The sequence below is a fragment of the uncultured Maribacter sp. genome, from assembly GCF_963977385.1.
GTDB lineage: Bacteria > Bacteroidota > Bacteroidia > Flavobacteriales > Flavobacteriaceae > Maribacter.
Genome location: NZ_CAXBOU010000008.1, coordinates 115,343 through 173,013, shown reverse-complemented (window position 1 = coordinate 173,013; position 57,671 = coordinate 115,343). Strand labels below are relative to the sequence as shown.

Annotated in this window: 52 protein-coding genes and 1 pseudogene (2 of these 53 running past the window's edge); 31 read left to right on the top strand and 22 right to left on the bottom strand. The window is 35.0% G+C overall.

The window, feature by feature from the left end:
* The 5 genes in view from AAC084_RS10540 to AAC084_RS10520 are tightly spaced (at most 46 nt apart) and all read left to right on the top strand, a layout consistent with a single transcriptional unit that may run on beyond the window.
* Window positions 1-945, top strand: the 3' portion of a protein-coding gene (locus AAC084_RS10540; protein ID WP_339840141.1) for a cbb3-type cytochrome c oxidase N-terminal domain-containing protein. It extends 12 nt beyond the left edge of the window; the window shows 945 of its 957 coding nt (coding positions 13-957); its start codon lies beyond the left edge, outside the window; it ends in the stop codon at window positions 943-945.
* Window positions 946-991: 46 nt separating this feature from the next.
* The gene (gene ccoG / locus AAC084_RS10535) at window positions 992-2,410 is read left to right on the top strand and encodes a cytochrome c oxidase accessory protein CcoG (RefSeq protein ID WP_339840140.1); all 1,419 of its coding nucleotides are present in this window, start codon (window positions 992-994) and stop codon (window positions 2,408-2,410) included.
* 18 nt (window positions 2,411-2,428) lie between these two features.
* Window positions 2,429-2,875 carry a FixH family protein gene (locus AAC084_RS10530; RefSeq protein WP_339840139.1) on the top strand — a complete coding sequence of 149 codons (447 nt, stop codon included), beginning with the start codon at window positions 2,429-2,431 and terminating at the stop codon, window positions 2,873-2,875.
* Between the two features lie 6 nt (window positions 2,876-2,881).
* Window positions 2,882-3,586, top strand: coding sequence for a sulfite exporter TauE/SafE family protein (locus AAC084_RS10525; protein WP_339840138.1), 705 nt, complete (start codon window positions 2,882-2,884; stop codon window positions 3,584-3,586).
* Between the two features lie 27 nt (window positions 3,587-3,613).
* The gene (locus tag AAC084_RS10520; RefSeq protein WP_339840137.1) at window positions 3,614-4,105 is read left to right on the top strand and encodes a GTP-binding protein; all 492 of its coding nucleotides are present in this window, start codon (window positions 3,614-3,616) and stop codon (window positions 4,103-4,105) included.
* Window positions 4,106-4,170: 65 nt separating this feature from the next.
* On the opposite strand, the gene AAC084_RS10515 is transcribed toward AAC084_RS10520, so the two are convergent.
* Both AAC084_RS10515 and hemN read right to left on the bottom strand, forming a co-directional pair.
* The gene (locus AAC084_RS10515; RefSeq protein WP_339840136.1) at window positions 4,171-4,992 is read right to left on the bottom strand and encodes a universal stress protein; all 822 of its coding nucleotides are present in this window, start codon (window positions 4,990-4,992) and stop codon (window positions 4,171-4,173) included.
* A 52-nt stretch (window positions 4,993-5,044) separates the two neighbouring features.
* Entirely contained in the window at window positions 5,045-6,406 is a 1,362-nt protein-coding gene (gene hemN, locus AAC084_RS10510) for an oxygen-independent coproporphyrinogen III oxidase (protein WP_339840135.1), read from the bottom strand.
* Between the two features lie 584 nt (window positions 6,407-6,990).
* Here hemN and AAC084_RS10505 point away from each other — a divergent pair.
* The 8 genes from AAC084_RS10505 to AAC084_RS10470 all read left to right on the top strand — a co-directional run bounded on the left by AAC084_RS10505 (window position 6,991) and on the right by AAC084_RS10470 (window position 13,832).
* Window positions 6,991-7,623, top strand: a complete 633-nt coding sequence (locus tag AAC084_RS10505; protein ID WP_339840134.1) for a Crp/Fnr family transcriptional regulator — start codon at window positions 6,991-6,993, stop codon at window positions 7,621-7,623.
* A 68-nt stretch (window positions 7,624-7,691) separates the two neighbouring features.
* Complete coding sequence (locus AAC084_RS10500; RefSeq protein ID WP_339840133.1) at window positions 7,692-8,492, top strand: sulfite exporter TauE/SafE family protein; 801 nt, start codon at window positions 7,692-7,694, stop codon at window positions 8,490-8,492.
* 82 nt (window positions 8,493-8,574) lie between these two features.
* The gene (locus tag AAC084_RS10495) at window positions 8,575-9,990 is read left to right on the top strand and encodes an MBL fold metallo-hydrolase (RefSeq protein WP_339840132.1); all 1,416 of its coding nucleotides are present in this window, start codon (window positions 8,575-8,577) and stop codon (window positions 9,988-9,990) included.
* A gap of 130 nt (window positions 9,991-10,120) precedes the next feature.
* On the top strand, window positions 10,121-11,530 hold the full coding sequence (locus AAC084_RS10490) for an MBL fold metallo-hydrolase (RefSeq protein ID WP_339840131.1): 1,410 nt from the start codon (window positions 10,121-10,123) through the stop codon (window positions 11,528-11,530).
* Between the two features lie 189 nt (window positions 11,531-11,719).
* Window positions 11,720-12,382, top strand: coding sequence for a peroxiredoxin (locus AAC084_RS10485; protein WP_339840130.1), 663 nt, complete (start codon window positions 11,720-11,722; stop codon window positions 12,380-12,382).
* A gap of 88 nt (window positions 12,383-12,470) precedes the next feature.
* Window positions 12,471-12,815, top strand: a complete 345-nt coding sequence (locus AAC084_RS10480) for a rhodanese-like domain-containing protein (RefSeq protein WP_339840129.1) — start codon at window positions 12,471-12,473, stop codon at window positions 12,813-12,815.
* A gap of 102 nt (window positions 12,816-12,917) precedes the next feature.
* The gene (locus AAC084_RS10475; RefSeq protein WP_339840128.1) at window positions 12,918-13,556 is read left to right on the top strand and encodes a DUF3365 domain-containing protein; all 639 of its coding nucleotides are present in this window, start codon (window positions 12,918-12,920) and stop codon (window positions 13,554-13,556) included.
* A 6-nt stretch (window positions 13,557-13,562) separates the two neighbouring features.
* Entirely contained in the window at window positions 13,563-13,832 is a 270-nt protein-coding gene (locus AAC084_RS10470; RefSeq protein ID WP_339840127.1) for a heavy-metal-associated domain-containing protein, read from the top strand.
* 37 nt (window positions 13,833-13,869) lie between these two features.
* Here AAC084_RS10470 and AAC084_RS10465 read toward each other — a convergent pair whose 3' ends face one another.
* Window positions 13,870-14,745 (bottom strand): sterol desaturase family protein, encoded by an 876-nt coding sequence (locus AAC084_RS10465; RefSeq protein ID WP_339840126.1) that lies wholly within the window; start codon window positions 14,743-14,745, stop codon window positions 13,870-13,872.
* A gap of 238 nt (window positions 14,746-14,983) precedes the next feature.
* Between AAC084_RS10465 and AAC084_RS10460 the strand changes: the two genes are divergently transcribed.
* Both AAC084_RS10460 and AAC084_RS10455 read left to right on the top strand, forming a co-directional pair.
* Window positions 14,984-15,190, top strand: a complete 207-nt coding sequence (locus AAC084_RS10460) for a DUF2892 domain-containing protein (RefSeq protein WP_339840125.1) — start codon at window positions 14,984-14,986, stop codon at window positions 15,188-15,190.
* 152 nt (window positions 15,191-15,342) lie between these two features.
* Window positions 15,343-16,653, top strand: a pseudogene (locus AAC084_RS10455) (FAD/NAD(P)-binding oxidoreductase).
* 50 nt (window positions 16,654-16,703) lie between these two features.
* On the opposite strand, the gene AAC084_RS10450 reads toward AAC084_RS10455, so the two are convergent.
* Both AAC084_RS10450 and AAC084_RS10445 read right to left on the bottom strand, forming a co-directional pair.
* Complete coding sequence (locus AAC084_RS10450; protein ID WP_339840124.1) at window positions 16,704-18,041, bottom strand: OprD family outer membrane porin; 1,338 nt, start codon at window positions 18,039-18,041, stop codon at window positions 16,704-16,706.
* A gap of 5 nt (window positions 18,042-18,046) precedes the next feature.
* A complete protein-coding gene (locus tag AAC084_RS10445) occupies window positions 18,047-19,084 on the bottom strand; it encodes a c-type cytochrome (protein WP_339840123.1) in 1,038 nt (345 codons plus the stop codon).
* 203 nt (window positions 19,085-19,287) lie between these two features.
* Between AAC084_RS10445 and AAC084_RS10440 the strand changes: the two genes are divergently transcribed.
* Window positions 19,288-19,815: a DsrE family protein gene (locus AAC084_RS10440; protein ID WP_339840122.1), complete on the top strand. Its 528-nt coding sequence runs from the start codon at window positions 19,288-19,290 to the stop codon at window positions 19,813-19,815.
* 61 nt (window positions 19,816-19,876) lie between these two features.
* Here AAC084_RS10440 and AAC084_RS10435 read toward each other — a convergent pair whose 3' ends face one another.
* Together AAC084_RS10435 and AAC084_RS10430 are read right to left on the bottom strand one after the other, a co-directional pair.
* Window positions 19,877-22,174, bottom strand: a complete 2,298-nt coding sequence (locus AAC084_RS10435) for a TonB-dependent receptor (protein WP_339840121.1) — start codon at window positions 22,172-22,174, stop codon at window positions 19,877-19,879.
* An 84-nt stretch (window positions 22,175-22,258) separates the two neighbouring features.
* The gene (locus AAC084_RS10430; RefSeq protein WP_339840120.1) at window positions 22,259-22,636 is read right to left on the bottom strand and encodes a hypothetical protein; all 378 of its coding nucleotides are present in this window, start codon (window positions 22,634-22,636) and stop codon (window positions 22,259-22,261) included.
* Window positions 22,637-22,900: 264 nt separating this feature from the next.
* Between AAC084_RS10430 and AAC084_RS10425 the strand changes: the two genes are divergently transcribed.
* The 14 genes from AAC084_RS10425 (at window position 22,901) to AAC084_RS10360 (ending at window position 36,439) form a co-directional block, all read left to right on the top strand.
* Window positions 22,901-23,380 (top strand): DNA starvation/stationary phase protection protein, encoded by a 480-nt coding sequence (locus tag AAC084_RS10425; RefSeq protein WP_339840119.1) that lies wholly within the window; start codon window positions 22,901-22,903, stop codon window positions 23,378-23,380.
* A 247-nt stretch (window positions 23,381-23,627) separates the two neighbouring features.
* The gene (locus tag AAC084_RS10420) at window positions 23,628-24,959 is read left to right on the top strand and encodes a cytochrome ubiquinol oxidase subunit I (RefSeq protein ID WP_339840118.1); all 1,332 of its coding nucleotides are present in this window, start codon (window positions 23,628-23,630) and stop codon (window positions 24,957-24,959) included.
* Between the two features lie 2 nt (window positions 24,960-24,961).
* Window positions 24,962-26,035, top strand: a complete 1,074-nt coding sequence (cydB, locus tag AAC084_RS10415; protein ID WP_339840117.1) for a cytochrome d ubiquinol oxidase subunit II — start codon at window positions 24,962-24,964, stop codon at window positions 26,033-26,035.
* Between the two features lie 15 nt (window positions 26,036-26,050).
* Window positions 26,051-26,350, top strand: a complete 300-nt coding sequence (locus tag AAC084_RS10410) for a hypothetical protein (protein WP_339840116.1) — start codon at window positions 26,051-26,053, stop codon at window positions 26,348-26,350.
* A 416-nt stretch (window positions 26,351-26,766) separates the two neighbouring features.
* A complete protein-coding gene (locus tag AAC084_RS10405; protein ID WP_339840115.1) occupies window positions 26,767-28,221 on the top strand; it encodes an FAD/NAD(P)-binding oxidoreductase in 1,455 nt (484 codons plus the stop codon).
* Between the two features lie 55 nt (window positions 28,222-28,276).
* Entirely contained in the window at window positions 28,277-28,417 is a 141-nt protein-coding gene (locus tag AAC084_RS10400; protein ID WP_339627721.1) for a hypothetical protein, read from the top strand.
* Window positions 28,417-28,626 (top strand): DUF6132 family protein, encoded by a 210-nt coding sequence (locus AAC084_RS10395; protein WP_339840114.1) that lies wholly within the window; start codon window positions 28,417-28,419, stop codon window positions 28,624-28,626. Before AAC084_RS10400 ends, AAC084_RS10395 begins: the two co-directional genes overlap by 1 nt.
* Before the next feature lie 246 nt (window positions 28,627-28,872).
* The gene (locus tag AAC084_RS10390) at window positions 28,873-30,177 is read left to right on the top strand and encodes a TolC family protein (protein WP_339840113.1); all 1,305 of its coding nucleotides are present in this window, start codon (window positions 28,873-28,875) and stop codon (window positions 30,175-30,177) included.
* A 32-nt stretch (window positions 30,178-30,209) separates the two neighbouring features.
* The gene (locus AAC084_RS10385; protein WP_339840112.1) at window positions 30,210-31,292 is read left to right on the top strand and encodes an efflux RND transporter periplasmic adaptor subunit; all 1,083 of its coding nucleotides are present in this window, start codon (window positions 30,210-30,212) and stop codon (window positions 31,290-31,292) included.
* A 123-nt stretch (window positions 31,293-31,415) separates the two neighbouring features.
* The gene (locus AAC084_RS10380) at window positions 31,416-34,649 is read left to right on the top strand and encodes an efflux RND transporter permease subunit (RefSeq protein WP_339840111.1); all 3,234 of its coding nucleotides are present in this window, start codon (window positions 31,416-31,418) and stop codon (window positions 34,647-34,649) included.
* An 11-nt stretch (window positions 34,650-34,660) separates the two neighbouring features.
* Window positions 34,661-34,966, top strand: coding sequence for a hypothetical protein (locus tag AAC084_RS10375; RefSeq protein WP_339840110.1), 306 nt, complete (start codon window positions 34,661-34,663; stop codon window positions 34,964-34,966).
* Between the two features lie 18 nt (window positions 34,967-34,984).
* Window positions 34,985-35,173 (top strand): DUF2892 domain-containing protein, encoded by a 189-nt coding sequence (locus AAC084_RS10370; protein WP_339840109.1) that lies wholly within the window; start codon window positions 34,985-34,987, stop codon window positions 35,171-35,173.
* A gap of 290 nt (window positions 35,174-35,463) precedes the next feature.
* Window positions 35,464-36,024 carry a YeeE/YedE thiosulfate transporter family protein gene (locus tag AAC084_RS10365; RefSeq protein ID WP_339840108.1) on the top strand — a complete coding sequence of 187 codons (561 nt, stop codon included), beginning with the start codon at window positions 35,464-35,466 and terminating at the stop codon, window positions 36,022-36,024.
* 1 nt (window position 36,025) lies between these two features.
* Window positions 36,026-36,439 carry a DUF6691 family protein gene (locus AAC084_RS10360; protein WP_339840107.1) on the top strand — a complete coding sequence of 138 codons (414 nt, stop codon included), beginning with the start codon at window positions 36,026-36,028 and terminating at the stop codon, window positions 36,437-36,439.
* Window positions 36,440-36,454: 15 nt separating this feature from the next.
* Here the strand turns inward: AAC084_RS10360 and AAC084_RS10355 are convergent, their stop codons facing one another.
* The 14 genes from AAC084_RS10355 to AAC084_RS10290 all read right to left on the bottom strand — a co-directional run bounded on the left by AAC084_RS10355 (window position 36,455) and on the right by AAC084_RS10290 (window position 56,519).
* Window positions 36,455-38,209 carry a hypothetical protein gene (locus AAC084_RS10355; RefSeq protein ID WP_339840106.1) on the bottom strand — a complete coding sequence of 585 codons (1,755 nt, stop codon included), beginning with the start codon at window positions 38,207-38,209 and terminating at the stop codon, window positions 36,455-36,457.
* Window positions 38,202-40,421, bottom strand: coding sequence for a tryptophan-rich sensory protein (locus tag AAC084_RS10350; RefSeq protein WP_339840105.1), 2,220 nt, complete (start codon window positions 40,419-40,421; stop codon window positions 38,202-38,204). Before AAC084_RS10350 ends, AAC084_RS10355 begins: the two co-directional genes overlap by 8 nt.
* Window positions 40,421-41,716 (bottom strand): BatA domain-containing protein, encoded by a 1,296-nt coding sequence (locus AAC084_RS10345; protein ID WP_339840104.1) that lies wholly within the window; start codon window positions 41,714-41,716, stop codon window positions 40,421-40,423. Before AAC084_RS10345 ends, AAC084_RS10350 begins: the two co-directional genes overlap by 1 nt.
* A gap of 1 nt (window position 41,717) precedes the next feature.
* The gene (locus AAC084_RS10340) at window positions 41,718-42,617 is read right to left on the bottom strand and encodes a DUF58 domain-containing protein (protein ID WP_339840103.1); all 900 of its coding nucleotides are present in this window, start codon (window positions 42,615-42,617) and stop codon (window positions 41,718-41,720) included.
* 95 nt (window positions 42,618-42,712) lie between these two features.
* A complete protein-coding gene (locus AAC084_RS10335; protein WP_339840102.1) occupies window positions 42,713-43,717 on the bottom strand; it encodes a MoxR family ATPase in 1,005 nt (334 codons plus the stop codon).
* 10 nt (window positions 43,718-43,727) lie between these two features.
* Entirely contained in the window at window positions 43,728-44,348 is a 621-nt protein-coding gene (locus AAC084_RS10330; protein ID WP_339840101.1) for a DUF4159 domain-containing protein, read from the bottom strand.
* Between the two features lie 94 nt (window positions 44,349-44,442).
* Complete coding sequence (locus AAC084_RS10325) at window positions 44,443-45,759, bottom strand: TldD/PmbA family protein (RefSeq protein WP_339840100.1); 1,317 nt, start codon at window positions 45,757-45,759, stop codon at window positions 44,443-44,445.
* 26 nt (window positions 45,760-45,785) lie between these two features.
* The gene (locus AAC084_RS10320; protein ID WP_339840099.1) at window positions 45,786-47,426 is read right to left on the bottom strand and encodes a TldD/PmbA family protein; all 1,641 of its coding nucleotides are present in this window, start codon (window positions 47,424-47,426) and stop codon (window positions 45,786-45,788) included.
* Between the two features lie 349 nt (window positions 47,427-47,775).
* Complete coding sequence (locus AAC084_RS10315; protein ID WP_073245361.1) at window positions 47,776-48,525, bottom strand: LytTR family DNA-binding domain-containing protein; 750 nt, start codon at window positions 48,523-48,525, stop codon at window positions 47,776-47,778.
* Window positions 48,526-48,531: 6 nt separating this feature from the next.
* Complete coding sequence (locus tag AAC084_RS10310; protein WP_339840098.1) at window positions 48,532-51,507, bottom strand: two-component regulator propeller domain-containing protein; 2,976 nt, start codon at window positions 51,505-51,507, stop codon at window positions 48,532-48,534.
* A 108-nt stretch (window positions 51,508-51,615) separates the two neighbouring features.
* Complete coding sequence (locus AAC084_RS10305) at window positions 51,616-52,647, bottom strand: hypothetical protein (protein ID WP_339840097.1); 1,032 nt, start codon at window positions 52,645-52,647, stop codon at window positions 51,616-51,618.
* Between the two features lie 9 nt (window positions 52,648-52,656).
* Window positions 52,657-53,550 carry an SH3 domain-containing protein gene (locus AAC084_RS10300; protein ID WP_339840096.1) on the bottom strand — a complete coding sequence of 298 codons (894 nt, stop codon included), beginning with the start codon at window positions 53,548-53,550 and terminating at the stop codon, window positions 52,657-52,659.
* Window positions 53,551-53,571: 21 nt separating this feature from the next.
* Entirely contained in the window at window positions 53,572-54,135 is a 564-nt protein-coding gene (locus AAC084_RS10295; protein ID WP_339840095.1) for a hypothetical protein, read from the bottom strand.
* 236 nt (window positions 54,136-54,371) lie between these two features.
* Window positions 54,372-56,519, bottom strand: coding sequence for a VIT domain-containing protein (locus AAC084_RS10290; RefSeq protein WP_339840094.1), 2,148 nt, complete (start codon window positions 56,517-56,519; stop codon window positions 54,372-54,374).
* 294 nt (window positions 56,520-56,813) lie between these two features.
* Between AAC084_RS10290 and AAC084_RS10285 the strand changes: the two genes are divergently transcribed.
* On the top strand, window positions 56,814-57,275 hold the full coding sequence (locus AAC084_RS10285; RefSeq protein WP_339840093.1) for a pyridoxamine 5'-phosphate oxidase family protein: 462 nt from the start codon (window positions 56,814-56,816) through the stop codon (window positions 57,273-57,275).
* Between the two features lie 87 nt (window positions 57,276-57,362).
* On the opposite strand, the gene AAC084_RS10280 is transcribed toward AAC084_RS10285, so the two are convergent.
* Window positions 57,363-57,671, bottom strand: the end of a protein-coding gene (locus AAC084_RS10280) for a sigma-70 family RNA polymerase sigma factor (RefSeq protein ID WP_339840092.1). The gene runs 450 nt beyond the window's last position; the window shows 309 of its 759 coding nt (coding positions 451-759); its start codon lies off the right edge, out of view; the stop codon is at window positions 57,363-57,365.

The following is a 57,671-nucleotide window of genomic DNA, read 5'->3' as shown; positions in this document are numbered from 1 at the left end:
ACAGCTTGGTGGCTTAGAATATTAGTAGCTTTCTTTCTGGTCATTATAATCATGGAAATTACCGTAGATGGTGGTGGCAAACCTGCTTTTCTCGCATACCCATTAATAATGTTTGCCTTTATGGCACTTGTTCTGCTAATATTAATAGCTATAGCATTTATAGTTCAAGCAATTGAAAATGTGTTATTCCATACACTTGATGATGAAGCAAAAGCTCGTTATTTAGATACAAAAGAAGAAAAATGGGAATGGACTTGGGGTAAAAATATTTACAACAAAATGCTGGGTTCGAAACCTATGGAAGAAGAGGTTGAGATAATTCTTGACCACAACTATGATGGTATACGTGAGCTAGACAACAACTTACCACCATGGTGGGTATATCTGTTTTATGCCTCTGTAGTTTTTGCAGTAGTCTACTTAGTGCGTTTTCACATCTTTAACGATTACACTCAAGATCAAGAATATGAGCAAGAAGTTGCTGCTGCACAATTAGAAATTGAGGAATATAAAAAGACCGCTAAAGGCCTTGTTGATGCTAACACTGTTGAGCTTTTAACTGACGCTTCTGATTTAAATGCTGGTAAAACAATTTTCGAATCTAATTGTGTTGCTTGCCATATGGCCGATGGCGGTGGTGGTATCGGACCTAATTTAACCGACCAAAATTGGATTTTAGGTGGTGGCATCAAGAATGTTTTCCATACTATTTCTGAAGGTGGTCGTGATGGTAAAGGTATGATTGCGTGGAAACAAAGTTTAAAACCTTTAGAAATTGCACAGGTTGCGAGTTATGTATTAACTTTTGAAGGTACTACTGCTGCGAACCCTAAAGCTGCTGAAGGTGATATTTGGGTAGACCCCAATGCACCTATACCTGCAACTCCTGTACAAGAAACTAGTACCGAACAGGTAATAGATTCTACGTCGGTTACAATGAACTGAATTAAGCGAACTCTTAACGCTTCGCAAGCCAACAAAGAAAAATAAAATGGCACAAGATCAAGATAATTTTAGGGATACTATTGGCACCATTAAAGAAGATGGACAACGTGCATGGGTTTTCCCTAAAAAACCCAGTGGCAAACTTTACAAGTATCGTAAATATGTCAGCTATATTCTTTTAACTTTCTTGATTGCCTCCCCTTTTATTAAGATTAACGGCAACCAGTTTTTAATGTTCAATGTCTTAGAAAGACGTTTCAACATTTTTGGATTCCCGTTTTATCCACAAGATTTTCATCTCTTTGTTATTTCGATGATTATTGGTGTGGTTTTTATTGCCCTTTTCACTGTGGCATTTGGCCGTATTTTCTGCGGATGGATGTGTCCACAAACCATTTTCATGGAAATGGTATTCCGTAGAATTGAATATTGGATAGATGGTGATCGTGGGGCCCAAATACGACTAGACAGACAGGAATGGAATTCTGAAAAGATTCGTAAACGTGTACTAAAGTGGATTATCTTTTTTATTATATCGTTTATTATTGCAAATGTCTTCCTCGCCTATTTAATTGGTAGTGACCGCTTAATACAATATGTTACAGATGGCCCGTCTCAACATATGAGTACGATGGTGTCTTTATTAATATTCACAGCCGTCTTTTATTTTGTTTTTGCTTGGTTTAGAGAGCAAGTCTGTATTATTGCCTGTCCTTATGGCCGAATGCAAGGGGTGCTTCTAGATAACAAATCTATCGTTGTTGCTTATGACCACAAAAGAGGTGAAGCTGAAAACGGAAGAAAAAAATGGCGTAAGAACGAGGATAGAGAGGCTTTGGGTAATGGAGATTGTATCGACTGTTTTCAATGTGTGAATGTTTGCCCTACAGGTATCGATATTAGAAACGGAACTCAATTAGAATGTGTCAACTGTACTGCCTGTATAGATGAGTGTGATTCTATTATGGAAAAAGTAGATCTACCAAAAGGGTTGATTCGCTATGCCAGTGAGGATGAAATTACAGAGAAGAAAAAATTTAAGTTTACGCCGCGTTTAAAAGGATATACTGCTGTATTGGTTATTTTAACTGGTGTTCTTGTTGGTATGATGTTCTTGAGAAATGACCTTGAAGCGAATATTTTGAGGTTACCAGGTCAACTTTACGAACACAAAGATGGCAATATCATTAGTAATGTATTTACATACAAACTATTGAATAAAACCACCAAATCGGTAGATAATGTTCATTTCGAATTGATATCACCTAAAGGTGAAATTAAACTAGTACGGAACGAGAATTTTGATGTACAGCCAGAAGCTTTGGCAGAAGGAACTTTATTTATAGAAATAAATGCTTCAGCTTTAAGTGGAGATAAGAACAACTTAAAAATTGGTGTTTATAGTAATGACAAACTGATAGAGACCACCACGGCCCGCTTTTTGGCACCACGTAGTTATAAATAGTATTTAAGTAAATAAATCATGAAAATAAACTGGGGTACAAGTATAATAATTGCTTTTATTGCTTTCATTAGTTTCATTCTTTTTTTCGTGATACGAATGACTACGAGCCATAATGCTAATCATGATTTAGTTACTGAAGAGTATTACAAGGCTGAACTCGGTTATCAAAAAGAAATAGATGCTGAGCAAAATGCCATTAATTCTAGCGAACAAATACAATTAGAAAAAGCACCCGACGGATTACTTGTTGTTTTTCCTGAAGGATATGATAATACTAATATTACAGGCATAGTGTCCCTTTACAGACCGTCCAATAAGCACTTGGATTTTGACTTACCCATAGTTTTATCCAATTCACATTTGCTCGTACCTGACAAACGCTTGTTGGACGGTCGTTGGGACATTAAAATTGCCTGGAAACACCATGGAAAAGAATTTCTATATAAAGAAAGTATAACTTTTTAAAGAAGCATGATTTTATCTGCCATCATATTAGGTCTCATGGGTAGCATGCACTGCGTAGGCATGTGCGGCCCAATTGCCTTTATGCTGCCGGTAGACCAATCTAATAATTACAAGAAATTCGGACAAATATTTATTTATCATTTTGGCCGACTGATGGCTTATGGTCTTATCGGACTTGTTTTTGGCTTTTTAGGAAAAGGACTGTCCATTTTTGGAGCACAGCAGAAACTATCCATAGCTGTCGGTGTTTTAATGATACTTGTAGTTTTGATTCCGTATAAAACCTTCAATAAATACAATTTTTCTAAACCTATATATAAAGTCATATCAAAAGTTAAGAATCAACTCGGTAAAGAATTGAAGAAAAAATCACCCGACACCTTTTTAACTATCGGTTTCCTAAACGGTTTTTTACCATGTGGCTTGGTCTATATGGCACTTTTCGGAGCCATTGCCATGGGTAATGCTTTACAAGGCAGCCTTTATATGATGTTATTCGGATTAGGAACTGTGCCTTTAATGACTATTGCAATATATTTTAGCGGCTTATTAAAAGGTGGTATACGTCAAAAAGTACAAAAGGCCATTCCAGTTTTTGTGGTTGTCATCGGCCTACTTTTTATACTTAGAGGTCTTGGTTTGGGTATTCCGTATGTATCACCAGCGCCTGTTACACAATTAGCCTCAAGTGCTATAGAATGTCACAACTAACGGCCACGGCCATTTAACTATTTTTATATGAAACCGTTACCGAACGAAATTATACTTCGCCCAAGGTTTCAATTAGATGTAGTACAATCCAAAGAAAATTTACTTTTAAATTTTGAGACTGCCGGGTATGATCCCTTTCTTGTAAATCGTTTAGATGAGCATGTCTTTATTAAATTCAACGCTAAGAACAACCATTTTTGGTCACCTCAATTACATTTACAAATTGATGAGGTAGATTTTTCTAAATGCCGTGTTTATGGTGTGTTTGGACCAAACCCTACCCTATGGACCTTTTTTATGTTTGTGCACTTTGTTATAGCAACTTTGTTCATTATTCTAGGCATTTGGGCCTATTCTAGTGCGAGCTTAGATAAATCTTACGGCTTACAATTAGGGTTAATGGGTATAATTGTAGTCATATGGTTCGTTCTTTACTTTTTTGGACGTAGCGGTAAACAAAAAGGCAAGCCCCAAATGCACGAACAATATAGTTTTATGATGAAAGTTCTTAATTCATAAATAAGCAGAAAAACCCAAGGTATTACCTTGAGTTTTTCTTTGCTTATAGTTATAATGGATAGTTACTATATTTTAAACGTAATCACCGGAATTCTAGCGTGATTAACAACATCTTCGCCTATACTTCCATTGAACAAATGTGAAAGACCTTTACGCCCATGTGTTGGCATGGCAATAGCATCTGCCAATATAGTATTACCGTAATTAAGTATGCCTTGCTCTACACTATAATCATTATAAATTTCTACTTGCTCACTAGCGTTGGCCTTAGTTAGAAACTTATTTATTTTCTGATAAGCATCTCTATTGCTTAAAAATTCATCATTTGGTGTGTTAATAAAAACAACTTGCATTTTAGCATTGAGTAATTCTGAAAATTCCTTAGCTTTCTGAAAAGCAGGTAGATTATCATCATTGAAATCACATGCGAAAACAAATCGATCTATACTAAATTCCTCAACCTCCCCTTTAATAACCAAAACGGGTGTAGTTGAATTTCGGACTACTTTCTCAGCATTAGAACCAATTAAAATTTCTTCAAGACCACTGGCGCCATTAGAACCCATCACAATTAAATCTACATCATGTTCTTCTGCTATAGTATCAAGTTCACTAAAAACTTTATAATGCTTAATAACGGGAGTAACAGTTAATCCTTCCAAAAATGATTTGTTCAAGAATTCTTTTAAATTCTTCTCTGCTAATTTTACTAGAAAGACTGTCTGTTCTATGTAAATGCCGTCAGGCGAAGAGATCATCGCTTGATTAAGTTCTAACATGTGAACTACCAAAAGTTCTACTTTATGCTTTTTAGCTAAATCTGCAGCAGCTTTTAGAGCAAAACCTGATTGCTCTGAAAAATCTGTAAGTACTATAATTTTTTTCATAATAATTTTATTTAGAATTTAATAAAACAACCAACTTCAATATTTCTAAAAATTAGACGGTCATTGAAAAAAGTTTTGTCTCCGGCGATTTCTTTTGTAAAGGCAAATCAAAAGCCATACATACATTTCGTACAAAGGGTCTTCCTTTTTCAGTTATAAGCAAACTACCTTCTTTAATTTCAACTATACCATCTTGCTCCATCTCCCCTAGCCGCTTTAGTATACTATCCATCTCCGGAATGTATAATTGGAAGTCGCTCCATGAAGTTTGAAATCTGCACATTAAATTTAAGATATGTCTTCTTATTATTTGATCTTCCTCTGTTAAAATATGTCCTCTATAAAGAGGTATAATATCATTTTCAATCAAATTTTGATATTCTTCAACATTCTTAACATTCTGAGCAAAGCCATACCAACTATCACTAATGCTAGAAGCACCTAAACCAATCATTAAATTAGTGTTGGAGCTTGTATAGCCCATAAAATTTCTATGTAAATCTCCACTTTCCATAGCCTTGTAAAGACTATCTGTCTCTAATGCAAAGTGGTCCATACCTATTTCTTGATAACCGTAGTTTTCTAATAATTCTTTACCTACTTCATATTGCGTTCTCTTCTCATCGCCTTCAGGTAAATCGGCATCATTATAACCTCGTTGTCCGTTACCTGCAAGCCATGGCACGTGTGCATAACTGTAAAAAGCTATACGGTCTGGTTTCAATTCTTTGGTTTTTGCTATAGTATTTTTTACATGTTCTAACTTCTGATGTGGCAGACCAAAGATAATATCGTGACTCACTGAATCATACCCTATTTCTCGTGCCCACTTGGTAACATTCTTGACGTTTTCAAATGGTTGAATTCTATTAATTGCCTTCTGTACCGTTTCATTATAATCTTGTACGCCATAGCTTACTCTTCTGAAACCAACATCATATAAAGCTTGTAAATGCTCTTTTGTCGTATTGTTCGGGTGTCCTTCAAAACTAAATTCTGCATCATTGGCTTTGCTGGCAATTCTTAATATACCATCAATTAAAAATTTTAAATTTTCTGGATTAAAAAACGTTGGCGTACCTCCACCTAAATGCAATTCTTTGATTATTGGTTTTTTATCAAAAAGGGCACTATATAATCTCCACTCTTTTAAAACAGATTTTATATAAGGTAATTCTAAATCATGTCGTTTTGTAATTCGTTTATGGCATCCACAGAACGTACACATACTCTCGCAAAAAGGTAAATGTATATATAGACTTATTCCTGTAGTTGAATTACTTACATGAAAGCTTTTCTTTACCGATTCTTCCCATTTCTTTCCTGAGAAAGTATTGATATCCCAAAAAGGTACTGTTGGATAACTAGTATATCGAGGACCAGGTACATTATATTTTTGAACAAGCGAACACATAAACTTTTGATTTAATAACAAACTTACACGCCAAAAACAGTAAATAATATGACCAATGTCAGTTCATGGTTTTATGATTAGTTTTAAATTTCCTTTATAAATTGGATACAATCGGGTGGTGTTATGCAACTATGATTACCTTTTAAAAAGAGTTGATATAATAAATTTGTTTCCAAATTTTTAAGTCATGTTAGCAAAAGCTTCCAAATTGTACTGTATCATATTTTTGAAATGCCCAAAGTGTCTTAAAGGAGAATTCCTAAAGGCAAATCCTTATAAATTAAGTAATTTCAACAAGATTAAAGAACGATGCCCTAAATGCGATTTAATCTCCAGTTTAAAACCTAGTTTTTATAGTGGATGAATGTATGTTTCTTATGGCGTAGGTATTGCTGTTGCGTTGGCCACTAATGTTTTGATATTGATTTACGGCTTGTAATTTAAGGTTTCGTCATTGTTTGCTATAATCGTCATTAGCTTAATACTTGCCATGCCTTGGATAGCGGCAGTTTCCAAATCGATTTGGGCAAATATATTTTTTAAATTTGATAAGAAAATAGCACAAGAAGTTAATTAAAAAAAGAATGATCCAAGACTTAAAAGAGCAATACGGGAATATTTTTGAAGAGGAACTAATTAATGAAATTGTTCAAGTAGGTACCTTTAAAGAGGTTCCCGAAGGTTATAAATTAATAGAAATTGGTGATTACCTTAGAGGAATGCCATTATTAATATCTGGCGTTATTAAAATTCTTAGAGAGGATGAAGATGGCGACGAACTTCTATTGTATTATTTAGAGAAAGGTGATACGTGTTCAATGACTATGGCGTGTTGTATGGGCGATACTAAAAGTGAAATAAGAGCCGTTGCAGAAACTGATGCCAAGCTAATAATGGTTCCTATTCAAAAGATGGAGGAATGGACCATTAAATATAAATCTTGGCGGAATTTTGTTTTCAGTAGTTACCATGTTCGTCTAAATGAATTGTTGAGCACGTTAGACAGTATTGCTTTTCAAAAAATGGACGAACGTTTAATTGGCTACTTAAAAGAAAAAGCTAGGGTAACAAACGATGATATTATTCATAGTACCCACCAAGAGATTGCTTATGACCTTCATAGCTCTAGAGTAGTGATTTCCAGATTATTAAAAAAATTAGAGGAGATGGGTAAAATAAAACTTCATCGTAATTACATTAAAATTTTAGATTTATAGTACTTCTGTAACTATTGTTACTGCACACATTTTCATACCACTTTACTTTTGAGGTATAAAATACCTTTATGGAAATGTTACATGTTTTTGGATATATAAGCGCCTTAATTATAGGTATCTCATTGGGTCTTATCGGTGGTGGAGGTTCAATTTTGGCAGTACCCGTTCTAGCTTATCTTTTTTCCATAAACGAGAAAGTCGCAACTGCATATTCTCTATTTATCGTTGGCGCAAGTGCATTGGTAGGCGGTTGGAAACAGCACCTTAAAGGATTTGTAGATTGGCGAACGGCATTAGTTTTTGGCATTCCTGCTATTATAGGCGTAACAGTAGTCAGACATTATGTAGTACCTGCAATGCCCGATATTTTATTTCAAGTTGAAGCATTTCAATTTACACGTAGAATGGCCATGTTCGGCCTGTTTGCTGTATTGATGTTTCCTGCAGCGTATTCTATGCTCAAGAAAGAGAAGATTACAGTTAAAAGTGGCGATGTTGCTTATAACTATCCGTTGATTTTATTAGAAGGATTAATCGTTGGTGGTATCACAGGCATGATTGGTGCTGGTGGCGGATTCTTAATCATCCCCGCATTGGTTATATTGGCAAATGTTGAAATGAAAGTTGCCGTGGGTACATCATTAATTATAATCGCCATAAAATCTTTAATGGGGTTTTTTCTAGGAGATGCCATGACTATGGAAATTGATTGGAATTTTTTAGCTCTATTCACAGGCCTTTCTTTTATCGGAATTTTTATTGGAAGTTACCTCAGCAATTTTATTGATGGCAAAAAACTTAAAAAAGGATTCGGCTATTTTATACTGGTTATGGCCATCTTTATTTTCTATATGGAATTTTTTAAATAATTCTTTTCTTATGTGACTAATGTCACTGTACAAGACACTTACAAGAAGTAATTTTATAGTATTAATCAAAAATTATTACGCCATGAAAGTAGAACAAATATATACAGGATGCTTAGCGCATGCCGCTTATTATATTGAAAGTAAAGGAGTCGCAGCTGTGTTTGATCCATTACGCGAAGTACAGCCTTATTTAGACCGTGCTAAAAAAGACAACGCGAAAATCAAGTACGTATTTGAAACTCATTTTCATGCCGATTTTGTTAGTGGTCATTTAGATTTAAAGAAAAAAGTAGGTGCCGAAATTGTATTTGGTCCAAGCGCAAAACCTGGCTATGAGGCGACAATTGCTGTTGATAATCAAATATTTGAAGTGGGTGATTATAAAGTAAAAGTCATACATACTCCTGGTCACACTATGGAAAGTACGACTTATCTTTTAATAGATGAAAATGGAAACGAACATGGTATTATTACCGGTGACACTTTGTTTATTGGTGATGTAGGCAGACCAGATTTGGCACAACATGTTGTAGCTGATTTGACCGAAAAAAAATTAGCCGGATATTTATTCGATTCCCTTCGAAATAGAATAATGCCCTTAAGTGATGATTTAATAGTTTACCCTAACCATGGTGCAGGTTCTGCTTGTGGTAAAATGATGAGTAAAGAAACTACAGATACTTTAGGCCATCAAAAAAAGGTAAATTATGCTTTACGCCCAGACATGACCAAAGATGAGTTTATTAAAGAACTGTTGACAGGTTTAACTGCACCTCCAGGGTATTTTCCAAAAAATGTTCTTATGAATATTCAAGGCTATGAGAGTTTAGATAAAATTATGGATAGGGCTACCACACCATATTCACCAGAGGCTTTTGAAGCTGTTGCAAACGAAACCGGTGCTTTAGTATTAGATACCAGAAATGCCGAAGACTTTGCCAAAGGTTTTATCCCTAACAGTATTAATATTGGACTTGAAGGTAGTTTTGCCCAATGGGTTGGTGAAATGATACCTGATATAAAACAAGAAATACTTTTAGTCACTTATAAAGACAAGGAAAAAGAAGCGATTACAAGATTATCGAGAGTGGGTTACGACAATACTGTAGGCTTTTTAAAAGGAGGCTTTGATGCTTGGAAAACCGCTGGAAAAGATTTTGAAGATATCAATAGAATTGATGGTCCTGAATTAGAAACTCTTAATAAGAATAAGAAGCCTATAATAATTGATGTAAGAAAAAAGAGCGAGTACGATTCAGAGCATGTTATTGGGGCAATTAATGTTCCCTTAAATGAAATCAATCAACATTTGGCTCAATTTCCAAAAGATAAGCCGTTTGTTCTTCATTGTGCAGGTGGTTATCGTAGTATGATTGCCGCTTCTATTCTGAAACAAAGAGGATGGCAAGATTTTACAGATGTTAGAGGCGGTTTCGAAGCTATTTCGAAAACTACAATTCCGAAGTCCGAGTATGTATGTCCCTCTACCCTATTATAGATTTTTTAAATGATAAAAAAAAGCCCCGTTTAAAACGGGGCTTTTTTGCAACTAGTAACGAGTGTAACCTAAGTTACTGTACAATACTATCTCAAGGTTTAATTTTGTACATAATTTTAAAAGTGAACTTATGAAGGTTGAACAAATATATACTGGCTGTCTTGCTCAAGGTGCTTATTACATTGAAAGTAATGGAGAGGTTGCAATAATTGATCCCTTACGAGAGGTGTTACCTTACATAAATAAAGCGAAATCTGATAATGCAAAAATCAAATATATTTTTGAAACTCATTTTCATGCCGATTTTGTCAGTGGCCATGTAACCTTAGCAAAAGAAACTGGAGCAGATATTATTTACGGGCCAAAAGCAAATCCTTCTTTCGAAGCTATTATAGCAAAAGATAATCAGGAATTTAAATTGGGCGATGTAACCATTATTGCATTACATACCCCAGGTCATACTATGGAGAGTACCACTTATCTTTTAAAAGACTCCAACGGTATAGACTACGCTATTTTTAGTGGAGACACCTTATTTCTTGGAGATGTGGGAAGACCAGATTTAGCCCAAAAAATGGGAGAATTAACCGAGCGCGACCTCGCAGGATATTTATACGATAGCTTACGTGAAAAAATAATACCGTTAGCAGATGATGTAATTGTATATCCGGCACATGGTGCTGGTTCTGCTTGTGGCAAGAATATGATGAAAGAAACTGTCGATACCTTGGGTAACCAAAAGAAAGTGAATTACGCATTACGTAAAGACATGACCAAAGAAGAATTCATAGAAGAGGTAATTGATGGTCTACTTCCACCGCCCCAGTATTTTCCATTAAATGTAAAAATGAACAAAGAGGGTTATGAAGATATCAAAACAGTATTGGAGCGTGGTACAAGAGCGCTTTCCCCAAAGGCTTTTGAAGCTGCGGCAAATGAGACGGGAGCCATTGTATTAGATGTGCGCCATCAAGATGATTTTGCTAAAGGTCATATACCACGTTCTATATTTATTGGTCTAGACGGTAGTTTTGCACCTTGGGTAGGAGCCTTGATCGCTGATGTAAAACAACCCATTTTATTAGTTGCGCCAGTAGGATTAGAAGAGGAAGCAGTAACCCGACTTTCTAGAGTTGGTTTCGATGGTACCTTAGGGTATTTAGATGGAGGTTTTGAGGCATGGAAAAAAGCTGCAATGGAATATGATACCGTTAGTCAAGTCGATGCAAGTGAGCTTAAAAAAATTATTGAAAGTGAAAAAGCCCCTGTGTTCGATGTACGTAAAGAATCTGAATATCTATCTGAGCATATTTTAGAAGCTGTAAATACACCATTAGATTTTCTAAATGACCACTTAGCAGAATTTCCTGAAAATAAGATATTTTATGTACACTGTGCCGGTGGTTATAGAAGTATGATTGCTTCCTCCATTTTAAAAAGCAGAGGTATACATAACCTCATTGATGTAAAAGACGGCTTTAAGGCTATACAAGAAACTGGTATTCAAGTATCTGAGTTTATTTGTCCTACTACATTATAAATATTACCCAGTATTGGTAGTATAACTACCTATAAATTAAAGAACTGTTTTAGTTTTTTAGATTGATGTTAAAAGGTGTATTTCTTAAGAAATACACCTTTTAAATTTTTATATTTTTTATGGTCTATGTAACAAGAGTTACTGTAGTAATTATGGTGTAGTTATACCTTTAATTAAAATTAATACAACATGGAAACTATAAATAATATTGAAGTGAACAGTATGCCAAGAATTGGAGATATCGCTCCAGATTTTGAGGCTGTTACTACAAAAGGAAAAATTAAATTATCAGATTTTGCTAAAAACAAATGGATAGTTATGTTCTCGCATCCTGCAGATTTCACACCTGTTTGTACTACTGAAATGAGTGGCTTTGCAGTACGTAAACCAGAATTTGATGTACTTAACACAGAACTTCTTGGTCTAAGTATAGATAGTGTTCATGCTCATTTAGGATGGGTTCAAAATGTTCGCCAGAATACAGGGGTATATTTCGATTTTCCTATCATAGCAGATATAGATATGAAAGTCTCCAAGAAATACGGAATGTTACAGCCTAATGAAAGTGAAACTGCAGCTGTACGGGCAGTATTCTTTATTGATCCTAAGAAAAAAATACGTCTAATTATGTATTACCCTTTAAATGTAGGTCGTAATATGAATGAGATTTTAAGAGCTTTAGAAGCCTTACAAACTTCTGACAAATATAAAGTAGCGATGCCATTAGATTGGAAAAAGGGAGACAAGGTAATTGTTTCTCCACCTAAAACTTTAGATGAACTAAATGCTCGAATTGCAGATGATACCCTAGAAAAAGTTGATTGGTATCTAGCTAAGAAAAGTCTTAATTAAATTTTTTATTGGTTGGTTGGTTCAGGAAACGGTCTTGAAAAAGGCTGTTTCCTTTTAGTATTGAATATTAATTTTAAACAGAATAATTATGTCATTTTTAGACGCCATTTTTGGCAAGAAAAAAGAAACTTTAGGCCAGATTACTATTTTGAAAAAGAATGAGTATGCAACGGCCATTATTACAAACAAGATAAAACCTATTGATGTTAGAACGGCATCTGAATTTAATAGCGGCCATATTAAAAATGCTATTAATATTGATTTTTTTAACCCTAACAATTTTAAAAATTTCTTTGAAAAGTTAGATAAAAATAAGGCGGTATATGTTTATTGCAGATCAGGAGCCAGAAGTCAAAAAGCAGCACGTAAGTTATTAAACATGGGCTTTCTTGAAGTATATGATTTAAAAGGCGGTTATAGTTCTTGGAATTAAATCAAGAAACTATTTCTATTTATGGGCGCGGTAAAATATAGAATGTACCCTTATACGAAAGCTGTATTTAATACATCATGCAAACTATAAAATTCTAATCGGATGAAAAATATTGCGCTATTTTTAGTAGTTGCTTTTATGCTTGGTTGTAAAGATTCTCCTAAAGTTAAACAAGAGGGGTTAAATAATCCCCAATATGAATCTAAAATTCAAAATGACAAGAATGCAAATACTGATATCGATGACATGTATTTCATGGAAAAAGGTAAAATGTATGCCCAAAGTACTCAAAAGGTTCTAGGTAAAAACCTCATATCGAACATACAGAAAAATGGTGTTGTGGCTGCAGTAGAGTTTTGTAATGAAAAAGCTTGTCCACTAACCGATAGCATGGCAATTATACACAATGCCAAAATCAGAAGGGTAACCGATAAGCCTAGAAACCTTGAAAATCAAGCTAATGAAAAAGAGCTTGAGTATATTGAATATTTTAAATCAAAAATTAACAATAAGGAGTCTTATGAGCCCATTTTAACTACGGAAAATGGCATTACAAATTTTTATTCTCCTATTATTACGAATACCATGTGCTTAAATTGCCATGGAACACCTGTATCGAATATAGACCCAAAGGTTATGCAGATCATAAACGATAAATATCCTTATGACAAAGCTATTGATTATAAAGAAAATGAAGTAAGGGGTCTTTGGAGTATAACTTTCAACGACGAAATAAAATAATAAAATATGACATCAGTAATTCCTATTCAAAATCTAAAGTGTGGCGGCTGTGCCAAAACGGTTATCTCTAAATTAGAAGAATTACCTGCGGTAACAAATGTAACTGTATCCGTAGAATCGTCATCGGTAAAGTTCGATGTATCAAATCAAGAGGCTATTACTACAGTAAAAGATAAGCTAAAGTCAATTGGATACCCAAGTATTGATCAAGGTAATTCGGTACTATCAAAAGCTAAATCTTTTGTAAGCTGTGCTTCTGGAAAATTATCTAAATAAACCCAACTCTTATTTAAAGGCAAAAAGAAGTAATTAATTACTTCTTTTTGCCTTTAAAACCATGTACCATTTGCCCAAGAAAGTCTTTTGGTAAATTCTCATCTCCAGGGTAACCTAACTTTACATCTCCACTATCTTCAGGTATATAATCGGTCTTGAAAATATAATCCCATATACTTAAACTGATACCAAAGTTTACACCATAAGTTCCTTTTGGCAGGTCATAAGCATGATGATATAAGTGCATTACAGGGTTATTGAAAATATACTTCAACGGACCCCATGTAATTTTTATATTCGAATGGTTAAAATGGCCAATAGCAATGGCTGCAAAATGAACAATATATGCTTGTTCGGGTTCAAAACCACCAAGAATCATGACCCCGAATGTCTTCAGGGGTTTGTAGAATATATTCTCCATCCAATGGTAACGTAAATGTGCTGCAAATCCCATCTCTTTAACACTATGGTGTACCTTATGAAAATTCCATAGAAAAGCATACTTATGTAATAGTATATGAGTAAACCACTGTACAAAATCCAATACAATAAAAAATAGCAACAACTGACCCCACATTGGCCATTGAGATATGTTTATAACCGCCAGACTATTTGCGGTAATACCTATATCCCCAAAAAAAACATTTATTATTTTATAAATACCACTAATGGCTATCGCGAATAAAAAGAAGTTGAAAAACATATAAAAACCATCTAGCCAGAAATCTTTTCTAAAAACCCCTTGTTGCTTTCTCCAAGGAAAAACGATTTCTAAAAACCAAACTATCAAAGAGATAAAGATTAAGCCCCAAAAGTAATTAAGGTACCATGGCACATTAAAAATAATAGATTTCCAGGTCCAACTAAATGTTCCCGAAACTGCGTTTAAAAATGCATCTACATATGCTTCCATTCGTATTACGATTTTGGTAAATATACTTTTTAATAAACAGCAATTCTGTAACTCTTGTTACATATTAACCTACTATTATCTTAAGCTTCAATTATGACAAATGTCATACTTAAGCTGATAGGTTAATATTACTTTGCAGTATATCTTTAACATAAAACTATAGTGCTACTCTGTTTGTCTATATAACCTACACATCATTACAGTTTGCGGTTTAACACATAAAATAAAAATTAGTGTCATGAAAAAAAATATGGGAAGTACAGACCGATTTATTAGATTCTTTATAGCCGTAGCTCTTTTAACTACATTTTACACGGATACTGTTGGTGGAACTTTAGGCTATATAGTAGTGGCAGTAGCAGCCATATTAATCTTAACAACATTTGTTAGTTTTTGTCCATTATATACTTTGTTTGGTGCTAATACCTGCAGGGTGAAAAAATAAGGCTATTTCTTAAATGATTCTAAAACAAATTCTATTTGTTTTAGAATCATTTAATTTACCTATTTCAATATAACTTGACTTATGTAACTCTTGTTACATAATTAGAAATTGATAACTATTATATTTATTAAATTCTAAAAAATAGTTATAAAATGAGCACACATCATCAGGTATTGATTATTGGAGGTGGTACTGCAGGTATTATGGTAGCAGCCCAGCTTCTCACACAAAAGAAAGCTAAAGACGTTGCAATTATTGAACCTGCTGACACCCATTATTATCAACCTGCGTGGACTCTCGTAGGTGCTGGTACATATGATTTTGAAAAAACTGCCAGACCAATGTCTTCTGTTATACCTAAAGGTGCTACTTGGATAAAGGACAAGGCAACAGGTTTTGACCCAGAAAATAACATTATTCATACCTCATTAAAAGGAGATATTACTTATGATTATTTAGTAGTTGCCCCAGGTCTTGCCTATGATTTTAGTTTAGTACCTGGACTTGGAGAGGCAATGGATAAAGGTGTGGTGTGCAGTAATTATACAAATCCAAAACATACTTGGGATGTCATTAAAAACTTCAAGGGAGGCACCGCATTATTCACACAACCTACAACACCGATTAAATGTGGCGGAGCACCACAAAAAATCATGTATTTAGCTGATAATCATTTTAGAAAAAGTGGTGTTAGGAAAAAGACCGATGTTATATTTGCGACTGGAGGTACCGTTATTTTTGGAGTAAAAGAGGTAGCCAAAACCTTAATGGAGGTTGTAGACCGTAAAGATATTAACCTAAGATTTCACCATAAATTAGTCGCTGTAGATGGCGAGAAACAAATTGCATGGTATGAAATGGGACAAGAAATTACAGCCGGAGGTTGTGTCGTAATTTCAAGTAATAAAGTTGATGACTTAAAACTAGACGATAAGTTTCAATACAATTATAAAGATGTTAAGGTAATTATTGACGGAAATCGATATGGTATTCATTATGATATGTTACATACTGCACCACCTTCTATAGCTCCTAAATTTGTAAAAGAATCAACTTTGGTAAACCCTGCGGGCTGGTTAGATGTAAATCATCAAACTATGCAACATAATACATACTCTAATATTTTTGGCTTAGGAGATGTAGCTGCATTGCCAACAGCCAAAACAGGTGCGGCAATTCGTAAGTAAGCACCTATTGTAGTTGATAATATTGACCTTTTAATAAATACCCATAAAATGGGAACTAAATCTTACAACGGTTATTCTTCTTGCCCTTTAGTAACCGATTACGGTAAAATGGTTTTGGCCGAATTTGATTATGACAACAACTTTACACCAGACCCAAAACTGAAGCAGATGCTAATCTTTGATTCTTCTAAAGAACATTGGAGATTATGGATGCTTAAAAAATATGGCCTTCCTTATTTGTATTGGAATAAGATGATGAAGGGCAAAGATGTTTAATTTACTACCAAAAACAATCCCCATTGAAATGGGGGTTTTTTTTAGTCTTTTTAAAAGTTATAGTTGAGTATTACGTCTACATGAAACATATCTACCTTATTAAAATAGAAGTTAGGATTATCTGGAATATCACCATTACCAATTTTTGAAGTAAGTAAAAGCTCTGGTTTAAAGTGCTTTAATTTTTTAATATAGAAGAATATATCTAAGTTAATATGCGTATAATCTGGCATGGCATATTTATTAAGAACAGCATTGGTTACTGCTGGTTTCCAATGCTTACCAATACTTAATATTGAAGTTAGGTTTAGATCCTCTTTTAGTATTTCGAACTCATTTTTATAGTTCAGAACCAAAGCGTGATTATCGGCAGAGCCTTCGCTACGCTCTCGCTTTTGAAAACTGAACAAATCTTCTCTACCCCATTCCCTTGGAGATAAAAATTGACCTTGTGGCAATATTCTATTATAAGCTAAGCTCACCAACCCTCCCTTTTTTTTATAAGCAATCTTTAACCCTAAAACATCTGCTGTATTCTGATTAAAATAGCGGAGCGAATCTAAAGAATTACCACCATCTCCAATCTTATTCAGGTGTAACCACTCCCCTTCTATTTGTACAGATTCAGATATCTTCAAAGAAGGTTTAATGTAGATAGAATTGAACACATTATCTACATATTGGTTCCATACATTTAGCTTTAAATTCTTAGCTATTTCAAAATCTGCATTAAACATTAAAATATAATCTGACTCCGAATTATCTGAATATTGAGAAGCATTACCACCCTTGTTTCTACCAACCGGATATGTACCTATACTCTCACCAATTCCGTAAAATTGACCTGTAGATCTTGGTGCTATTTCATTTAATAACCCCAATTGAAAAGTACTTTTACTCGCTTTATAATTATACCAAAACCCTTGCACTAAAGTGGGTATCATTCTACCATCTTCAGGGTTTATAAGTGGTGTATTTATTTTCATTCGCCCTAGTGTAAAGGCATGCTGGTTCAATTTATATTTCACATATAATTCCCCTAATAAAAAAACAGCATCATTACTAAGGTTCAATCTATCAAACAATCCTTCTTCATATCTGCTAATTCTACCGGTAGTATTATCAGGAACAGTTAAATTTTGTAACCCTAAATTGGTGGTATTATATAAGGCTGCTCCTAATTCTAAATTGTCTAAAATGTCATATTGATATTTTAATTTACCACCTGTGGCCAAAGCATTAAAATCCTTTAAATCATCTTTGTTAGCCGTCATCATATAATACGTACGCCATTGTCCAGAAAGATTTCCTTTCTTCTTAGTAGCAACAGAATCTTGTCCCAAAGAAAAAATAGGCAAGCAAATAAAGAGTATTAATAGTATTCGCATAAAGCCTATTTCGTTTTAGTAATACCGTATTCTTTCTCGTAAAACTCCATTATAGGTGGAAATGGTCCGTATTTGTGTTGTTCTGGAGAAAAATCGTCAACCCAAGGACCATAAGGAGTAGATACCGGTTTTAATTTTTTATTGGGGTAATCATTTTCTTTATTTGCCTTATGTGGTCTTGCAAAACTATTAATATATCCCGCCACATGATAAGCCTCTTCATCTGTCAATTTAGGATTATCCCAAGTTGCCTGTAAATAAGGCATATTACTTTTTATGAATTCTGCAGAAGTAATTACCCTATTCATTCCTGCTCCGTCATTGAAACTATCTGGCCCCCATAATGGCGGATACGTATAGGTTTTACCATCCATTGGATTTAGTACTCCCGCTCCATTTTCTGCATGACAAATTATACACTCTTTGTTATATACGTCCCTGCCTTTATCTAAATCTACCGCAACATTCGGAATCTCGATCTTTGGGTAGCCTTTAAATTCTGCTTTTCTATTATCTGGTAATCCTTCTCCCAACCAATCCATATAGGCTACAATAGCGGTCATTTTATCAGAATCTTCAGGAAGCATCTTACCGTTCATACTGCGTTCCATACAACCGTTGATTCGATCTTGAATAGTACCTTCTCTATTACCACGACCTCCAAATTGAGGAAATCGTTCTAAAATACCTACCCAAGAACCAGAGCCCGCTTGAGCTCCTTTTTGCAGGTGGCAATTGGCACATGCTAAATTATTTCCACTATATCGGTCTTCGGCATTCTCGGCATTAGGTCCCATATACTTTGACGTCTCCGCAATCAAGTAATATCCTTTTTTTACCACTTTGGACATATTAGGAATTTCAGTAATAGCATCTTTAGGTTTCCAAATAGTTATAGAAGTAATTTCATCAGTTATTATTGGGGTATAACTTTCAGATTTAGGCTCGTAGATAAGTAACATTATAAATATGGTCATGACCAATATAAAAACCACTATAAAGAGATGATATAGTTTTTTGGTCAATGTTCTAAATTCTTCCATACCTGTGCAACGAGCTTATAAAATTATTGTGATACTAATTTAGTCAACCAATCTAGAAATTCAATTTAATAATGACAGTAACATGAGTTACAGTAGCGTTAAATAACCCTACTTACTTTTATTACTTTAAAAAATAACGGACATTAGTAGCTATCATCATATATTTATAACCAAACTACACTAATTTAAAATTCTACAAACTCATGAAAAAAGTACTTTTAATTTTAATAGCAATTATGGCTACACAACTCTCATCTGCACAAGAATGGATTACTCCTGTAATAGATGGTTACGGAAAAATTAAAGATTTTAAAGATGTGACTACACTACCAGATGCTGATAAGGAATACAATATCGTTTTTGACCTAAAAGACGATCGAGAAATGGAAGGGTCTAATATTGGATATTTTAAAATTGCACGTATGATTAACATGCTAGGTATTAATGGTATTTCTGCCGATAAAGTAAATATTGTAGCAGCTATACATGGTGGGGCTACATTTACCGCTTTAAACGATGCTAAGTATAAAGCCAAATACGAAAAGGAAAACCCAAATGCAGAAGTTATTCAACTTTTAAAAGATTACGGTGTAAAACTAATAGTATGTGCCCAAGCTACAGCATCTAGAGGTATTGGTGCAGAAGATTTAAACCCAAATACAGAATTAGGTTTATCGGCTATGATGGTGCTTGCCAATTACCAACTTGATGGTTATATTTTAATGCCATAAGAAGAATATTGAAGGATATTATATTTAAAAAGGGGACCAAATGTGGTCCCCTTTTTAGGTATTAAAATTTGTACTGCGCAAAGGCTGTTAAGTTTCTACCAGGGTCATTAATAGGCACCGTACCAAATGCTGCCTGATTATTGAAAGAAAAATTTAAGTGGTTATTATATGTCTTATCAAATACATTCAATACCGCAAATCCTAAAGTCACATTCTTGATAGGAACAACTCCAAAACGAACATCCATAACTTCATAACCAGCAGTAATTTGCTCACCAAAAGAAGGCGCTATATCTTCCTGCTTAGACGTAATCGTATAATTTACATTTACCCAAAATTTCTCCTTTTCATATTGTAATTTAAATCGAGTTGTTAATGGTGGCACTAATGGTAAAGACTCATTTAAATCTTTATTCTTGGCATATACATATGCTAATGCCGTGGTAAAATTAAAATCCTCTAAGAAATCAATTCCTCCACTAATCTCAAACCCTGTTTTATAGGCTCCATCTAAATTGCGAAACACTTTAGGGTTTACCGGCTCAAGCATGGGCATGTACTTTCTAGTTTGAGTTTCATCAATTACCGCAACTATATAATTCTCATATAATGAATAGTAAAAGGAAGTACTGTAATTAAACCTATCTGAATTTAAATCTGATATTGGTAAACTACCCTTAAAACCAATTTCGAATTGATTGTTAACTTCTGCATCTAAATTCGGATTACCAATATATTCGTACGAATCTTGACCAACCGTAAAATGATTTATAACACGTTCTATCATGTTTGCAGAACGAACTCCCCTACCATATGCCAACTCCATTATAAACTGAGTAGATAGTGCATACTTTAAAGATGCAGTACCACTAATATTATGCTCTGTACGTTTATCTAAATTTGGATATAAGGCTTGAAAATCTTCTGCCGAATCTTTAATTTCTGAGGTCACATTATCATAACGTAAACCCACAGTTGCAATGGTTTTTGAAGTTAAATGATATTTACTTTCAACAAATACCCCTAAATCGTTGATATAAGAATCTTGCCAAACCTTATCGGTAAAAAGAACTGGGGTTGCTAAAGCCCCCATAGCATTTCTCTTTACTAATCTAGTACGTTCACCATCTCTAGCTATACCAAGAAAATCGAGACCCGTGTACACCGTCATTTTTTCGGTTGGCTTTAATTTCAATTCGACTTTACCACCTGCTGTGGTAGCATCTATTTCAGACAAGGCATCTGTCATCATAAAACTAGGTCTATTCTTATTGCTCATAATATGATCAACAAAACTGTAGTACACTTTAGCGTCAACACTCTTTACTAAACCAGTTAAACCATTTAGTTTGTAATCTAAAGATAGAATACTACTATTATCTTTTTCTGTATCCATGGGTAAACCGGCATGTAACACATCACGCCCATACGATTGTCTCCAATGTGCTTGAAGACGTTGTTGTTTTGTAAAATTATACCCAGCTTTAATTCCGTAATCTAAACTTCTAAATGAAGAAGGTATTTCAACGCCGTCACCATCTTCATAGTTACCAAAATCACGAAACCCTACGTTGCCTACAATATCATACTTCTCGGTGGCCTGTTGTAAACGTGCCATTGACACGATAGAGCCGCCATTACTTTCAAAACCACCATCTACGCTACCATGAATACCATAATCTTCATCTGTAGGCTTTTTAGTAACCATATTAATAATGCCTCCAAAAGTAGCTCCGTAACGCACCGTATAAGGTCCCTTTATGATTTCGATTTTTTCGATTTCTTCAGGAATCACATGTGTAGTAATAGGATCCATACGATTGGGACAGGCGTGCATAGCCTTGGTTCCACCATCAAATTGAACATTTAATTGTTCGTATTGTGTTGCCCTAAAACTTGGGTCAATAGCATAGTTACCACGTTTAATTAATGAAAAACCATTGATATCTTGAAACAAATCGGCTACATTTCTTGGCTGTACAATATTCTTGACATAATCATTGGTTTCTAGAAAAAGTATAGGGTCCGTTTTCGCATTACCGGTAACCATTACACCGTTAATAATTATTGGAGCTTCTTGCATTGCAATAGCTAAGCGCTCGTTACTAAGGGTTACCTCTTGTACTATTGTTTTATACCCCATAAAGGAAATGGTTAGTACAGTACCTTCTTCTGGAATTCTAATTTCGAAATTTCCTTCAGAATCAGAATAGGCTGCCTTTCCATTTTTGGCTAGTATGTGAGCCCCTACTAAGGGTTCTTTATTAATTTCTGATATAATCTGTCCTTTTAAATTTTGTGCGTTTGTTAGGTTCCCCAATAGTAATACTGAGAGCACCCAAAAATATTTTAGGTTCATTTGTAAATGTTTAAATTATGTATAGGAATATGCCAAAACACCATAAGTAATAGTGTTGGCTTCATTAAATGGAGAATAAAATTCCTAAAATTGGGGAGGATGAATTATGCGTTTCGAAAAATGAAAATCATATAGAACACTATATTGTAGTTTATTTAATTCTTTTCGAGGTAACTGTAAAAAATTAAAGGTAATTAGCGGACCGACAAATAGTACGGTTTCGTTTTTCAACCAATCTAGATTTATCGGCGTCTGATCATCCCCTGCTTCTTGCAGTAACATTTTTGATAAAGCACATTTACCATCACAATGCATTTCTGGTCGAGCTGTATTTTCGCAAAATCGTTCTACAAAATCATCGGTAAATAGTGCATAATAGCTCATAACACTAGCTGTCTTAAGACTACTCGCCAGAGCAATAATCACAAAAAAAGTCGATATGATAAAACCAGACAATCTCATGCGGCAAAATTAATGACCACAATTGGTTCAAAATGTGACTTTGGTCACATAAACAGAATAATTAAGATAAACTCATTATCGCAGAACGATGAACTTAATCATTGTCTTAACACCTCCATTTTTATTGTTAAAAAAAGTTAAAAAAAGATTTATGTAACCTAAGTTACCCTTCCCTTTTTTATTATAGATTATCTTTATCGAAAATTAATTTATCTATAATTTTTATCTATTAATAATTATAAAAATTCTTTAAACCTAAATACCATGACGAATACAGAACTATCAAATATCGGATTAGATAAAAAAAGTTCAAATGATATCGCTAATCACTTAAATGATGTACTATCGAATTATCAAATGTTCTATATGAACCTTAGAGGTTTTCATTGGAATATTAAAGGAAGAAAGTTTTTTGAGCTTCACCTTAAGTTCGAGGAATTATACAATGACGCTTTAATTAAGGTTGATGAAATTGCTGAACGTGTACTAACCTTGAGCTTTACCCCTATTCATACCTTCGCAACGTATATTGAAAACTCAGAAATTAAGCCTATCGAAAATGTTGTTGACGGAGATATAGCTGTAGATAATATTTTAGCAAGCTTGACTATTTTACTAAAAAAAGAGAGAGCAACACTTAAAATTGCTGCCGAGGCTGAAGACGAAGGAACAGTTTCTTTAATGAGCGATTATATTGTGCAACAAGAAAAATTAGTATGGATGCTATCTGCATACAAAGACTAATTACTAAAATAGTATCTTAAATCCCCTGAAGTTTGTTAATTCAAATTTCAGGGGATTTGACGTTTAAAAACATTGTGTTTAAAATTATAAATCAATCATTCTCATATAAAAAAGCATTCAACATTTAATCTTGTTAAAATTGGGCTTTTAAGTACGATTTTTTTGAAATATGTATCAATGGTTACCTTTAAAAATCATCTGTTGTCTACTTTTGTAACCATCCTAAAAGCTGTAAAGAATATAGATTATGGAAGACATGATTTTTTACGATAGACTGCAATTTGCATTTACTATCACATTCCACTATATATTTCCTCAATTAACCATGGGATTGTCATTATTGATAGTCTACTTTAAATGGAAATACCTTAGAAATAAGATTGAAAAATATAACGATGCTGCTAAATTTTTTATGAAAATTTTTGCCATCAATTTTACCATGGGCGTCGTAACAGGAATTCCTATGGAATTTCAATTTGGCACTAATTGGGCAAAATTCTCTGAACTAACAGGTGGTATTATTGGGCAGACCTTAGCCATGGAAGGCATGTTTTCTTTCTTCTTAGAATCCTCTTTCTTGGCACTATTTATTTTTGGCGAAAAGTTAATGGGACAAAAATTACACCTCTTAACTGGCTTTCTAGTATTTCTAGGATCTTGGGCTAGTGGTTGGTTTATTTTAGCAACCAATGCTTGGATGCAACACCCAGTAGGGTATGAAATTTTGGAAAATGGAAAATTCGTTTTACAAAATTTTTCTGCACTGTTTAGTAATCCTTGGCTTCTACCCGCTTTTTTACATAATCAATTAGCTTCTGTAGTCACCTCTTCTTTCGTGGTCGCTAGTATAGGGGCCTTTTACCTGCTTAGAAATAAACAGACTGAACACGGAAAACTGTTTTTAAAAACCGGAGTTATTTTCGGTTTGGTTTCCAGTATTTTGGTGGCCTTCCCTACTGGAGATTGGAATGCGAAAAATGTCGCAAAATACCAGCCAGCAGCTTTTGCCGCTATGGAAGGTATTTTTGAGACCGAAGACGCTGGTGCAGAAATTGTACTTATTGGGCAACCTAATATGGTTGAGAAAAAACTAGATAACAAAATTGCCGTTCCGAACATATTAAGTTTTTTAACCTATCAAGAATGGGATAAGCAAATCGTTGGTATGGATAAATTCGAAAAAGAAGAATTGCCCGATAACATTCCTGCACTGTATTATTCGTATCATATAATGGTTGGTTTAGGCACAATTTTTATGGCTATAATGGCATTAGCAGCATTTCTATTATGGCGTAAAAAACTGTACACGGCAAAAGCATTACTTTGGATCATTATGTTTTTAGTTCCGTTCCCTTATATAGCAAACCTTACCGGATGGTACACGGCGGAGTTAGGTAGACAACCGTATTTAGTATATGGTTTACTAAGAACTAGCGATGGTATTTCCCCAACAGTTTCATCTGGCAACACCTTATTTACCTTACTTGGTTTTGTCGCTTTATATATGCTATTGGGACTTTTATTCTTAATCTTAGTAGGCAAAACCATTAACGAAGGGCCAAAACCTAAAACACATTAATTATGGAAATATTTTGGTACATTTTAATAGCCACTGTTTTAGCTGTATTTTTTATTTTGGATGGTTATGATTTTGGAACAGGAATTATTCATTTGTTCTTTGCTAAAAAGGAAAAAGATAAAGAAGTCATTGCAAAATCTGCTGGTCTATTTTGGGATTCTAATGAAGTTTGGTTAGTCGCTGCCGGTGGGATGCTTTTTATGGCATTCCCAACATTCTATGCTTCGGTTTTTAGTGGTTTCTATTTACCATTGATACTAGTTTTATGGTTAATAATTTTCCGCGCTATTGGGTTAGAATTAAGGGGGCAATTTAAATTCCAAATGTGGAAAGATATCTGGGACAAATCTTTCGGAGTTTCTAGTTTATTACTAGCCTTATTTTTCGGTATCGCATTAGGCAATATTGTAAGAGGTGTAAATTTAGGTGGTGTTGATAATGGCATATCTGTACATGAAGGACATTATTTTTTCCTACCCTTATGGAATAGTAGTTTTAGTCCTTTATCTGAACATCCTGGTGTCATAGATTGGTTTACAATTATTATTGGGTTAATATCTGTTGTAACATTAGCTATTCATGGTGCTAATTGGGTAATTCTAAAAACTAATTCGTCAATAAACAACAAGCTTAAAAGTGTAATCTTTAAGTTAAACATTGCGTTAACGATTCTAACGGTCTTTTCTTTATTTGTATGGCAAATAGTGAATCCAAATTCTTTAGATAATTTTATTCTTAAACCTTATCTTATTGTTTTTCCAGTTATTTATTTAACAGGCTTAATTGGGTTATTTTTTATTAAAAAAATCAAAAAAGACAGCAATGCTTTTGTCTTGTCAACCTTATTAATAGTTGGGGGAATTACATCATCATTAGCATCTTTATTTCCTGTGATATTGCCTTCTGTTAATGATACACATGAACCATTAACAATATACAATACAGCTGCTTCTGATTATAGTTTATCAGTAGCACTTTATTGGGGAATTATTGGTTTCATACTCCTCTTCATTTATATGATTATTCAAAAAAGATTAATGAAAGGAAAAGTAGATCATATGGATTATGGCCATTAGAATAAAGAGACTCATATGACAGGCACATTAATTTCATTAATTAGTATTGTTATAGGAATAATTGCAGCAAATGGTGTAGGCTTTATATTAAAAAAGTACTCATTTGGTGTTATAGGCAATACGATTGCAGGCGTTTTTGGAAGCATCTTATTCATAAAAACTTTTGGAAGATTAGGCTTTGACCCTTGGTCTATAATGAATAATGGTGATTTTGATGGTTTTCGACTGACTATTAATTTGTTAGTCTCAGCAATTGGTGGTGCCTTAGCCCTTGTTTTGGCTAAAAAAGTATATCATAAATTTAATAAATCATAACTATTATCCCCTTTTCCTTTCTAAGATACATACCAGTGTTACTATCAAGCAGAGGTTAATGAATCAATTAATCTATCTTCTCTTTTTTCTTATTTAATTTATAGATCAGCCAAATAAAGCCGACAACAAAATGGAGAATAATAATACCGGCAATGACATAAATCAATGTATTTGAACTGCCTCTCATCTCTAAGCTATTTTAAATAGTATCCTCAAAATTAAGTATCCCGTTAATATCTAAATATGATATTAATCAATATAGCTATTAAGCCTGTCGTCAAAGCAATTCTAACAATCCATCACTGTTTTGCAGTAGACTATTGTAACAAAATGAATTATACCTGTTTGTGTAACAAAGGTTACTGTATAGCTTCAAGATTAAAGTGACCTTAGTATAAACTTAAAAGCTTGTAGAAATGTCAAAAATAGTCATATTAGGTGCAGGAATTTCCGGTCACGTCGCAGCAGCTCATCTACGTCGAAAATTATCGAAAGAACATGAAGTTTTGGTTGTTTCGCCAAATAGTAATTACCAATGGATACCCTCAAACATTTGGGTTGGTATTGGTAGAATGAAGTCTAAAGAGATCCTATTTCCTTTGGCTCCTTTATACAAGAAAAAAAGCATCGGTTATAAACAAGCAAAAGTAACTACGTTTCACCCAGAAGGTGATACCGATACTACACAGCCTTTTGTTAAAATCGAATATGTAAACGATGAGAAAAAAGGACAAACCGAAAAAGTAACCTACGATTATTTAATAAATGCTACAGGCCCTAAACTAGCCTTTGATATGACCGAAGGCCTAAACCCAGGTACTAACAAAGCATATTCTGTTTGTACATATACACATGCCGAACATGCGTGGCATGCTTTGAATGACTTGATTCAGGAAATGAAACAAGGCAAAAAAGTGAAAATACTAATTGGCACTGGCCATGCAAAATCTACGTGTCAAGGTGCAGCTTTCGAATATATTTTAAATGTTGAACAAGAACTAAGGCGACATAATGTACGTGACAAAGCTGAAGTTGTATGGATTGCCAATGAGCATCAATTAGGTGATTTTGGTATGGACGGTATGCTGCTCAGTTACGGCAACAACATAATGAAATCTAGCGAAATGGTCGAAATGGTCTTTGAAGACCGTGGTATAAAATGGATTATTGGTGCAGGGGTAAACAAAATAGAAGATGGTGTAGCGCATTATGAAACGCTAGATGGTGAATACAATTCTGAAACATATGATTTTGCCATGCTAATACCTGCTTTCTCAGGGCATGGTTTTAAAGCTTTTAATAAAAATAACGAAGATATCACAGAAAAACTCTTCAAAGGATTTATGTTGGTCGATGCCGATTATACGCCTAAACCATATGAAGAATGGAGTGTACAAGATTGGCCTGAAATCTACCAAAATCCGTCGTATAAAAATATATTCGCCCCAGGTATTGCGTTTGCTCCACCGCATGCTATTTCTAAACCTAGGGTAAGTAAAAATGGTACACTCATATCCCCTGCTCCGCCAAGAACAGGAATGCCTTCTGGTATTACAGCGAAGTTAGTGGCAGACAATATTATTGATATCATTAACGGGAAAAAAGAATTGCACCATAAGGGTTCTATGGGTAACATGGGGGCAGCATGTATTGCATCTGCGGGTTATGGAATGACAAAAGGTAGTGGCGTTAGTATTACCACCTATCCTATTGTACCTGATTATCATAAATATCCCGATACACAAGGTAGACAGTTAGACAAGACTTTTGGTGAAATCGGTTTAGCTGGTCATTGGTTAAAATTAGCCCTACACTATGCCTTTATTTATAAGGCGAAAATGAAACCTTTTTGGTGGCTAATTCCTGAATAGTTTTGAGATACAATCTTTTAAAACTTGAATTAATAAAACTTAAAAACCAAAAGAAATGACACAGAGAATATCGAAATCGAAACGCTTTTATATGATGAACCCAATAATTCAATTTTTTAAGTTCATTTGGCTGAGTATTAAAATAATGCTCATTGTGGCTGGCGGTCACGGGGGCACAAGAAAAGCCAATAACTAATGACAAAAAAAGTAATTATACTAACCACAATCGGTGTGGTAATTGACGCTATAGCAGGGTATATATACTACACAGAAATTGGTTGTTTGAGTGGTACTTGTGCCATAACTTCTAAACCTTTGACCAGTACATTATATGGCGGTTTTATGGGTGGACTATTATTCAGTTTATTTATAAAATCTCCTAAAAAGAAAATAACCTCGGGGTAAACCCAAGAGGCATTCATAAGAAAGAACATTTTGATTTCGACGCAAGCATCGGAGCATTTAAATCTCGATTTTCGAGTAAACTAATTTTTCTTTTGTTTTTCGGTTGATTGTAAAAGGCACTCTTTATAAAAGAGTGCCTTTTCTTTTTTAAACAGATGTTTTTTAAGAAAGAAATTTCCTTAGGTAACATTAGTTACTGTGCAGCCTGTTTTACCGCCTTAATTTTGCATTAAATAAATGAATACGATGAAGTATAAATTAGGAATGATAGTGTTATTCGTCTTTTTTTCGGGACTAGCGCAAGAAACTAAGTCTATTACTAAAGATGAAGTGTTAGCCAAAGTTAAGGAGCGTAATAACACGATAAAAATGGCACAACAAGATGTGTTGTCTGCAAAGGGTGATTATAATCAGACCAATGCTATTTTATTACCCAATATCAGCGTTTCACATACAGCGATTGCCACCACGAACCCTTTAATGGCTTTTGGCTCAAAACTTAATCAAGAAATTTTAACAGCGGCAGATTTTAATCCTAGTGTATTGAATGACCCTCGACAAATTGAAGATTATGCGACTCGTGTAGAAGTTCAACAACCGCTCATAAATTTCGACGGAATTTTTCAACGTAAGGCTGCAAAGGCAAAATGGAACGCTACCGAACTACAGTCGGATCGCACCGAAGATTATCTAGCCCTTGAGGTTGAAAAAGCCTATATGCAATTACAACTTGCCTATAAAACCGTGAAGGTTATAGAAAAAGCCCAAGAAACAGCTTTAGAAAATAAGCGTATAGCCGACAATAGCTACAAACAAGGCTACCTACAAAAATCTGATGTTCTTTCGGTAGAAGTACGAGTTACAGAAATAGATAATCAATTGCAATACGCAAAAAGTAATATTCTAAATGCCAGCAACTACCTATCTGTTTTAATGAATGCTGATGAAAATGAAATTTTAAAACCTTCTGATTCACTATCCATAACTAGTTCTGCGACTGCAACGGCTGTAAACTTATCTGAAAATAGAAAAGATATTTTAGCGATGAATTCGGCTACCGAAGCATATAGACAAATGCATAAGGCAGACCAAATGGCTTTCTTACCTAGATTAAATGCCTTTGGCACTTATGAGTTACATGATGATGAAATTTTTCAAGGTCAAGCCCAAGGATATTTATTTGGTGCAGAATTAAAATGGAATCTTTTTGAAGGCAGTAAACGTTTTGGGAAATCTCAAAAAAGTAAAGCTGAATATGACAAATCTAAATTACAGTTAGAACAATACAAGTCTGAAAGTCAATTAGAACTTAATAAAGCAAAAAGAGGTTTTGAAGATGCTAAAAACAAATTAAAGCTTACAAAATTGGCACTTGAACAATCTGAAGAATCATTACGCATACGCACAAATAGGTTCAAGCAGGGTTTAGAAAAAACTACTGATTTGCTGATGTCTGAAACGCAATATTCTCAAAAGCAATTAGAATATTACGCTACAATATTTCAACATAATTATGCCTTGGCATATGTACAGTTTCTTACGAAAGAATAGGATAAATCAATTACTTAATACCAATCATAAAGATGAAAAATAAAAAATATATAATCACAGCAATTTTAGGAGCAACAGTCCTAATCTCTAGTTGTGGAAGCGAAGATAAAAAAGCAGTAGTTGATAATTCACCAGCTATAGCCGTTCAAGTGAAAACTGTTTCTGAAGACAATAGTAGTCCATTTTTATCGGTAAGCGGAAAAATCGAAGCAGCCAAGAGTGCTAACATCAGTACCCGAATGATGGGTTATGTAGATAAAATATATGTTGGCGTTGGTGATAAAGTAAGTGATGGCCAATTACTGATGAGCGTCAATAATGCTAATATGTCGGCTCAATTAGCACAAGTAAATGCGGGAATCACTGAAGCTGAAGCTGCATTCACCAATGCTGAAAAGGACTATAATCGGTTCTCAACGTTGTTTCAAGAAAACAGTGCCTCACAGAAAGAGCTTGATGATATCACAGCCAATTATAACATGGCTAAGGCACGATTAGAGTCTGCTAAACAAATGAGAAACGGTGTAAATGCACAAATGGGTTATGCGAATATCCGTGCTCCTTTTAATGGTGTGGTCACTAATAAATTCATTAGTGCAGGCGATATGGCAAACCCAGGTATGGCATTGATGGAAGTAGAATCTCCAGGTAAATATCAAGTTTTGGCCATGGTACCAGAATCTGAAATTCTTGATGTTAAAAGTGATATTGAAGTAACTGTGCAGATAAAAGCATTAAATGAGAATGTAAAAGGTAAGGTGACCGAAGTTAGTACCTCTTCTAAAAACACAGGAGGTCAATATCTTGTAAAAGTTATTTTAGACAAGACCGATGCACAGATATTATCAGGTATGTATGCCACAGTACAGTTTCCTGTAGCACGAAAAACGACTACTTCCGCTGTCATGATTCCTATTGAAGCTATTGTAAAGAATGGACAGTTGTCAGGTATTTATACGGTAAGTCAAAGTAACACCGCGCTGTTGCGTTGGTTGCGATTGGGGAGAACTTTCGGAGATGAAGTAGAAGTATTATCAGGTCTTTCTGCCGATGAGCAATATATAGTTTCTGCAGAAGGAAAATTATTTAACGGAGCAAAAATCGCAAATCAATAAACGAGTCTGGGTTAGGGATTGAAGCGGTTACCCCACAGGCATTTTTGTGCCGAGGAGTATGAGCGGAAAGCCCGACCGCCTGCCAACCGGCAGGTGGTAACACACAAATAAAATATAGAAATAATGAAGGAAGGTTTAGCTGGTAAAATTGCCAAATTATTTATAGGCAGCAAGTTAACGGTACTACTGATGATTGTATTTATGGTCGTTGGGGTGTACAGTTCGTTTTTGATTCCGAGAGAAGAAGAACCTCAAATTGATGTGCCAATGGCCGATATTTTTGTGGGTTATCCTGGCGCAAGTCCAACGGAAGTTGAGTCGAGAGTGATAAAGCCATTAGAACAATTAATTTCGAACATTAAAGGTGTTGAATATGTGTATTCAACTTCTATGAAAGAACAGGGAATGGTCATCGTTCAATTTTATGTAGGCGAGGATATTGAACGTTCGTTCGTGAAATTGTACAATGAAATTAATAAGCACATGGATCAAATGCCCGAGGGTGTTACGTTTCCGTTGGTAAAGACACGGGCAATTGATGATGTACCCATGCTGGGCCTGACATTATGGAGTGAGAACTATGATGGGTACCAGTTGAGCCAAATGGCACAAGAGTTAGAAAGTGAGATTAAAAAGGTAACCGATGTTGCGATTACCCATAAAATCGGTAATCAAGACCGTCAATTGCGCGTGGTTTTAGACAAAGATAAATTGGCTGCTAGCGGCTTAGATTTCTTATCGGTTTCTGAAATGATAAAGGCGAACAATGCACAATTGAGTTCAGGTAGTTTTGATAAAAATGATACCGAATTTTTGGTAAATACCGGTAATTTTCTGGCTTCGGTAACCGATGTTGAAAATCTTGTAGTTGGCGTACAGCAGGACCAACCTATTTATTTAAAGCAAATCGCGAGCATTATCGATGGACCAGAAGTTCCACAGAGTTATGTGTCTTTAGGTTTTGGACAGGCTAGCGATAAAGTTGCTGATTACAAATCTGAATACCCAGCTGTTACCATTTCGGTAGCAAAAAGAAAGGGTGCCGATGCGATGAAAATTGCAGATATCGTTATTGATAAAGTTGACCATTTACGCACTACACTTATACCTGATGATGTACATGTAGAAATTACCAGAAACTATGGTGAAACTGCATCTCATAAAGTATCAGAATTACTGTTGCACCTTATAGGTTCCATCTTTGCAGTAACACTTGTGGTTATGCTAGCGATGGGCTGGCGCGGTGGCTTAGTGGTATTTTTATCGGTTCCGATTACGTTTGCTTTAACGCTGTTGAGCTACTACATGTTAGATTACACGCTGAACAGAATTACTTTGTTTGCCCTGGTATTTGTTACTGGTATCGTAGTAGATGACTCTATTATTATTGCCGAGAATATGCACCGGCATTTTAAAATGAAACGGCTACCGTTTAAACAAGCTGCGCTGTATGCTATAAATGAAGTAGGTAACCCAACAATATTGGCCACATTTACTGTAATAGCCTCTGTACTACCCATGGCATTCGTATCTGGCTTAATGGGTCCTTATATGGCTCCAATGCCTATTGGGGCTTCTATCGCAATGATTCTGTCCTTATTCGTTGCTTTAACCATCACTCCCTATTTAGGATATATTTTCTTAAGAGAAAAAGATAAAAAAGGTGAAGAAGCGAAACAACAAAAACCTTTAGAGGAAACTTTTATCTATAGGATTTACAACAAATTTGAAAGACCTCTAATTGAAAATAAAAGTAAACGTTGGTTGTTTTTAGGATTGACTTTTTTATTACTCATGGGATCTATGGTATTATTCTTCACCAAATCGGTAGCCGTAAAAATGTTACCATTTGACAATAAGAATGAGTTTCAAGTGGTCATTGATATGCCAGAAGGTACTACGTTAGAACGTACGGGTGTAGTTGCACAGGAAATTTCACAATATCTATCAACCCGCCCAGAAGTGGTGAATTACCAAAATTATATTGGCACCTCTGCACCAATAACATTTAACGGTTTGGTACGTCATTACGATTTACGTGGTGGCAGTAATATGGCAGATATTCAGGTTAATCTTATTGACAAAGGTGAACGTTCTGCCCAGAGTCATGACATCGCAAAATTATTACGACCAGATATTCAAAAAATAGCTGCGAAATATAATGCGAATGTAAAATTGGTTGAAGTTCCACCAGGACCTCCTGTATTATCCACAATTGTAGCAGAGGTTTATGGCCCTGATTATGAAGAACAAATGAGAATTGCCAATAGCGTTCAAGATATTTTAAAGAATACCGATGATGTCGTTGATATCGATTGGCTTGTTGAAGCAGACCAAACCGAATATCAATTCGTAATCGATAAAGAGAAAGCAATGCTTTATGGTGTGGCACCGCAGCAAATTGTCTACACCATGAATATGGCATTATCGAATAGGGCTATAACTAATTTATATGATGAGAATGCTAGCGACCAAGTCGGTTTAATATTGGCATTGGATGAAAAGGAAAAATCAACCATTTCAGATATTTCACAGTTGAAAATAACCTCTAAACTTGGTACAATGGTGGCTATATCCGATTTAGTCGACATTGTAGAAACAACAAGCGCAAAGAGTATTTACCGTAAAAATCAAAAACGGGTAGTTTACGTGATGGCAGATATGGCCGGTGAATTGGAGAGTCCTGCTTATGCTATTTTGGGTATGGAAGAAAAGCTTAAAGAAATAGCCTTACCAAAAGGGTATAAAATTAACGAAATGTACTTAGGTCAGCCTGAATTTGAAGATGACTACACAGTTAAATGGGATGGTGAATGGCAAATTACACTTGAGGTATTCCGTGATTTAGGAATTGCCTTTTTAGGAGCCATCATCTTAATCTATATATTGATTGTAGGGTGGTTTCAAAACTTTAAGGCTCCTATTGTAATGATGGTAGCGATACCCTTATCATTAATCGGAATTATTTTAGGCCACTGGATTATGGGCGCATTTTTTACAGCGACCTCTTTTATTGGAATGATTGCATTGGCAGGTATAATGGTTCGAAACTCCGTTTTACTTATTGATTTCATTAACCTGCGATTAGCCGAAGGCGTACCTATTAAACAGGCGGCAATTGAAGCTGGTGCTGTACGTACCACTCCTATTCTACTAACAGCTGGTACGGTGGTTATTGGCGCATTCGTTATTTTATTCGACCCAATATTTCAAGGTTTAGCTATCTCATTAATGGGCGGAACTATTGTTTCTACGGTGCTTACATTATTGGTTGTGCCATTGGTTTATTATATGATCGAGCGAAAGAATTATCCTGATACGGAAATTCAAGAAATAACAGAAAATAATAAGGACTAAAAACGATAAAAATGAAATTACTAATCGTAACGGTCGTAGAAGAATTCGAAAAGGAAATTCTGCGACTCTTTAAAAAAGCGAGGATCGAGAGCTTTAGCGGTTCAGATATAGATGGCTATAAAAATCATACTTCATTGGTTCGTACCACTAGTTGGTTTCCAATTGAGAAGGGTGGTCTAGAATCGAGTTTGTTCTTCTCTTTTACCGAAGATGAAAATATTGATACGCTATTTGAGCTTATTAAAGACTTCAATCAAAATCTGGAAACAAACAACCCTATAAAAGCAGTGGTAGTTCCTATTGAAAAATCAATATAATCTTAAAAATAAATCAACATGTTAAATACATATTTTAGAGTAATAGTAGGTACAATGGTTTTACTGAGCGTCGTATTGGCAGTATATGTACATATAAACTGGTTATGGTTTACCGTATTTATAGGGGTAAACCTTATACAATCGGCGTTTACGAAATGGTGTTTGTTGGAAACCATTCTTGTGAAATTAGGAATCAAGAAAAAATAGGGTTTTAATATTTAGATACTAACCCTTTCTAAATAATTCACTCCTAATTCTAAACAGAACAGAGGCTACTATGGTCTGCTTTTCAATATATAAAAAGTAAACAACCTCAAGGCAAGCCTCAGAGCATTTAAATCTCGATTATCGAGTAAATTAAAACTTACTTTATGTTATCATTATATTGAAAAGCAAACACATATTGGTAGTTAATATCTTGCCAATGTAACAGCGTTAGTAAAAGATTCATTTTCTTTGCGCTTCTTTAAGTTACAAATAACAAGAATTAATTGACAATGAATTTGATATATGACCCTTGGCCTTGGTATGTAGCCGGACCTTTAATTGCCTTAACCATGTTTATTTTGCTATTTGCTGGCAAAAAATTCGGAATGTCCTCAAATTTAAGAACCATGTGTTCTATTGGTGGTGCTGGCAAATACGCTGATTTTTTTAAATTCGATTGGAAATCACAAAGATGGAATCTAATAATTGTTCTAGGAGCGGTTATCGGCGGATTTATTGCTTCCCAATTTATGTCGGATAATACCGTGAAAATCAACCCGGAAGTTGCCCAACAACTTGCAACGGATTATGGTATTGAAAGTGCCGGTGAAGCTTATTTACCTACTGAACTTTTCGCAACGGAACAACTTACTAACCCTTTCGTGCTTATCATATTAATTATTGGAGGATTCCTAGTTGGCTTTGGTGCTCGATATGCTGGCGGTTGTACCAGTGGTCATGCCATTTCAGGACTTAGCAATTTACAACTACCCTCACTTATTGCAGTAATTGGCTTCTTTATTGGAGGCCTTGTAATGATTCACCTTTTATTCCCTCTAATTTTCGGATAGTATGAAATATTTAAGTTATTTAACCATCGGTATATTTTTCGGAATCATCATGTATAAATCTGAAGCTGCTTCGTGGTTTCGCATCTATGAAATGTTTCAATTTGGTTCTTTTCATATGTATGGCATTATTGGCTCTGCATTGGTATTAGGCGTTATAGGTATTCAACTCATTAAAAAGTTCAAAATAAAAGCTATTGGCGGTACCGAAATGAATTTACATCCAAAGAAGAAAGGTGTTACTAACTATTTACTAGGTGGTATTATTTTTGGTTTAGGATGGGCGTTAGCAGGTGCTTGCCCAGGACCTATGTATGTTCTTGCAGGAGCTGGCTATTATTCGATTCTTGTTGTAATAGGAGGAGCACTTTTGGGAACTTTTATTTACGGTCTTGTAAAAGATAAATTACCGCATTAAAATACAGTGGTTTAATCACCTTTCGGTTGATAGTTTAGGTGATAGCCACAACCAGCCTACGCCCAGTAAAAATAGGACGTAAAACAATATTGGAGAAACAGGACGGTTATGAATAACCGTCCTGTTTTTGTTTATACCATTCTTAAATCTCTTTTGATTTGAGGTTATATTTTGAGTTGTGGATAACGCTTTCCAATCAATACTATCATAGACAAAAAACGAAAATTGAGCAGTACTATCACCTTCTATGCTTAAATGTTGCCACCCCGTTTTCTTCGGATAAATTGTTCCTTTGTAATGAGTAGACACCATTGGTTTTTGAAGTATTGGGATACGTATACTATCTTCATTTATTACAGTGAACTCCTGTAGATTTGTATACAAACTAAAATGAAATGGCTCATCTACTTTTGGAATTTCTGTGTAAGCCTTCCATTCAACCTGCACACTTTGCGTTTTTGCAATTTCGTCTAAAATTTTAGTCCAAATACTTTTATATACTTGATCCGAGCCATTCAATAACATTTGATAACTACTTAATAACGTTGTAGTTGCAACCTTGCCTAATCCCATTTGTTTATACACGGCTATAGTTTTACCTTCCCCTACTATTAGTGATTTCACCAAAAATTCTTCATCAAATTCATAAGGGTATTTTTCTAAGGCAATAGTACTATTCAATAATTGAACATCTTTTATTCCATCTCGTTTAAATCTAAAATAAGATGACCTTGTACTCAAATTGAAAAGAAAATCACTTGGCTGAATGAATACCCCTAACCCATTTTCTCTAATATTCTTTTCAAAGCGATTTTTAGTTGCAGACCCAAAACTAAAATAGGTATCTGCATCTGTAATGACTAAATCGAACCGTTTTAAAATCTCATCAGTAAACTGATAAACAGGTGTACTACTCGTATTGAAATATTCGAACTTAAACTTGCCTTTTGTCAATTGGCTTCTCACAATTTCTTCGTGACCTTCCTCTGCTAAAAAATTCTTTAGGTATTTTGTTTCAAAGGTTGGGAAATTGTTTAATATCAATACCCGTAACGGCTGCTTCTTCTTAATTTCTACCGGTAATGGATTGATATCTATTAAAACTCCAGTACTATCTTTTACCGCAAGTTGATACACATATTCTCCACTTGTTTTCGGACTACCAGCTAATGAAAAATCAGTATTGTCATTATCAATGACTTGAACAGAATCTAAACCATTGCCTCGTGAATCTTCAAAAACTAAAAATGAGCCTTTAACTGGGTGATTGTAGCTGCCAACAATTTCTATTTTTTCACCTAACGAAATTTGCTTGGTATACTTTAGCTGGGTAATTCCTAATGGTTTCTTAGCGGGAATATATTCAACCGAAATGTCTTTAAAACGTGAGAAATCGAATGGTTTTATGCCTTCCCCTAAAACATAAACAGAAGTAAGGGAATCCAGTTCCCTCCGAATAGATTTCTTCGGGTTATACGTCAACACTTTTACACCTTTTTTGAGGGACAACAGGCTGTCTCTTTGCTTTTCATTAAAACCTTCTGTAAGCAAAATACCCTGTTGGTCATTAATTTCAACCTCCTGAGTTGGTTTTAATACCAGAATGATCAGTGATGCAATGGTTAGAAATGCGACGATTATATTAATTAAAAAATTACCCTGTTTTCTTGTAACCCATTCCTTATAGAAATAGCTGCCGAATAAGACAAGTCCTCCAATAAGAACCGGTATCAGAAAATCTTTATGTACATATGAAAATCCTTCAATCATAGGTTTCCAATTGTTTTAAAAATAAAGAATTAATTTCATCAGTATATCCTTTTCGAGCGCCAGGTACTTCTTTAGCCTTAGGCAAAGCCGACAATAAGCCTTTCTGAACAATTTTATAATTACCGAGTGTTCTTCCTGTATTATTTTCAATATTCTTCAGCCCTTGAAGAATACGCAAATATTTCCCGGGATTGTCTATTGCTAATTGCGCTAATTCATTACCTGCAGCAGCAAAAATCACCTTGTCATTCTCCTTAAAAGCATCTTGTTGTTGAATCAGTACTTCTAATCTAGAAACCGCAGTTTCTATTGATTTAAATGGATGCGCTATTTCAATATTTTCTGTTTTCCTAAAATTGTCGATATCCTTTATAGAACCCGTTAACCTGTTTTCCTCCTTTATTGGTGGAGGGTCAAAACCAATTCTATGCACATAGATTCGTGCACTATTCTTTATTTCTTGAATCAATTTCAAGGCATCATATTGAAATGGTAATGATTTTTCTGGCTCATATAATCGTAAATACAATTCTGCATCCCACATTATACTCAATGCCTTTCTCAATTTCGTTTTTAGGGATTCTTCAAATAAAGTTGATTCTTCAGGGTCATCGTGATTATGTAAATAATCGTGTAACGGATCTTCAGCTTCATCTGCTTCTTCTGTAGCTACTAGGTTATGTTCATTATCTCCGTCATGGTCATGCGAGTATTCCTTTAATATATTTTCTTGATCTTCAGTATGATCATGGTCTTCACTTGCTTCATCAGTTTCGATCCCTTTGGGTGCTTCTTCCATTTCAGATTCATCACCCATAAATTGACCATATTTTAATCTGAGGGCTTTTTGGTCAAAACCAAGCTCATTACTTCTAAACTTAAACTCCTTAACCGTTATGTTGGGTTTGTCTTTTATTAATTTTTCAGTATCAATAATTAATTGGCGTTGACTTCTAAAATAATCTGGCATTTGGTCTACCCCTAAGGTTCCCTCTACTGCAAAATCACTGGTTACCGTATCTTTAATCACCGCAAAATAAGTCTCACTTCGAGTAACATTTCGTTTAGGTTCCTTTTCATCAAACGCTTCGATATAGAAATAGAGTTCGTCCCCTACATCCATCTTCAAACCATCTAAATCTATATTCTTGGTTACTTTCGAGCTACGTTGTCCTTTTTGAATGGTCTCGTTAAAATTCAATTTTTCTTCCCTAAACTTTACAGATTCTCCCGAACCTTTACTGACGGTTGCAATGATATATGCTTCATCGATTCCGTAATCATCAGTAATTGTACTTTGCAACTGGATTTTCTTTGTGTCTGAAAAATCAAAATACGTGTATTGCTCCATACCTGTAATCTCTATCTCTGGCGGATTATCTGGTATAGCTTCCAACGAAAATAAATCGGAGGTAAATTCCAATCCCGCTTCGTTCTTGAACTTAAAACTATAAAATCCCGATACTATCAAGGGCTGGTTTATCTTATAATTATTATCAATGTGCTGCAATGGAATTGTTTCTCCCATACGCTCCATGCTAACGCTAGAGACCGAATTATCGAACTTTAGCGCCCAACTTATCCTAGAACTGATGACTGCCTTAATATTAGGCTCAGTGGTCGTTTTAGTTCTTTCGCGCGTGTACGACGGATAGGAAACAGTAATTACCTGTTCTGTTATTTTTGGTGTAATTGTTTCATTTATCACTGAATCAGTAGCAACAAATTGTATGTGCTCATTATTTGAATTAGAATCTAAACCAGCATTTACTCGATTGAAGAGTTCTAGTTTATTTACTGCGAACCCTAAAATCACAAGTATCCCCATAATTAAAGTAGCTTGTCGTAATTTATTCGGTGGCGTTATCGACCCTAGTCTCTTCTTAAGTTCGTTCGATACTTTATAGCGCTGTAATCGGGCTAGACTAGATAAATCATCTTCTGGCTGTAATAAAAGTCCCGTACTAAAAGATGCTTCGGCTACATGTGCATCTATGTATGAACTGGTAGCCCTTAAATTTTGAGACCAAGGATGTTTTATAACTAGTAGCAGCAACAAACCAACTGCAAAAGCTAGTGAACCAAAGAATAAACTACTTGCTAAAAAATACGCAAACGAACCAATACCGATAGCGTAAAGCATAGCTTCTACGTACGCGAACATTTGCCAGCGACGATTGAATTTCATCAAGTATTGTTTTCCTGAATCCATTACTGTTTTCTATAATAAGCTACCAAGCGTTCAACTAATAACAATATAAAAAGTGCTGCCCATAAATAAGGACTTACCTTAAAACTCCCCAATTGTGGCTTGCTTATATCAGTCGCCTTAAAATTCGTTTGTAATTCAGATTCTGCCACTGAGCGTAAGTCAACCTTAGCCAACAAAACCTCTAACTCCTTATTGACTTCTAAAATGTCTAATAAACTTTCAACTAACCTCTGCTCAACTGCATTTTCAGCATTGATTCTTTGTGTCACAAAATAGGTTTCAGGTTCCAATCCGGTTTCGATGAGAGATTCTGCTATTGAATCTTTCTTAAACAATAGTATCTTCTGAAAGAAACTAGGCATTGGTTTTTCACTTAACCAAATAGTCAAATCGGCCGGCTCAGTTTTAGTTACTAAACTGTCTAACCTACTATCTACTATTATTTCCCTATCCAAATATTGCGCTAGTGTAGCGAATGCGGCTTCTAAGAATCTTTTGTCTTTAACCAAACTATCTGCGTAATAAAGAGAAACCTCAATAGGCTTTTGCAAAATTACTGTTACTTTACTAATGGTATCTCGATTAACCATTACCAAACTATCCCCTTCTGAATTCAAAGTATATTCTGGACCCAAGGAAATATTCTTGCTAGAAATTTTAGTTTGAAATGAATTACTGACTGAAGAATGCAATTGTAGGTTCTCCCCTCTTTTATACGCAATCAAAGTTTTTTCTACCTTTTGTGCTACTTCTACCACAATCCATTTGATGTGGTGATTTGTTTCTGGTCGTGAACCTATCAACCCTTTAGCATATCCATTGGTAAAAACAACGATACTATCAGTTTTTAAAGCATCCATTTCTGATGCTAGCGACCAATAGTCAATTACTTCAGTAGTATTACCATCCTTTAAATCGTGCTCCCAAATCGGAAAACCTTTCTCTAAAATGCGTATTTCCTGCCCTTCCGCAAGACTATCTAGACGAGCCATGAAATCTTGATTTTGACTCAATTCAGGTTCTACTATATACGTTAATGAGGAATTTTCTACTTTAGAATTCCATTGCGGTTTTGCTAAAATTATAGATAGTAGTCCGACTATAAGCATTCGTAGAAGCAGTAACCAAAACTCATTTAGTTGAATACTACTCGACTGTTTTGAAGTTGATTCTGACAATAATTGAATGCTCCCAATTTTTATGGTTTTTGCTTCCTTTTTACTCCATAAATGGATAGCTATGGGAACCAAAAGCCCCAAAAGCGTCCATAAATATAAAGGATGTGCAAATGACATATTAATGGAGTCTTTTACGTTGTTTTAAAAATAATTGCAATGCTTCGCTCAAATGCGCATCCATTCGAAAGACATGATGTTCTATTCCTTTTGATAACAATTCGTCTTTGACCATTTTTAATTTACTTTCCATTGCCAATACATATTGGGCTTTTGCTTTTTCTGTATCGACCTTTACCCTAGCCCCTGTTTCTAAATCTTCAAAGGTGATATTTGGACCGTAATTAAAATCCATTTCTTTCGAGCCCATTATCTGTAAGACAACAACTTCATTTTTAGAGGATTTCAATCCTTTTATAAAATTGGAAATCTCAGCATTACTTTCATACATATCGGTCAGAAAGAAAATCAATTCTTTAGTTCCTCTATTTGGTATACGTTTCGTTGAAACTTGTGCGCCTGGCCATTTGCCCGTATTGGAAAGTTTAATCAACTCTAACAGCAATCTATTATAATGCTTCTTATCTGCCTTTGGAAAAATACTTACCAAATCGCGTTCATTCAAAGCAAATAGCCCAACACCATCCCCTTGTTTATGTGCCATATATGCCAAGGTGGCAACGAGCACACGCACGAAATCCATTTTAGATAGGTCAGCTTCTTTGTGAAGCATTGAAGCACTAGCATCAACAATGAATTTAATGGTTACCTGACTTTCAATTTCAGATTGCTTGATGTAGTATCTACCGGAACGCGCCAACATTTTCCAATCGAGTAGTCGTAAATCATCCCCAGGCTCATAGCCTCTATATTGACTAAATTCCATACCAGGACCTACACTAACACTTCTATTTAAACCAGACGTAAAGCCCTCAACCACAATCCGTGATATCAATGATAACCCCGAAACGGTATTGATGACTTCTGGTTTTAATAAATCGTGATAGTCTTGTTTTTCCATTTACTCGATAATCGAGATTTAAATGCTCCGACGCTTGCGTCGAAATTTAAATTAAAATTTCATTTCAATGCCTCGCGAGCTTCCCCCGAGGTTGTTTACTTGCCTTTAATATCAATAGCATTCAACAAATGAGCAGCTACCTTATCTGAAGTAATCCCTTCTGCTTCTGCTCTAAAATTCACGAGAATTCTATGTCGAAGTACGGGTAATGCCACACTTTTAATATCATCTAAAGTAACGGCTAACCTACCTTCTAACAAGGCATTAGCCTTTGCCGTTAAGATCATTGCTTGACCTGCACGCGGACCTGCACCCCAATCTACCCAATCTTTTACGTAAGAATCTGTAGTCGATTCTGGTCGGGTTGCGCGTATAACATCGCTCACAAAACTGATAAGTGCATCACTAATGGACACTTCACGAACTAATTGTTGTAATCGTATAATATCTTCTCCAGAAATTACTTTATTTAATTCCTTTTTCACAGAGCCCGTAGTTGCCTTTAATATGGCTTCCTCTTCTTGCTTTGTTGGATACCCTATTTTGATATACAGTAAAAATCGGTCTTGTTGTGCTTCTGGTAAAACAAAAGTCCCCGATTGCTCTATCGGGTTTTGGGTAGCCAAAATAAAGAACGGCTTATCTAACGGATAGGTTTTATCACCGTAGGTTACCTCAAATTCTTGCATAGCTTCCAACAAAGCAGCTTGTGTTTTTGGTGGTGTTCTATTTATCTCATCGGCCAGAATGATATTTGAAAAAATCGGACCTTTATTGAACTTAAAGAACTTTTTACCCGTCGTATGGTCTTCCTCTAAAATCTCGGTACCAATAATATCCGAAGGCATTAAATCGGGCGTAAACTGAATACGCTTAAATTTTAAATCAATAGCATTCGCCAAGGTTCTGATCATTAGTGTTTTTGCCAAACCTGGCACTCCTTCTAATAATGCATGTCCGCCAGCCAAGAATGTAATCAGTAATTGAGATACGGTTTCTTCTTGCCCTATAATTACTTTACCTATTTCTCGCTTTAAGGCTTTTAACTTGCCAGACAGCATATCTACTTCATCTGCAATGCGTTGTAATTCTTTATCCATTCAAAACTATTTATGATGTTAGGGCATACAGCACTATGTTTACCCCAAATCGTGTATTGTCTATTTTGTACCAACGCTTATTTCTGAAATCGTAATCCCATTCACAACCGTAATCCTTATTACTATACAACACCCCAATTCTACCGTTTACCTCAATGGCTTTTAAGTATTCATGAACCAAATCATCTCCCCAACCATTTAATTCTTGTGATGTGGTTGGCGGACCGTTTTCGAAATCGAAAAAGATGGAATACAATTCGTGATTGTTGGGTATTTTTTTTAATTCGGACGGACCAAATATTTCTTCCATTTGCCGTTCGAAAGATTTTGCGAAAAGCCCGTCAATATCGTGGTTGCAATCATCGGCAAATACAAAGCCACCATTACGAACGTATTTCTCAAAATTCTCTTTTTCCTTTTTAGTGAATTCTACCAACTTATGACCCGAGATATAACAGAACGGACTTTTGAAAATATCATCACTTGCTAAAGTGATAATCTTCTCTTGGGTGTCCACTTTAAGGGTAGTGTATTCAACCAACGAATTCAACAAATTGGAAGGCATACGCTGATCAACATCCCAATCGCCAGATTCGTACTGTAATCTTGTAAAGAAAAATTCGTTGCTCAAGGGCTTGGTAACTTAATTTATTTTCTAGATGTAAAAGAAAAACTGGCTGTTGTGATGCAACACAAACAACCAGTTTAAATTTTGATTTTATCCTTTATACGGCATCGGATAGACTGGTAAACGTGAAATCACGAATTTTCATGTATGGTATTAGATTACCATCGATACGTACTTGCTTACCAAGTGTTTCTAGATTGTTAAGCATAATTATCGGACTCTCATTAAACCTAAAATTCTTCACAGGGTATTTAATTTGTCCGTTTTCGATATAAAACGTTCCGTCTCTTGTCAGTCCCGTATATAATAAGGTTTGTGGATCAACGCTACGTATGTACCATAATCGTGTCACCAAAATTCCTTTTTTAGTTCCTTTGATCAATTCTTCTAAACTTTGATCACCACCAGCCATAATTACATTTGATGGAAAAGGTACAGGATCAACTCCTTTTTCTTTTGCCCAAAAACGATCATAAGCTAAGTTTTTAACCATCCCGTTTTCTAACCAAGTTATTTTCTTTATAGGCTGTCCTTCTTGATTCCATGTGGAAGTTGGGACTTCTGCATTTAATGGGTCTGAATAAATATGTACACGTTCATCAACAATTTTCTGACCTAGTTTGTTTGTTCCGTCAGCTCCGGACATAAAACTTCTACCCTCATCTGCAGAACGTGCATCTAGTGACCTGAACATATTACGCAACAAATCTGATGCTGCTGCAGGCTCTAAAATAACTGTGTATTTACCGGGTTCAATTGCTTTTGCTTCTCTTGATAAAACAGCCTTTTCAATTGCTATTTTCGATGCTTCGTCTGCATCGAACTTTGTAACATCATTGAAATCTCTAGATACCCAACCCGAACCGGTACCGTCATTGGTACGCATGGTAACTGTAAAATCAACATTTGTCGATTTATTATAGGCAAAAAGTCCTTTTGAATTGATCATTGCACTAAAACCTGCTGAATCATTTAAGAAACCAGCTGCAGTAACATCCTGTGTCGAAGCAGGGTCAATACTACTACTAGCAACTGTAGCTCTATAGTCTGGTGAAATTGTTGCTGTTGATTCGCTATAACTGATGGCTTCATCATAAATTTGCGGCCCTAAGGGCTCCATAAACTCAGAGTTCTCTGGGGATAAATTAGCCAGTTCCTCTGCCCTTCTTACCACTTTTTCTAGCGACGCATCATCAAACTCATCGATTGTAGCTGTGCCCGATTTTTTACCAAAACTAGATTGTACCGCCAAACTTTGATTGGAACTGTACCCAGAGGTAGAAACCGTATTTCTTGCATACCTTATATTACCGCTGTTTGAACCGCTTAGGTTAATCTCACAGGTATCGGCCTTGGAAAAGCTTAAAGCTCGTTCCAAAATTTTTCTTGCTTCTTCTTTTGTATATATTGCCATTGTTGTCCTTTTTTTGGAGAACCTAATTAAATAGTTCTACCTGTGTTAATTACATTTACATCATTAAACCTAGCTGTAGAACTACCATGAGATACAGCACTAGCTTGAGAAGGCTGCCCTTTACCATCAAAGAAAGTTCCGAAAACACGGTAATCACTTTCATCGCAAATCTTAACACAAGAATTCCAAAACTCTTGAGTATTTGATTGGTAAGCCACATCTTCTAACATACCTACAATTTCACCATCCTTAATTTCATAGAACACAGTACCTCCAAATTGGAAATTATATCGTTGCTGATCAATTGAGTAAGAGCCTCGACCTGCAATATAAATTCCTTTTTCAACATCTTTTATCATTTCAGAAATAGAGTATTTATCTTTCCCTGGTTCTAATGAAACATTTGGCATACGCTGAAACTGTACATCTTCCCAACTTTGTGCATAACAACAACCATGAGATTCATTTTGGTCAATCATGTGAACTTGATCGCGAATAGCCTGGAAATTGGTAAGGATACCATTTCGTACCAAATCCCACTTTTTGGTTTTAACACCTTCATCATCATACCCTACAGCACCTAACGAACCTACTTGAGTTTTATCGGCTACAAGATTTACAACATCACTACCGTATTGGAAGTTTCCTGATTTTAATTTATCTAAAGATGCAAAACTTGTACCTGCGTAATTGGCTTCATATCCTAAAACACGATCCAATTCAAGCGGATGCCCCACAGATTCATGAATGGTCAAACCTAAATGATTTGGCTCTAGCACTAAATCATACTTACCTGCATCAACCGATTTTGCAGTCAATTTTTCTTTTGCTTGTTTTGCTGCGATAGTAGCATCTTCTACCATATCATAACTGTTACGATATAAACGTAAACCTGCAGGACCATCAAGCTTTTCAGATTCTAGACCGTCCATATATTCATACCCCATTCCTACTGGCGCACTCATATTCTCTCGGGTCTTAAAGTTACCTTTGGCCTTGTCAATTGCAGTTACTCTGAACGTAGGCCATAAACGGTGAATGTCTTGATCAATATAAGAACCGTCGGTAGAAGCAAAATATTTTTGCTCGTTTACCATAAACAAAGCTGAGTTCACATAATCTGCCCCATTATCCAACGCTGCTGCATTAGCAGTCAATAATAAATCTACTTTTTCTGATACTGGTACTTCTTTAAAATCTTTTGTTATAGGCGTTTTCCATGAGACCTCGCCATATGCATTTACAGGTGCCAATTTAACTGGATCTGTTTGAATTTTTGAATTTGCCTTAGCAATAGCAACTGCTTGTTCCGTAGCTTTTTTAATACCATCTTCAGTTACACTATTTGTTGATGCAAAACCCCAAGTTCCGTTGGCTATAACTCGAATACCAATACCGAAAGACTCTGTGTTTACAACATTTTGTACTTTATCTTCTCTAGTGAAAACATACTGGTTAAGATACCTACCTATTCTAGCATCTGCATACGTTGCGCCAAGTGACTTAGCCGTGTTAAGGGCAACATCAGCCATTCTCTTTTTTACCAAGGTATCCATACCCGGTTCTAGTAAAGCCTCTGTCGGGATATCATTACCTAGCAATAATGATGGCATCATTAATGCTCCGGCGCCCATCCCGGCATACTGTACAAAATCTCTTCTTTTCATCTGTTAGTTTTAAATGGTTCTTTGAGGTTAGATATACTTAGTGTTTATCTTACCATATTATATAAAGTGCTTATGAATCTACTATTCATAAAAACTTAGTATTCTTACTTTTCTAGCTCCTAAGAGAAAACAGCTATTATTAACTCCATTGTTAAATCATATAGATAGATTTAACAAGCTTAATTCTAGCTCTCTAAAAATAGACAGGGTTTTGTAACAATTATGTTAACCTTAACATAAAATATAACTTTAAATGATGTTTTTGAGAATAATGTAAAAATTAGCGCAAGAATTTTTGTTTTTTCAACAACCTGGCAAGGAAATCAATAATTGAATATTTGTTTTTTATCTACCGATGCATCTTATCCAAAATCTCTATAATTTCAGTTTTCTTACGGACAGATACCGGAACATTCTCTCCGTTCTTCAACATTAAATAGCCGCCATCTGTTTTTATGTAGGCACTTATGCATTGAAGATTCACTAAATGACTTTGGTGTACGCGTACAAAATCGTGACTGCTTAAAAGGTCCGCAAAGTACTTTAAGGTTTTGGTAACAAATATCTTACGTTTATCTTGAAGGTGAAAAATGGTGTTATTGCTATCAGATTCGCAACGTATAATATCATCTAAACTAACAATGATAATTTGGTCTAGCGTGTGTAACGATATTTTATTGGGTTTCTTCTCTGGGGCAGAAATAGTCTCCTTTAAGATCTGTAGTCGTTCTTTATTAGGCTGCAATTGCTCTTTTGCTCTAGATATCGCTAAACTTAAATCTTCGTTTGAATAGGGTTTTAATACATAGTCAATTGCGGCAAATTTGAATGCACGTATAGCAAACTCATCACTAGCGGTTACAAAAATGATTTTAGATTTTAAATCTGGAAATATCTCCAAAATGTCAAACCCTGTACCATCACCCAGCATAATATCCAAAAACAAGATATCTGGTTGATTTTTACGCAATACCTTGGCAGCTTCCACTACACTCTGTGCCGTGGCAATAATTTCAATATCTGTATGCTGCGTCTCTATATCCTTCTTTAAAAGGGTTAAGGCGTCAATCATATCTTCTACTATAATCGCTGTATGCATAGGTCTCTAATAATCTGTTAGTAAAGGTATTTTAAAGGTAATCTTGGTGCCATCAATGCTACCATCTTCATTCTTAATTTCACTTATATGCAGGGTATTTGCTCCTGATATAGATTCTAATCGTTCTTTAGTCACCGTCAATGCCATGGATTGATGGTCTGTTTTTGGCTTTTCGTTTTGTGATTTAAAAATACCCAAACCATTATCAATAATACTACAATGCAAATGCGTTTTAGAGGTGGTGAACTCTATCGACAGCTTTCCTGGTTTATCTCCTTTCAAAATTCCATGTCTGATGGCATTCTCTACAAATGGCTGAATTAACATTGGCGGAATCAATATCTCTTCTGCATCAGGATTGGTTTGAACATCAATTGTATACTCAAAAGGCTTTTGCGCCATCAGCTTTTCTACTTCTATATAATGCCGTAGCGCCTTAATCTCTTGATCTAAACTAATGTATTCCTTTCTTGAATTTTGTAGCGTCTCTCTTAATAATATGGCAAAGCTATTAATGGTCGCATCCATCTTTTCTGGTTTCGTACCTGCCATGGCTTTTACCCCATTTAAGACATTGAATATAAAATGCGGATTCATTTGTAATTGCAGTGCTTTCTGTTCTAGGGTCAAAAGGTAATTCTGAGTTTTTAACCGCTCTTGTTCCGCTTTGTTCTTTGCTTTTATCTTACGGATGTAAAACAATCCAATACCTAACAACACTAAAATTGCAAACGCCAAAACGGACCATTGAAACCAGTCTTTCTTATACAACGGACTATCAATAAAAAAGCTGAATTTTATTGGCTCGCTTTCTTGCCATCTAAAGTTTCTAGATTGTACCGAAAAATCATGTGGACCATATGCCAGACCTGCAAAATTTTGCTTGTTCTCCTTTACCCAAGGGCTCCATTCGGTGTCATCTAATTTTGTTCTGTATTCTATTTCCTTAGGGTGGTCAACATCTACCGTTCTAAATGAAAACCCTAGTTGTGTCTGTTCTGGAGTTAGTTGCAGTACCTTTTTACTATTCGTCCAGTCTTTTAAAACTAAGGAATCTATATTTTTATAACGCTCCTCTACTCCCGTAAAATAGACCGTTGGTGGTAGCGATGCTTTTTTGCTTTCACTTGGAATATGTTTCGTTAACCCATAAATAGCACCGAACCAAAGGTTACCTTGTTCATCTTTATCTACGGCATTTAAACAGGTCTCAATTCCTAAAAAACCATCATTTCTACCAAAGTGATAGATGTCCATAATCTCATTGGCAGTATTCATTTCAATTTTATCTACTCCTCTTTCAGAACCTGCCCACAGATACCCTTGATCATCAAAAATTAGCTGATATATATTGTTTGATGATAAGTTCTTAGCACCTTTCAATTGTTGAAAATGTGAAGGATCAGTGCTGTTCGCGTACCAAATACCCTTGCCCGATGTGCCTAAGAAAATATAATCTTCATGGAATAATACCGTACCAATTGCGGTTTGCTGTTCCAATCCGGTTTCTACAGCTCTAACCTTATCATTCTCAATGTAGCCTAGATGTCCTTTTTGTGTTGAGAACCAAAACCTACCATTATTATCTTTTACAAAATCTCTAATCAGCATATCAGAAATACCGTCTCGCATTGTAAATGTCTTTCGAACTTTTACACTATCGTTTTCTGAATAATAATTGAATTTTACGATTCCATGCGCATACGTTGCCGCCCATGTGTAGTCATCTTCTGCAATAACGGTACGAACCCAATCTGACGGAAAGCCTTTGCTTTCATCAATAATATGATTAGTAGTTCTTTCTACCGAAACGGTATCAATTTGTATTAAATAGGTTTCGCTAGATGAGAATACCAAACTGTCTACCATTTTGGTTTCCCTAAACAACAAACCTCTATTATCTGAACCAGCCCAAATATTGCCTTTGGCATCACTGGTAATCGTTTTAATTTTTACATCGAAAAATGAACCTTCGTTTGGTAATGGATGAATACCTGCAGAATCTATTTTTGATAATCCAGCTTCTGAACTTGAAAACCATAATCCGTCCGGGGCATTGTGAACCGCATAAATACGATTGCCTTTTAAACCCGTTCGTTGGTCATAATGCTTAAAATTATTCTGGAAGTATTTGTAAAATCCGCCACCAGAAGTTGCTATCCAAAGGTTGCCGTTATCATCATTAATGACTTTTCTTATATGCGGAGTAGCTAATCCGCCAGCCGTATTTAATCGTTTTATCTCTGAAAATTTTTCGGTCTCTACAATCGTAATTCCATCATTGTCAGTGGTTATCCATAATTCATCTTCATTTTGAATTGACATTGAGTTTATACGAGATGGTTCTGGCATTAAAAACTGATTGTCAGTATTTTCTACGTCCATTATAAAAACACCATCATCAAATGTTGCGGCAATTATCTTGTTATTACGTAGCAGAACCGACTTAAAATTATTGACCTCAACTTTAGATTGTTCAGTTGCAGATTCACTTAGTTCATTAAGCTTCCATAAGGCGTTGTTAGTAGCTAACCAATACCAATTTCCATCAAAAAGTATCGTGTTAATTTCACTTTTATCTATCTCTGGATTGATAGAAACTTTTTGAAGTTCTTTGTTTTTAGAATACCTATAAACTCCCTTTTTAGTTCCAATGAATAAAATGTTTTCTGCTGAATAAATTTGAAATATTTGAGGAGATTCAAAATTGACAAAGCGGTTCTTGACTTTTATAGATAAACCTTTTCTACTCCCAATAAATAATGAATCGTTTGAGTTGTATAAAGCGTCAATGTAGTTAGAAGGCAATCCATCACTTTCATTCCAAACTTCAAATGCTTCTCCATCAAAATTCGCTAATCCGCCACCTTGCGTTCCCAACCACAAATAACCCATGTCATCCTGTAGTATATCATATACTTGAGACTGTGGCAAACCATCTGCAAGTGTATACGATCTTAGTTGACTGTTTTGCGCAAACATTTGTATCGTTCCGAAGAAACAAAACACAATGAGCAAGTATTTCAAATACAGTTTCAAAAAAAGGTTTTCTATTTTAAGGTTTCAAGTATCTTTTTAACGCTGATACTGTTATAATATTTGATAAAGCGAACGGTCATTTACTGTAACGCTTTGGTATTCATTCTTGTCATTAGACTGCAAAATAGGTGCCAATACACACAGTACCGTTGTTTTTCCTTTTATTATTAATTTGTTGCCTTCAACAGTACTTCTCCAACGGAATTTTTCTATCGGAATATTCAATTTAAAAAGCACCTCAGCCATTTCTGGAGATTCTGAAATCCAATCCATAATAGTTTCTTTGTTTTCCAATTTAGGCATATCATCTGTGTTGTCAAAAGTAAACTCCCAATCTACTGGAATATTAAATTTGAAACTATAGGCTTCACCAAAGGAAGACTCTTGTCTTGTCTTTAAAGCAGTAAACCAATCGATGTTTACATCTGGATATTCTTGTTTAAATTCTTTGGAAAGATGAGCAGGTCCCTTAGATTCTGATGTTGGGTAGTACCCGTAATATGGTTTTGCTAAATAGTGTTCTGCAAATTTTCCTCCAAATACATTAAAATATGTTGATGCAGATACTTGTTTTGCACCTAGCGTATTTTTTAGTTCTTGTAACAAATCTTGATTTTCACCTAATCCGCAAGAATGAAAAATCACTTCTGAATTCGAAGTAGATTCATTTTTAATTAACTGAATTTCCTGTTCTTGAATAGCATTGTGTAATGTCTTAACCGTAATTCGTTTACCCGATTTCGTTGTCTTTAAAGACACACCCAACCAAGCATTACTATGGCTAACAATATGTATTTCTTTAAAACGAATACGATTATCCTCTGCCCTATTTATAAAGTTTATAATCTCATCAATAGAATACAAACCCGTTACAACTTGCATTTCTTTCTTAGTGAAATAACGTTTTGCATTGGTGTAATATGTATTATCACCTTCGTCAAAACCTGCAATAAACACTATAGATTCTTGCACTGTTGCAATGCTAAAAGGCGAAGCAAGCGCCGTCTCCGAGCTTTTCGAAAACGGCTTCTTGCAGCCTAGCACTAAAACACAAACCAATACTAAGATTGTATACTTATTCATTTTTATCTTTTAATAGTCAGTACTTACTATAGCATCTTTTGTAATTGCTTGAATCTTTTCCTTTTTTGTCAACTTAGAGCCATTCCATGTATAAGGCGTTGTAATGAATTCTACATTGTTCTGAGCTAAAGCATCATCTAGTGTTACGATGTTCTTTGTAATGGTAGTCTTCAATAAAATAGTACTCTTCACACCTTGCATATCTGAAGGGAAAACGAATGACTCGGTCTTTAAATACGATGCATCGGCGTAGTCGATTAAACTAGCAACTTTTTTAAAATGTCCGTTATTCCAAAAAATGTAACTCTTTCCTACTTGGTAGCCAGAATCTGAATCGGCTAAATCTATCGTAATTACATCTTCTACATTGAATAAACCTAAACTTCCATGGTTTTCAATATGTACCGGAATTGCACCAAGGCTATCTAAAACCATCTTGTCTAATTGTACTCCATTCTTAAAAGCACGTAGTTGGTATTTTGCCTCTGTCATGCCCGATTCATTCGTGGCAATACTTTCATACCCGTATACAAACTTTACCTGGTTGTCAGCAATGCTTCCAAAAGATTTTTGGGCAATCATTCCTCCCCAAACCCATCCGGTCTGATCTCCTGTTGTTACTCTGTACCAGTGGCTTTTTATACCGTCGATTTCCTTGGTATACAAACTCTTTTCCCAAAGCACCATTTTAGTACCAATATCAAGAAGCGTTATCTTTCCACTTCTAACAGATGGCTTTTCGCGAAGAAAAACTTTGTGCGCCAAAAGATATTCATAGGTTAATTCTTCTGCGGGAATTTCTTTGTCCATTATCTCAAATTCTACTTCTTGTGCATTTTGAGCGAACATGTTTACAAATGCAAATAAGCATAGGAATAAGGCACTTTTCTTTAAATTTCTCATAATTCTAAATTTTAAGGGTTATTAATAATTAATTGCTGTGATAGCGTCTTCAGTATCAAAGTCATCATCGTTCCAAGCAATGCTGCGAAGCACTGTAATGTCTTTGATCGTATATGTTTCTGTGTATTGTAATGCAGCTCTTAGAATTGTTCCTTCCTTGCCAAATGACTGATTAGGAAAAATGTAGTGTATGTCTGAAATAGGATCATACGCAAATTCGTTTTTGATACTTGGTAGCGCGATAAAATCATTATCGTTTGTTACCAAATAATAGTACTCTTCTGTACTTGAGCAGCAAGCGGAATATTCTAGGGTTACTTTAAGTATTTCAGAAATATTTTCTAATTCTGGATTCTTTAAAACTGAAATGCGTATTTCGTCTAATAAACCGAAATCTGAAATAGTCAATGCCCCTAAACGATTACCAGGGTTCTCTGATACAATTATATCAACCAACCATGCATCTTCCTGCTCTTGATTATTCATTCGTTGATTAGTCACATTATACTTATCCGTTAATTGAAACTCTTGTGCATTGGTTACACAAACACCTAGTATAAAGGCAAAAAGGATTAAATTTTTCATAGTATTTATTTTAGTTGTTTTGTTTCTACACCTCTAAATTAGGGTAGACAAAGCGTGTTTTAGGTGCTGTTCTAGTATTCGTAGACCTTCATCTAGAATTCGTTGAATGCTCCGTATTTATTATTATAAAAGGGTGCTCTTCAGTAATAATTAGCAAAAGAAAAACCTGCAAGAATTTACATTCCCACAGGTCTTCTTCTCTCTACAGAGAACCAACTAACCAAAAAACTAACTCACTATTTTTTCAAAGTCAATGTCATTTCTTTCTGGATTGATTTCATAACTATTTCAGCAAAGTCTACTCTTATCTTTTCCTCAGAAACCCATTTTCCATTTTCCAGCTTTTCAACACCAACTACTTTACCTTGGGCGTTAAATTTTATGCGTAGACTTTCATACTTACCTAGGTACTTTGCTACTAATTCTGAATACATCACTTTGAACTCCATGGTTACTTGTCTTTTATCTTTTTTATCCAATTCGGCATCAAAAATCAATGTATAGGTTGCTTTAAATTTTGTTCTTTCTTTTACTTCCGCTTCTGCCCCTACTGCTGAATTATTTACATTATTTGGCATTGGTAACGGTTGTTTTACTTTCGTCAATGTTCCATCTTCATTAACTATTGCTTCATCTACAGCAACAAACGAAGTATAATTGGTAACCAAGTTGTACTTAAGTCCTAATTCCACAACATCTGCTTTCACATCTTCATTAAACAGTTTATTGTAATCATCCAACTCCCCTATTTTCTTTCTCGCCCACAAGTAGCGTAATGCCTGGTTCGATTTACTTAACTGTCCATCAGACACATTGTATACTTCTCTAAATCGCTTCTTACCTTGATACCCAGTGACAATAATCTTCCCTTCTGCCTTGCCTCTATATTTTCCGTGAATTATTACTGGTCTTGCTGCAAAAACATCTGGTATACTTTTTTGAGCTAGGTCATACATATCAAATCCTTTAGATTCAATTTTAACTCGTGTAAGTAATGGTGTGGCAATGTATTTAGCAAAGTCTTTTGCAACTCCTTGTGCTTCCTCAGAAGTAGTCGCAATAAAAGATTCGCTATTTGATACTTTAGCCATACCCTCTATTAAATATCTATTTACACTAGAACCAATACCAAAAGTGAAGACATTTGCTTGATCTAGATTAGAACTAATAAGTTCGAAAGCTTCTTTTTCAACGCTTACATATCCGTCAGTTATAATTACCATAGAACGGGCAACGTTTATGTCTTTCCTTGGTAATTTGTATGCTTCATTTAATGCACTTAGTAATTCGGTACCACCACCGCCTTGACCTTCGGATAAGAACCGAATGGCTACTTCAATATTCTGTTCATTAATTTCTACCGGAGTCGGACTAAAAATAGTAGAGCTCGAAGCGAATAATTGTACATTGAACGTATCTGTCATTCGTAAACCACACAAAAGATTACGCATTAGTTCTCTTGACACCTCTAATGGATACCCGTTCATAGAACCCGATACATCAACAATAAATAAATACTCACGCGCCGGAATGTCTTCTAAAACAACATTCTTGTTTGGTTCCATTTGGTACGTAAAGAAGTTTTCATCTTCCCCTTCGTATAGCAGTAATCCTGATTGTATTTGGTTGCCACGTAGATTATAATTTAAAATAAAATCTCTGTTCGATGGATTTTTATTTCCTTCGGATAAAAAGACCTCAGCCGTTTTTGCATTTGGGTAATTGACTTTTACTTTATGAGTAGTACTATTGATATTCTGAATAATCATACCCGCATTTAGGGTAACCGTCATATCAAAATCAAAACTATCTGCAATTCCTTTAGCCGTATATGGCATATTGAAGCTTTCCTCATTTTCAGCACTTTCTCCCGTAAATCGTGGTCCAACTACCGCTGGTGCTACAAATTGATATTCGCCATTTATAGGAACTAATAATTCTGTGTAATAAATAGCAATTGAAATCTCATCGCCTGGCATAATATTACCCACATTCATTTGAAATACATTAGGTCTGTTCTGTTCTAATTTTGCAGCACGTTTACCTTCATCTATTGCTTTCTCGTACACTTTTTGAGCTTCTTGTTTTTCAAATATTTTTGCATTCACAATTCGGTTTCCAATGGTCATTTGCATTTTATGCACTGCTGCTTGTGTAGAAAGTGGAAAGACATATTTAGCTTCGATAGCTTGATTTCCTTTATTCTGATAGACTTGTGTAACCCGAACATGGGCAATAGTACCCGATATTTCAACATCTGTCTTTGAAGATTTTAATGGGATTATGGCATCTTCTGTGGATACCAATAAGTATGGGCTATTATCGTCCTGAGAAAAACCTGTGAAAATGGTGCAGCACAGTAAAAAGGTGTAAAGTAGTTTCATGATTGTAGTTTTAGATTATTATTTCTGATTCAAATCTAACTGTGAACAATCAAGAATTATGGAGGCTTTTAGTATTCGTTGGGTATCAACTAGAATTCGTAGTTGACATTTGGTTTCATTTATAAAACAGGAGAAATAAATGTCTAATAAACAAATACAACTACATTGAAAAAGTATAACATTAATTTGAAAAATATAAGAATCAGACTACTGATTTCTATACAACTGACCAAAATCATTTGCCGCCCTTTTAATGATGTTTACTTTTAAAACATTATTAAATTATGACTTGTTATGAGAAGAAATTTAGATGAAAAAGAATGTATCTCTTTACTTAAACAAAACTATATAGGGCGCTTATCTTATGTTTCAGCTGGGTTTCCACATATTGTACCTATAACGTACTTCTATGATGCAGAAACTAAGACAATAATAAGTTATTCATCTGAAGGTCATAAAGTAAGAGAAATGCGAAAAAACCCTTCTATTTGTTTGGCAGTCGATGATATAACCTCAATCGGAAATTGGAAATCTATATTGACACAAGGCACCTATGAAGAACTATCAAGAATCGATGCTAAACATATGCTTCATCAATTTTCTGTCGGAGTTAAAAAAGTAATTTTAGATAATTACGGAGAACATCCGAAATGTATTAGTGAGTTTTCCGCAAAAATAGACACTGAAGATACGCCCATAGTATTTCGCATTAACATAACAGAATTAACCGGAAAACTTAGAAATACCGATAACTAGGTTTTACACTTTTAAATGAATAAAACAAACACTCAATTATTAAAAAGAAATGCTCTCATTTTTCAATGAGAGCATTTCTTTTATACCTTAATTAGTTCCTATTAAGAATCTTTTTTCAAAACTGTTTCTTAAGATTTTTCGTGCAGTAACTAAAACTTTTTCAACCTCAGCAAGAGTAGTATCACGGATATTCGAAATCTCTTTGGCCGTAAAACCTTCATTAGCAAAGAGCTCAAAAACAGTTCTCATAGGCAAGTCCATCTTATCAAGTACAAACTGCATATGGCGTTCAATTCGCTCTTTATTCAATGAAGCATCTAATTTGTCTGCAAGTTCTTTTTCTTCATTCGTAATAAAAACATGGTCAAGTATATAGTTATCCTTATTTAAGGATTT

What these genes read in the sequence shown, in the direction of transcription:
- ccoG (WP_339840140.1), top strand. Translation starts at nt 992, where the DNA reads ATGGCACAAGATCAAGATAATTTTAGGGATACTATTGGCACCATTAAA.
- AAC084_RS10530 (WP_339840139.1), top strand. Translation starts at nt 2,429, where the DNA reads ATGAAAATAAACTGGGGTACAAGTATAATAATTGCTTTTATTGCTTTC.
- AAC084_RS10525 (WP_339840138.1), top strand. Translation starts at nt 2,882, where the DNA reads ATGATTTTATCTGCCATCATATTAGGTCTCATGGGTAGCATGCACTGC.
- AAC084_RS10520 (WP_339840137.1), top strand. Translation starts at nt 3,614, where the DNA reads ATGAAACCGTTACCGAACGAAATTATACTTCGCCCAAGGTTTCAATTA.
- AAC084_RS10515 (WP_339840136.1), bottom strand. Translation starts at nt 4,992, where the DNA reads ATGAAAAAAATTATAGTACTTACAGATTTTTCAGAGCAATCAGGTTTT.
- hemN (WP_339840135.1), bottom strand. Translation starts at nt 6,406, where the DNA reads ATGTGTTCGCTTGTTCAAAAATATAATGTACCTGGTCCTCGATATACT.
- AAC084_RS10505 (WP_339840134.1), top strand. Translation starts at nt 6,991, where the DNA reads ATGATCCAAGACTTAAAAGAGCAATACGGGAATATTTTTGAAGAGGAA.
- AAC084_RS10500 (WP_339840133.1), top strand. Translation starts at nt 7,692, where the DNA reads ATGGAAATGTTACATGTTTTTGGATATATAAGCGCCTTAATTATAGGT.
- AAC084_RS10495 (WP_339840132.1), top strand. Translation starts at nt 8,575, where the DNA reads ATGAAAGTAGAACAAATATATACAGGATGCTTAGCGCATGCCGCTTAT.
- AAC084_RS10490 (WP_339840131.1), top strand. Translation starts at nt 10,121, where the DNA reads ATGAAGGTTGAACAAATATATACTGGCTGTCTTGCTCAAGGTGCTTAT.
- AAC084_RS10485 (WP_339840130.1), top strand. Translation starts at nt 11,720, where the DNA reads ATGGAAACTATAAATAATATTGAAGTGAACAGTATGCCAAGAATTGGA.
- AAC084_RS10480 (WP_339840129.1), top strand. Translation starts at nt 12,471, where the DNA reads ATGTCATTTTTAGACGCCATTTTTGGCAAGAAAAAAGAAACTTTAGGC.
- AAC084_RS10475 (WP_339840128.1), top strand. Translation starts at nt 12,918, where the DNA reads ATGAAAAATATTGCGCTATTTTTAGTAGTTGCTTTTATGCTTGGTTGT.
- AAC084_RS10470 (WP_339840127.1), top strand. Translation starts at nt 13,563, where the DNA reads ATGACATCAGTAATTCCTATTCAAAATCTAAAGTGTGGCGGCTGTGCC.
- AAC084_RS10465 (WP_339840126.1), bottom strand. Translation starts at nt 14,745, where the DNA reads ATGGAAGCATATGTAGATGCATTTTTAAACGCAGTTTCGGGAACATTT.
- AAC084_RS10460 (WP_339840125.1), top strand. Translation starts at nt 14,984, where the DNA reads ATGAAAAAAAATATGGGAAGTACAGACCGATTTATTAGATTCTTTATA.
- AAC084_RS10450 (WP_339840124.1), bottom strand. Translation starts at nt 18,041, where the DNA reads ATGCGAATACTATTAATACTCTTTATTTGCTTGCCTATTTTTTCTTTG.
- AAC084_RS10445 (WP_339840123.1), bottom strand. Translation starts at nt 19,084, where the DNA reads ATGGAAGAATTTAGAACATTGACCAAAAAACTATATCATCTCTTTATA.
- AAC084_RS10440 (WP_339840122.1), top strand. Translation starts at nt 19,288, where the DNA reads ATGAAAAAAGTACTTTTAATTTTAATAGCAATTATGGCTACACAACTC.
- AAC084_RS10435 (WP_339840121.1), bottom strand. Translation starts at nt 22,174, where the DNA reads ATGAACCTAAAATATTTTTGGGTGCTCTCAGTATTACTATTGGGGAAC.
- AAC084_RS10430 (WP_339840120.1), bottom strand. Translation starts at nt 22,636, where the DNA reads ATGAGATTGTCTGGTTTTATCATATCGACTTTTTTTGTGATTATTGCT.
- AAC084_RS10425 (WP_339840119.1), top strand. Translation starts at nt 22,901, where the DNA reads ATGACGAATACAGAACTATCAAATATCGGATTAGATAAAAAAAGTTCA.
- AAC084_RS10420 (WP_339840118.1), top strand. Translation starts at nt 23,628, where the DNA reads ATGGAAGACATGATTTTTTACGATAGACTGCAATTTGCATTTACTATC.
- cydB (WP_339840117.1), top strand. Translation starts at nt 24,962, where the DNA reads ATGGAAATATTTTGGTACATTTTAATAGCCACTGTTTTAGCTGTATTT.
- AAC084_RS10410 (WP_339840116.1), top strand. Translation starts at nt 26,051, where the DNA reads ATGACAGGCACATTAATTTCATTAATTAGTATTGTTATAGGAATAATT.
- AAC084_RS10405 (WP_339840115.1), top strand. Translation starts at nt 26,767, where the DNA reads ATGTCAAAAATAGTCATATTAGGTGCAGGAATTTCCGGTCACGTCGCA.
- AAC084_RS10400 (WP_339627721.1), top strand. Translation starts at nt 28,277, where the DNA reads ATGACACAGAGAATATCGAAATCGAAACGCTTTTATATGATGAACCCA.
- AAC084_RS10395 (WP_339840114.1), top strand. Translation starts at nt 28,417, where the DNA reads ATGACAAAAAAAGTAATTATACTAACCACAATCGGTGTGGTAATTGAC.
- AAC084_RS10390 (WP_339840113.1), top strand. Translation starts at nt 28,873, where the DNA reads ATGAAGTATAAATTAGGAATGATAGTGTTATTCGTCTTTTTTTCGGGA.
- AAC084_RS10385 (WP_339840112.1), top strand. Translation starts at nt 30,210, where the DNA reads ATGAAAAATAAAAAATATATAATCACAGCAATTTTAGGAGCAACAGTC.
- AAC084_RS10380 (WP_339840111.1), top strand. Translation starts at nt 31,416, where the DNA reads ATGAAGGAAGGTTTAGCTGGTAAAATTGCCAAATTATTTATAGGCAGC.
- AAC084_RS10375 (WP_339840110.1), top strand. Translation starts at nt 34,661, where the DNA reads ATGAAATTACTAATCGTAACGGTCGTAGAAGAATTCGAAAAGGAAATT.
- AAC084_RS10370 (WP_339840109.1), top strand. Translation starts at nt 34,985, where the DNA reads ATGTTAAATACATATTTTAGAGTAATAGTAGGTACAATGGTTTTACTG.
- AAC084_RS10365 (WP_339840108.1), top strand. Translation starts at nt 35,464, where the DNA reads ATGAATTTGATATATGACCCTTGGCCTTGGTATGTAGCCGGACCTTTA.
- AAC084_RS10360 (WP_339840107.1), top strand. Translation starts at nt 36,026, where the DNA reads ATGAAATATTTAAGTTATTTAACCATCGGTATATTTTTCGGAATCATC.
- AAC084_RS10355 (WP_339840106.1), bottom strand. Translation starts at nt 38,209, where the DNA reads ATGATTGAAGGATTTTCATATGTACATAAAGATTTTCTGATACCGGTT.
- AAC084_RS10350 (WP_339840105.1), bottom strand. Translation starts at nt 40,421, where the DNA reads ATGGATTCAGGAAAACAATACTTGATGAAATTCAATCGTCGCTGGCAA.
- AAC084_RS10345 (WP_339840104.1), bottom strand. Translation starts at nt 41,716, where the DNA reads ATGTCATTTGCACATCCTTTATATTTATGGACGCTTTTGGGGCTTTTG.
- AAC084_RS10340 (WP_339840103.1), bottom strand. Translation starts at nt 42,617, where the DNA reads ATGGAAAAACAAGACTATCACGATTTATTAAAACCAGAAGTCATCAAT.
- AAC084_RS10335 (WP_339840102.1), bottom strand. Translation starts at nt 43,717, where the DNA reads ATGGATAAAGAATTACAACGCATTGCAGATGAAGTAGATATGCTGTCT.
- AAC084_RS10325 (WP_339840100.1), bottom strand. Translation starts at nt 45,759, where the DNA reads ATGGCAATATATACAAAAGAAGAAGCAAGAAAAATTTTGGAACGAGCT.
- AAC084_RS10320 (WP_339840099.1), bottom strand. Translation starts at nt 47,426, where the DNA reads ATGAAAAGAAGAGATTTTGTACAGTATGCCGGGATGGGCGCCGGAGCA.
- AAC084_RS10315 (WP_073245361.1), bottom strand. Translation starts at nt 48,525, where the DNA reads ATGCATACAGCGATTATAGTAGAAGATATGATTGACGCCTTAACCCTT.
- AAC084_RS10310 (WP_339840098.1), bottom strand. Translation starts at nt 51,507, where the DNA reads ATGTTTGCGCAAAACAGTCAACTAAGATCGTATACACTTGCAGATGGT.
- AAC084_RS10305 (WP_339840097.1), bottom strand. Translation starts at nt 52,647, where the DNA reads ATGAATAAGTATACAATCTTAGTATTGGTTTGTGTTTTAGTGCTAGGC.
- AAC084_RS10300 (WP_339840096.1), bottom strand. Translation starts at nt 53,550, where the DNA reads ATGAGAAATTTAAAGAAAAGTGCCTTATTCCTATGCTTATTTGCATTT.
- AAC084_RS10295 (WP_339840095.1), bottom strand. Translation starts at nt 54,135, where the DNA reads ATGAAAAATTTAATCCTTTTTGCCTTTATACTAGGTGTTTGTGTAACC.
- AAC084_RS10290 (WP_339840094.1), bottom strand. Translation starts at nt 56,519, where the DNA reads ATGAAACTACTTTACACCTTTTTACTGTGCTGCACCATTTTCACAGGT.
- AAC084_RS10285 (WP_339840093.1), top strand. Translation starts at nt 56,814, where the DNA reads ATGAGAAGAAATTTAGATGAAAAAGAATGTATCTCTTTACTTAAACAA.